This is a genomic window from Rhodococcus sp. FG69, from assembly GCF_057808915.1.
Map to the genome: position 1 here is coordinate 1 of NZ_JBMDIX010000010.1, position 57,671 is coordinate 57,671.

A 57,671-nucleotide genomic window follows, 5' to 3' on the forward strand; every position below is an offset into this window, starting at 1 on the left:
CATCTGCGTCTCCCGCGCCACCGGCGGCCGGATCGTACTGGACCTCTAGCAACCGAGGACGGATCCGCCGTCCATCTTTGCCACCGGAATGCGAGAAAATGCGTCTGTGAGGCATTCAGAGGGTGTTTCGGGGTGTCATCGTCCCCATGCCGTCGGCAGGTACCCGTAGTATGGACCGGTAACACACATAGCCCTTCGGATCCGCTCTGCCGAAACGGTCGTCCCAGGTGGGTCGATCGCCCCGGCGGAGCGAAATCGTGCGGTGGCACCACCAGGTGCGCACGCGGCAGCACCGACTTCGGTGCGAGGGGGTCGAAGACGCTGAAGGAGAACAACCGAACCGTGGCTGCCGAGAAGTCAGGTAAGACCGAGAACAAAGATTATGGCGCTTCGTCGATCACCGTGCTCGAGGGACTCGAAGCGGTCCGCAAGAGGCCCGGTATGTACATCGGGTCCACCGGTGAGCGAGGCCTGCACCACCTGATCTGGGAGGTTGTGGACAACTCCGTCGATGAGGCCATGGCGGGTTACGCCTCTACCGTCAACGTCACCATTCACGAAGACGGCAGCGTCGAGGTCGAGGACGATGGTCGAGGAATTCCCGTCGACATGCACTCCTCCGGTGTCCCCACCGTCGAGGTAGTCATGACCCAGCTGCACGCGGGCGGCAAGTTCGACTCCGATTCGTACGCTGTCTCCGGTGGTCTTCACGGTGTCGGTATTTCCGTGGTCAACGCGCTCTCGACCAAGGTCGAACTGCAGATCGCTCGCGACGGCCACCGCTACACACAGACATACGACTACGCCAAGCCTGGCCCGCTCGAGACCGTCGGCGACACGAAAGACACGGGTACGAAGACGCGGTTCTGGCCGGACGGCCAGATCTTCGAGACACTCGACTTCAGCTTCGAGACGGTGCACCGTCGCCTGCAGGAGATGGCGTTCCTGAACAAGGGACTCACCATCAACTTCGCCGACGAGCGCGTCGCTGCCACCGATGCCACCGAGGACGAGCTCGGCGAAACCGCGTTGGCGCCGAAGACCGCGGAAGAGGAAGAGGCCGAAGCAGCCAACGCGAAGCCTGCGAAGGCGCGCAAGCGGACCTATCACTACCCGGACGGATTGGTCGACTTCGTCAAGCACATCAACGCGAAGAAGACTCCGATCCACAGCTCGGTCGTCGGCTTCACCGGCAAGGGTGAGGGCCACGAGGTCGAGATCGCGATGCAGTGGAACGCCGGCTACTCCGAATCGGTTCACACCTTCGCCAACACGATCAACACGCACGAGGGTGGCACCCACGAAGAGGGTTTCCGCACTGCGTTGACCTCCACGGTGAACAAGTACGCGCTGGAGAAGAAGCTCGTCAAAGAGAAAGATGTCAAGCTCACCGGCGACGACATCCGTGAAGGACTCGCTGCCGTTGTCTCGGTTCGTGTCGGAGAACCTCAATTCGAGGGTCAGACCAAGACCAAGCTGGGCAACACCGAAGTCCGTTCGTTCGTGCAGAAGGCGTGCAACGAACACCTCGCACATTGGTTCGAGTCCAACCCGGCCGATGCCAAGACGATCATCAACAAGGCCGTGTCCTCGGCGCAGGCCCGGATGGCTGCACGAAAAGCACGAGAGTTGGTGCGCCGCAAGAGTGCAACCGATATCGGCGGGCTACCCGGCAAGCTCGCGGATTGCCGCTCCAACGATCCGGCGAAGTCCGAGATCTACATCGTGGAGGGCGACTCCGCCGGTGGTTCGGCGAAGTCCGGTCGTGACTCGATGTTCCAGGCGATCCTCCCGCTGCGCGGAAAGATCATCAACGTCGAGAAGGCCCGCATCGACCGCGTCCTCAAGAACAACGAGGTCCAGTCGATCATCACTGCGTTCGGTACCGGCATTCACGACGAGTTCGATCTGAGCAAGCTTCGCTATCACAAGATCGTGCTGATGGCCGACGCCGACGTCGACGGCCAGCACATCTCCACCCTTCTGATGACGCTGCTGTTCCGCTTCATGCGTCCGTTGATCGAGAACGGTCACGTCTACCTCGCCATGCCGCCGCTGTACAAACTGAAGTGGAGTCGCGGCGAACCGGACTTCGCGTACTCGGACCGCGAGCGTGACGGTTTGCTCGAAGCGGGTATCGCCAACAAGCGCAAGATCAACGTCGAAGACGGTGTCCAGCGGTACAAAGGCCTCGGCGAGATGAATGCCAAGGAACTGTGGGAAACAACCATGGATCCCGCCGTTCGAGTGCTTCGACTTGTCACCCTCGACGATGCCGCCGCAGCCGACGAGCTGTTCAGCGTTCTCATGGGCGAAGACGTCAGTGCCCGACGCAGTTTCATCGCGCGCAACGCCAAGGATGTTCGATTCCTCGACGTGTGATGCCTGAATCCGCTTTCGCCACGAAGACTTCCGCTTAAAAGGAGAATTGATGTCGGACATAACCGAGCCTCCTGTCGGGCCTCCCGGACAGACCACGAACGCCGAGGGCGGCGACCGGATCGATCCGGTCGACATCCAGCAGGAAATGCAACGCAGCTACATCGACTACGCCATGAGCGTCATCGTCGGTCGTGCACTGCCCGAGGTACGTGACGGTCTCAAGCCCGTGCACCGACGTGTTCTGTACGCGATGTACGACTCGGGCTTCCGCCCCGACCGTAGTTACGTCAAATCCGCACGCCCCGTTGCCGAAACGATGGGTAACTACCATCCACACGGCGACACTTCGATCTACGACGCGTTGGTTCGCCTCGCGCAGCCGTGGTCGATGCGCTACCCGCTCGTCGACGGTCAGGGCAACTTCGGATCCCGCGGTAACGACGGCGCGGCCGCCATGCGTTACACCGAGGCTCGTCTCACGCCGCTCGCCATGGAGATGCTGCGCGACATCGACGAGGAAACCGTCGACTTCATCCCCAACTACGACGGCAAAACTCAAGAGCCGACGGTACTTCCGTCGCGGGTACCGAACCTGTTGATGAACGGTTCCAACGGTATTGCCGTGGGTATGGCCACCAACATCCCGCCGCACAACCTCCGCGAGCTCGGTGACGCGGTCTTCTGGGCGCTCGACAACTTCGAAGCGGACGAGGAAACGACCCTCGCAGCGTGTATGGAACGCGTCAAGGGTCCGGACTTCCCGACGCACGGTCTCATCGTCGGCAGCCAGGGAATCTCCGACGCCTACTCCACCGGTCGCGGCTCGATTCGCATGCGCGGTGTCGTGGAGATCGAAGAGGATTCCAACGGTCGTTCGACCATCGTGATCACCGAGTTGCCGTACCAGGTGAACCCGGACAACATGATCACCTCGATCGCCGAGCAGGTTCGCGACGGCAAGCTGTCCGGTATCTCGAAGATCGACGACGAATCCTCCGACCGCGTCGGTATGCGCATCGTCGTCACCATCAAGCGCGATGCTGTCGCGAAGGTGGTGCTGAACAACCTCTACAAGCATTCGCAGCTGCAGACGAGCTTCGGCGCGAACATGCTCTCGATCGTCGACGGCGTACCCCGGACGTTGCGACTCGACCAGATGATCCGCTACTACGTGGCTCATCAGCTCGACGTCATCATTCGGCGTACCCGCTACCGTCTGCGCAAGGCCGAAGAACGGGCCCACATCCTGCGTGGTCTGGTCAAGGCGCTCGATGCTCTCGACGAGGTCATCGCGCTCATCCGCCGCTCACCCGATGTCGATGCCGCGCGAACCGGCTTGATCGACTTGCTCGACGTCGACACCATCCAGGCCGATGCGATCCTCGCAATGCAGCTACGTCGCCTCGCTGCCCTCGAGCGGCAGAAGATCATAGACGAACTGGCCGAGATCGAACTCGAGATCGCAGAACTGCAGGACATCCTGGCCCGTCCGGAGCGTCAGCGGCAGATCGTGCGTGACGAGTTGGCCGAAATCGTCGAGAAGTTCGGCGACGACCGTCGAACACGCATCATCGCCAGCGACGGAGACGTCAACGACGAGGATCTGATCGCACGCGAGAACGTCGTGGTCACGATCACCGAGACCGGCTATGCCAAGCGCACCAGGACCGACCTCTACCGCTCGCAGAAGCGCGGCGGGAAGGGCGTCCAGGGCGCCGGTCTCAAGCAGGACGACATCGTCAGCAAGTTCTTCGTCTGCTCCACCCACGACTGGATCCTGTTCTTCACCACGAAGGGCCGGGTCTACCGGGCAAAGGCGTACGAGCTGCCCGAGGCCAACCGAACTGCTCGAGGGCAGCATGTGGCGAACCTGCTCGCGTTCCAGCCCGACGAGCGGATCGCCCAGGTCATTCAGATCCAGACCTACGAGGATGCGCCGTACCTGGTGCTTGCCACGAAGGGTGGACTGGTCAAGAAGTCCAAGCTCACCGACTTCGATTCGAACCGCAGCGGCGGCATCGTCGCGGTGAATCTTCGAGGTGAAGACGAGCTGGTCGGTGCGGTACTGGCCTCCTCGGACGATGATCTGCTGTTGGTTTCCGCCCAGGGCCAGTCGATTCGCTTCTCGGCCACCGACGAGGTGTTGCGCCCGATGGGCCGTGCCACGTCCGGTGTCCAAGGCATGCGGTTCAACGGCGAAGACCAATTGTTGTCGCTCAACGTCGTCCGCGAGGACAAGTACCTGCTGGTTGCGACGTCGGGTGGCTACTCGAAGCGCACAGCCATGGAGGATTACCCGCAACAGGGCCGAGGTGGAAAGGGCGTGCTCACAATCCAGTACGACCCGAAGCGTGGCACCCTGGTAGGTGCTCTCATCGTCGACGACGATGACGAGCTGTACGCAATCACTTCTGGTGGAGGCGTGATCCGTACCGCAGCTAAACAGGTTCGGAAGGCTGGCCGACAGACGAAGGGTGTTCGGTTGATGAATCTCGGAGAAGGCGACACACTGCTCGCTATCGCCCGTAACGCCGACGAACACGAACCGGAGCCGGGCGCAGTCTCTCCCGAAGACGAAGCACCTAAGGAGTCGTAGTGAGCACTCCCAACAGGCCTGGTAGCAGGCCCGTTCCGCCGAGCGAGCCTGCTGAGCAGCAGCGGACATCGGCGCGTCCGCAGCCAGCGGTGCGCCCGGGAACGCAGCCACCGCAGAACGGCGGAAATCGCCCGCCGGTGCGACCGCCGAACGGGCCGAGTCCGGTCCCCGGACGTCCGGCTCAGCAGACCCCACAGCAGGGCGCACCTCAGCGCCCGGGGACTGCAGACGGGCCCGCTGCGGGCCGAGTGCCGCCTGCCGAGCGCTCCGGCGCTCCGGCACCGCAGCAGGCGAGTGCGCCGCCGCGACCGGCCGGCCCGGGTGCCAAGCCCGCCGCCGACCCGAAATCCGCCGACCGGCCTGGTGCACCCCCGGCGTCACGTCCGGCCGCCTCGCAGGCACGGGATCAGCCGAGGAGCGGTCAGCCGGCCAACGGTCAGCCCCAGCCGCCGATGCCACCTCGTTCGTCCGCACCAGCTCGTCCGAGCGCGGCGCAGCAGCCTCCTACCGAGGCCGCTCCTCGCGTCGAGACCGAGCGTCCGGCACCGCCTCGGCCGGATGCACCTCGTGCCGATGAGCGCCCGTTCGATCCACTTCACGCCGGTGACGTGGCTCAGCCTGCAACTGCTGCGTTCGAGAACCCGCAGGCCGGACCGGTTCGAAGCGCACCCGTGCAGGGCAATGGCACTCCGCAAGGAGCCCCTCCTTGGCAGCGCGGCTCCAGTCAGGGCGCGCCTCAGCAGGGTGCCCCGCAGGGATCACCGCGGTCGCCCCAGAATCAACCGCAGACGAACCTGTCGGCGCGGGGAGGCACCCTTCCACAGGGAGATCCGGCCCAGGGTGCACCGGCCGGGTACAACGGTCCGGAGAATCCAGTCGACAAGACGCAACGTCGTGAGGCGGCCAAGAGCAAGGCTGCAGGGATCGACGGGCCGACGCGGCACATCGAGCGCAAGGATCTGGCGAAGGACATGCCGGACTTGTCGGAGGTCCGGCACTCCGAGCCGGGGCCCGACGCCCAGAAAGTCGCGCAGCCGGTTGCCATAGCCGCGCGTGAGGACGGGCAGCCGCTGCGCGCGACCATCCAGCTTCGAAAGATCGACCCGTGGTCGACGCTCAAGATTTCGCTGGTCATCGCGGTATCGCTGTTCTTCGTGTGGATGGTTGCAGTTGGCCTGCTGTACGCGGTGCTCGACGGCATGGGGGTGTGGGATCGCCTCAACAGTGCGTTCACCGAGATCGTCAACGAATCCGGCGACGGCGGGTTGGTCAGTGCGGGACAGGTCTTCGGCTACGCAGCCGTGATCGGCATCATCAACATGGTGTTGTTCACCGCGTTGACGACCATCGGATCGTTCATCTACAACCTGTCCTCGGATCTGGTCGGCGGCGTCGAAGTGACGTTGGCGGACCGCGACTGAGAGCTCGAACGAGGAGGCCGTATCGAGCCGTTTTGGAGTACAGCGGTTCGGTACGGTAACCTCACTCCTCGGTTCGAGAAGAGAAATATTCTTCTTCAGCCGAGGTACGAGGGCCTATAGCTCAGGCGGTTAGAGCGCTTCCCTGATAAGGAAGAGGTCGGAGGTTCAAGTCCTCCTAGGCCCACACCGGACACGACGGCGAGGTGAAAGAGAAGTGAGAATTCTCGTTCTCGTCGGCGTGGTGGTAACGGTGGTGGTGGCAGTGTCGAAGGTGCGTTCGGTTCGCAGCGGAGACGGTGTCTGGCACGAGGTTTCCACCGCCTGAAAGGGTTCGCAAGCGTGTAAGGTATTGTTCGCTTGCGCAGTTCGAGAATTACAGTTACACCCGGGGCCTTAGCTCAGTTGGTAGAGCGCTGCCTTTGCAAGGCAGATGTCAGGAGTTCGAATCTCCTAGGCTCCACAGAAAGAAGAAAGGACGCCCAACTTCGGTTGGGCGTCCTTTTTCGTATCCGGGCCGTCATTCCAGCCGACTTGCTGGTTGTGATCCCAGCCAATGGATGCAGCTGCGCTGTGCTGACATCTCCAGACATGACGAGCATCGGTGACGCTCACCACACAGGTCACCTAGCGTTCAGCTGATAAACGAACGCGTCACGTCGGCTCTTCCTGCCAGTCGACCGCGTCTGAAACTTTGTGAACCGTGTGAAGGAAACAAGATGCGCAACCTCGATCACACCGAATTGCTGACCGAGCTCGAAGAGACGCTGGAACAGAACCTGAACCGCCATCTCTCCATCGCCAAGGAATGGCACCCACACGACTACATTCCGTGGGACGAAGGTCGTAACTTCGCCGCTATGGGAGGCGACGACTGGGACGAATCGCAATCGAGACTGTCGGACCTTGCTCGCACCGCGATGATCACCAACCTGCTCACCGAAGACAATTTGCCGTCGTACCACCGGGGTCTGGCAGACAACTTCTCGCTCGACGGCGCGTGGGGCACCTGGGTCGGTCGCTGGACCGCCGAAGAGAACCGCCACGGAATAGTGATGCGTGACTATCTCGTCGTTACACGCGCCGTCGATCCCGTCGAACTGGAACGCGCGCGCATGCAGCACATGACCACCGGGGTCGATGCCCCGATGGACGGCGCGAACTTCCTGCATTCGGTGGCCTACGTGACCCTGCAGGAACTGGCCACGAGAGTGTCGCACCGCAACACCGGCCTAGCGTGCGGGGACGAGGTTGCCGATCGAATGCTCGCCCGAGTAGCCGCCGACGAAAATCTGCACATGATCTTCTACCGCAACCTCGGTGCCGCCGCGCTCGACCTCACTCCGGATCAGATGGTCCGGGCAATCGCCGACGTAGCAACCGACTTCGCGATGCCGGGGCTGAACATGCCCAACTTCCGCAAGAACGCGATGGCCTTGGCCAAGTACGGCATCTACGATCTCCGTCAGCACCTGGACGAGGTCCTGATGCCGGTTCTGCGCAAATGGCAGATTTTCGAACGCAACGACTTCTCCGGCGAGGGCGAGAAGGACAGAGATCGTCTCGCGGTCTTCGTCGACGAGCTTGCCGCCAAAGCCACCAAATTCGAAGAATCCCGGGACCGACTCCTGGCCCGAGAGGCGGCCCGCGCGGAACTCGTCTCCTGACCCTCCCGCGCCTCCCTTGGGGTCGCTCCGCTGGCTGCGGTGATAGGGGCTCCACCCCCCAGGCACGGTTAAATGTGCTGGGGTGCACTCAATCGTGCCACTGCGGCGGAGCCGTAGCCACCGAGCGCTCCCGTCCCGACCTCCAAGACCGGTGGAAAGTGTTAAAGTCCCGCACGAGCGACGTCGCCGTCGACACTGAGCGCGATGTCCTGGGGAGGGGTGGGTAGTGATGCGACCTCGTAGGGAAGCTGCTCCCACATATGCCCCGTACCGGTTCGAGGTGCCGTCCGCATGATCGACCGAATGATGTCCATGACATCGAAACTCGACGAGTCGGGGCTCACCCTTCTGGTGTACATCGTCGCCACCACACTTCTCTTCGGTGCAAGCGGAAGTGCGTCGTGGGGCAGTTCCGATTCGCTGGAACGTGGCGCGCTCTTCCTCTCGGTCGCGCTGGGCATCATCGCAACCGTGATGCTGCTGCGCACCATGGGACCGAGCCCGAGACGCACCATCGGTGCGGTGACATTCATGGGCATTCTTGCCGTAGCTCTGTCGTTTGCAGCGAGCCACACCCTTGCGGCATTCCTCGTTTGCGTCCAGGCCACCATGTTTCTCGGCATGCACATCGGCGCATTCTGGTCCGAACGCAACGCCGGGATCTGGGTTGCCGTACTCGCTGTCTCTGCGGTTGCCGGCGCTGCGATCGGGCCCTACGAATCCTCGATTATCGCCTACGTTCTGATCGCTCTCGGCGTGGTCGGAGCCACCGAGGTGTTCGGCGCATTCGCTCGTCGTATGCGCTACACCGCCACCCACGACGCCCTCACCGGACTCTTGAACAGATTCGGATTCGAATCCAAGGTGGAGAAGATGCTGCCGGCATGTGCCGCGCGTGGACTCTCGGTCAGCATGGCTGTACTCGATCTGGACAACTTCAAGCAGATCAACGACGAATACGGTCACATCGCCGGTGACGTTCTGCTGGCACGTGTTTCGAAGGCCTGGAAAGCGGAGTTGAGCCGCCGCGACGTGCTGGGCCGGCTCGGCGGTGACGAGTTCGTGCTCTTCATGCCCGGCGTCCTCGAAGCGGAAGCGTGGCAGATCATCGATCGTCTGCGACGGGCGCATCGTGCGGAGTGGAGTGTCGGCCTCGTGTGCATGCCCTCCGGCCGGCGTTGGGCCGAGATCTATCGGGCCGCCGACGCAGACCTGTACCGGGCGAAGCGCAGTCGACCGTCCACAGTGAAGCCTGTGCAAGAGTCCGGTCCGGACGAAACGGAGTGGAGAATAGCGCGTTGACCCACTCTCCACACAATCGATACACAGCCTGGGGATAGATTTCCTGGACCCTCCGGTTCCCGAGGTTGACTACCCCTACGTCGACACATCGATGAGGGGTGGGACATGCTGTCGTGGAGCGAGATTCAACAGTGGAATCCGTCGGAGATCTCGCACCTGGGGCATCGAGTGAGCGACACCGCAGACAGGCTCCGGCTCGGCGGAGATGCAGTGCAATCGCTCACGCGTGAGCTTCTATGGCGTGGTGAGGCGGCCGACGCGGCCCGGTCTGCGATGGCTCGTGCGTGGGAGCACTACCACGACTCGGCGCGCACACTCGAGCGCATCGGACGGTGTCTCGCCGATCTCGCCGACGACATGTATCCGGTGCGGTCAGTAGTGCGCGAGTGCGAATCGAGTAGCGACGAGCACGACCTCGAAATCGACTCCGACGGTGTGGTCAGTGACGGAATCATCCTGTACAGCACCAGTTCCGAGGACGCGTGGGCCACAGCGCGCAGCAGAGCGCGACTGCGTCGCGATCTCGCCGAGCGGGTGGCCGAGGTAGTCCGGCGCGCCACGGAGATCGATCGGAATGCGGCCGTTGATTTGATCCGGATCGGTGACGACGTTCCCGTCGATCCTGCGAGGCCCACCGTGCAGGACGGCAACGCATCGGCGAACTCGGCGTTCTGGGAGTTGCTTCCGCAGTCCGAGCGAACCTCGCTCCTGGTGAACGACCCCGGATCCATCGGCAACCTCGACGGCATACCGGCTGATGTGCGCGATGCAGCGAACAGGAGGGTTCTCGTCCGCGAGCGCGCCCGGCTGGAGGACGTTGCCGACGAACTGACGCGGCGGCTCGACTCAGCCCTCTTCGGTGGTCTCTTCGACAACGCCGACGCAGGTTTGGCACAGACGAGGAAGCGCCTCGAGGCTCTCGACGCCATCTCGACTGTTCTCGACCAGGGAAATCGCCAGCTCCTGGTGTTGGACAACTCGAGCGCCGAAGACACGTTGGCAGCCATCGCTGTCGGCAACGTCCACACTGCTACACACGTCGCAGTCTTCGTTCCTGGTCTGGACTCCGATGTCAGCGGCGACATCCAACGCTACGATGGCGACATGGACGCACTCGAACAGACTGTGCGCGAACTGATTTCGCCTGGCGAGAGTGTCGCGTGCGTGACATGGATGGACTATCAGGCCCCGCAACTGGGGTGGAGTCTGCTCGATCCGGAGCGCACGGTCCTCTCGTCCGCGGCCGCTGCGATCGGTGCACCGCGGCTGGCGTCGTTTCTCGACGGACTCGATGCCGCGCGCGCCGCGGACCCACATCTGACGCTGCTCGGACATTCGTACGGTTCGCTGACTGCCGCTCTTGCGCTGCGAGGAACCGAGGGCACGGGCGTCGACGAGATGGTTGCGGTGGGTTCCCCTGGGCTGGGATTCGACGACGTTTCCCAGCTGTCCGTTCCACCCGGCCATCTGTTCGTCGGCGAAACACGTGGCGACCTGGTGGCGGACACCGGACTGTTCGGTGGCGATCCGAGCGAACTGGACGGCGTACGCCCGCTGTCCACTCGTTCGGCGGACGGCACGTTGGCGAACAGTCACGGTCATAGCGAGTACCTCACCGATGGCACCGTGACTCAGCGCACTATCGCTCTCGTCGTCTCCGGCAGGACCGACGAGGCTTCTTGACTGCTGCTACTTGCGCGCCTCGTGCGCCGAGGATCCGTTGACCGGCGTCGGAGTCTCGGTGTAGTCGTCCAGGCTCGGCGGCGCATCAGCCGGTTCGACGAACGTGTTCCGGCGCTTGGCGACGAGAATCGCGATCCCCGCTGCTGCGCCGAAGAGCGAGCCGAACACGACGAACTTTCTCGTCTTCGTGCCGAGGATCGACCCGCGCGTGGACTTGGTGGCCCGCGGTGCGGAGGCAACCTCTGCACGATGTGTCTTGCGCCGATCGGCTTCACGCCGTGCCAGCGCGTATCCACGCGTGGCGACCTGTAGCCCGACCCCCGCGGATCCGGTCCCGAAGATCTTCGCCGCCTTGATCAGATTTCCGCCGGTGCCCGCAGCGACGCCCCGGAGGTGCGCAGACTTCGATGTGCTCGTCATGCCTCCACTGTTCCACAACGTGGGTGCGAATGACCGTCACCGTTTCGGCCGGTGCCCGTCAATGGCACGATGGTGGGGTGACTTCACCAAACAAGACATCGACGGCAACGCTGCACACCAACCGCGGCGACATCATCATCGAACTGTTCGGCAACCACGCGCCGAAGACGGTCGAGAACTTCACCGGTCTCGCAGACGGAACGAAGGACTACTCGACCACCAACGCCTCGGGCGGAAAGTCCGGACCGTTCTACGACGGCGCTGTCTTCCACCGCGTCATCGACGGCTTCATGATCCAGGGCGGCGACCCGACCGGAACCGGCAGCGGCGGACCGGGCTACAAGTTCGGCGACGAGTTCCACCCGGAGCTTTCCTTCGACCGCCCGTACCTGCTGGCCATGGCCAACGCCGGACCGGGAACCAACGGTTCGCAGTTCTTCATCACCACCGGCAAGACGCCGCACCTGAACCGCAAGCACACCATCTTCGGCGAGGTGACCGACGACGCATCGAAGAAGGTCGTCGACGCCATCTCCGGCACCCCCGTCGGGCGCGGCGACCGTCCCGTCGACGAAGTTGTCATCAACAGCATCACCCTGGCCTGAATCGACCAGCCTGCTGTAGGCACTTCTGCGTGGAGGACTGACAGACTATGACGAACCCCGGCTGGGGTGGCGCGCACGGCAACGAGCCCACCCCACCTCAGTCGAGGTGTGTCCGACACCCCGAGCGGCCCACCGGTCTCGCATGCTCGAGATGCGGCAGGCCGGCGTGCCCGGAGTGCCTACAGCCCGCTGCAGTCGGCCAACACTGCGTCGATTGCGTTCGCGCAGGTAACGCGTCGGTGCGTCGGGCACGAACTGTGGCCGGTGCACCGACGGGTGCTGCTTACGGCCGCGTCACGTACATCCTGATGGGGCTGAACGTGCTGGCGTTCGCGGTGACGGCGCTGCAGTCCCGCAGTCTGCTGGACAACACCGCGAACTCGTCCCTGTTCGACGCCTGGGCACTGTTTCCACCGGCGGTGGCGACCGGCGATGTCGAGCGAATTCTGGGCAGCGGCTTCCTGCACATCGGACCGATACATCTTCTGGTCAACATGTTCGCCCTCTACATCATCGGCAGAGACGTCGAGGCCATTCTGGGCCGCGCACGGTACGTTGCCGTCTACGCGGTGTCACTTCTGGGCGGCAGTGCGTCGGTGATGGTCCTCGAAGCGCCGATCAGTCTCACCGCAGGTGCGTCCGGCGCGATCTTCGGACTGCTCGGTGCGCAAGCGGTCATTCTCCTCAAGCTCAAGCGAAGTCCGACGCCGGTTCTCGTCGTGATCGGACTGAACATCGTCATCAGCATCTCGATCCCCGGCATCTCATTGTGGGGCCACGTGGGCGGGCTCGTGGCGGGTGCCGCTGCCACCGCCGGCATTCTCTTTCTGCCCGACAACACACGGTCCTCGCAGGGCCGGATGGGCTGGATCGCCGTGGCCGGCGTTGCCGCACTCGCCGTGGTCGTCATCGCCGTTCGAGCCGTGGACCTGCGGTCTCAGATGGGCCTGTAGCTCCCTCGCCAACGATCAACGCGCATCAGGCACGAACCCGCCGCGCTCGAGGGCGTCATAGACGTCCTGTGGATTCGTCCCCAGATCCCACCGCCCGAAGATGACCAATCGGTCGTCGTCTTCCCCGGCGCGGCGGACGTCTATCTCCAGCATCGGTACGCGTCGTCCGAGGCGCGGGTACTTCACCGTCTTGATACGTACGATCTCGTCGCGTCGGTACGTCCGGACGCCGGTGAGTCGCTTCATCGACACTGTGCTGTCGTTGATGCGCAGACGTGGTCGCTGGTAGGCCGCGAAACCGGCAATTATCCACAGGCCGAGGGCCGCCACGGTCACCAGGAATCGGCCAGCGGGATCCGTATCCGTCAATATCGCAGCGATGACCAGCGCAAATCCGCCGACGGCGAGTGCGAACACGGCCGGCATCGGCGTCGCCCACTCCTGTTCATCCACACCCTGGGGATTACCGGATAAGTTATCCACAGGCTTTATCCACATTGGGGATGAATAACACGCGTGTAAGTAGCTCGGTTCGACCCCGCCTGATCAACGACACCGGCTGATCAACGCCACCGCATGGTCATGATGAGTCCGACAACCATGAAGCCGAAACCGATCAAGAAGTTCCACGCTCCGAGGCTGTTCATCCAGGAGATGTCCTCGGCAGCCAAGTAGTACACGAGCAGCCACAGCAGCCCGACCAGCATGAATCCCAACATCACTCCGACATACAACGGACTCGACGGGCCGGCCTTCACCGAACCGGGAGTGCGCGTCCCCGGTGCGATCACATAGTCCTTCTTCTTACGAACCTTCGACTTCGGCATTCTTTTCCCTTCGTTGTCGTTACTGCAGTCCCGATACCTCGCCTGTGGATACAGGTTGTGGACAACTGTCGCAGGCATGTCAGTGACATGGGCTCTGCCGCATTTCCAACCCTTGCATCGCCCGGCAAGCGGAGCAGGTAGCGTCTGATGCTGACACATGCCCACAGTTGCGCACATGCCCTGTACACGCTAGCTCAGCGGAAACGCGGGTGAGAGCACCGGAGGAGTACATGCCCTCGGACAACGCGCACAAGAAGACGGCATCGTGGGTCTGGCAGATTCTCACGGTCGTCGTGTGCCTTGTTGTCGGGATGTTGTTGGCGACGACGAGGCAGTTCTCGCACGGCGACGAGATTCGCCGTAGTGATACGACGAGGCTGTCTACTCTGGTGCGGTCCGCGCAGGTCACTGCCGATGATGCCGAGGAAATACGAGACGACTTGGCCGAGCGGGTCGAGGCACTTCGGAACACGGCCGGCACGGTCGACGCCGATGTCGGTGACGCTCTGGCACAGGCTCAACCGTTGATGGCTCCCGCGGGTCTGACAGCCGAGTCGGGGCCGGGCGTCGTAGTGACGATGACGGATGCCCCGAGAGGTCAAGACGGGCGCTACGCCTCGGACGCGTCGCCCGACGATCTCGTCGTACATCAACAGGACGTGCAAAGCGTGCTCAACGCATTGTGGGCAGGCGGGGCGACTGCGATTGCGATGCAGGACCAGCGAATCGCAAGTCGGGTTGCGCCCCGATGTATCGGAAACACCCTGCTGTTGGGTGGCCGCACGTACAGCCCGCCGTATGTGGTGACGGCGATCGGGGATCCCGCCGAGCTGTCGGCTGCCCTCGATCGGGAGCCCGGCGTCACCGTGTTTCGTCAGTACGCGTTGCGGTACGGCCTCGGATACACCTCGGAGGTATCCGGGCAAGTGGACGTCCCGGCGTACGACGGGTCGATCAGGATGCAGTACGCCCAGCCAGGGTGAACTGTCGGTCGGACAAGCCACTGCCTTACGCTGGCCCTATGCGCATTCTCGTCGTCGACAACTACGACAGCTTCGTCTTCAACCTGGTTCAGTACCTCGGCCAGCTCGGCGTGGACGCGACCGTCTGGCGCAACGACGATCCGCGTCTGGACGACAGGGATGCAGTTGCCCGCGAGTTCGACGGCATTCTGCTCAGCCCCGGCCCCGGCACACCACAGCGAGCAGGCGCGACGATGGACCTGGTGACCGCAGCGGCGACAGCAAGGACGCCGCTGCTCGGAGTGTGCCTCGGACACCAGGCAATCGGAGCAGCCTTCGGAGCGACGGTCGATCGGGCTCCGGAGCTCCTGCACGGAAAGACCAGTTCGGTCGACCACATCGGTGTGGGCGTTCTCGAGGGCATGCCGCAGCCGTTCACAGCCACCCGCTATCACTCGTTGACTGTCCTCGAGGAGACCATCCCCGAAGAACTGGAAGTCACCGCACGAACGGCGTCGGGGCTGGTGATGGCGATGCGTCATCGAGAGCTGCCGATTCACGGAGTGCAATTTCACCCGGAGTCGATCCTTACCCAAGGCGGTCACCGGATGCTGGCGAACTGGCTGTCGATCTGCGGTGCCGAATCGGACGACGCCCTGATCGGTCAACTGGAGGCGCAGGTCGCGCTCGCGTTCCGCTAGGGCGGATACACGCGCCCGCGCGTGCGTAGTGACTGCGAACCTCACTACGCACGCACCGGCGCTGAGCGTTACCGGCTGGGGATCCCCAGTACACCGAGGCTGATGTTCACAGTCTGTGACTTGGTGATCTCCGACCCCGCGGGTTCGGCCTGATTCACCACGCGGTTGACCATGGTCGGATCGAGAGTGCTCTCCTGCGAGGTCACGATGCTCGTCGCCGAACCAGTCCACCCTGCTGCCTCGAGGGCGGTCTGCGCCTGTGCCGCGGTCAGCCCCAGTAGATCCGGCATGGGGATCTTGTCGCCATTGGACACGCGCAACGTGACGGTGTCACCGGCGACTGCATTGGACCCACCGGCAGGGCTGGTCGAGACGACCTCGCCGACCGGCTGGCTCGAGTCGATGTTCTCGATCTTCACCTGGAAGCCCGCACCCTCGACGTTGGGCTGCGCTACGTCGACCTGCTGCCCGACGACGTTGGGCACTCGCACCTGAGCTGGTCCGCTGCCCAGGGTGATCTTCACCAAGGATCCGACGGTGATACCGACTCCCGAAGATGGGTTCTGTTCGACGACCTTGTCGAGGTTCTCCGGTGTCGACGTTGCACGAGCGACGGTGCCGTCGAGTTCCAGTCCGAGTGATGAAAGTGCTTGCGCGGCCTGCTGTTGGGTCTTGCCGGCGAGCTGCGGAACCTGAACCTGTTCCGGTCCGGTGGACACGTCCAGGTTGACGGTGCTCTTCGTGTCGACCTCGGCACCCGCCCCGGGCCTCGTAGCAATCACGGCACCGGTGGGAACCGTCGCGTCGGACTTCTCAACGATGTCGAAGCGGAGGTCTGCTTCCGCGAGCCGTGCCTGGGCGTCGGATGTCGACAGACCGGTCACATCGGGAATGGCGACACGAGCCGGAGACGAGCCGGGGCCGAGAGACCACAGGAACGCCCCGACGATTGCGACGACCACGATGGCAGCAAGAGACAGCAGAGCGATTCGCATGCCGCGGCGTCGCGGACCCTCGTCCTCGACACCCGCGTGTCGGCCGCCGCCCGTGCTCGGAGGCTCCGACGCGGCGGACGAGCGTGGAAGTGGAGCCCGCGCATCCATCGAGCCGAGAATCGTGGTGCGATCCTCGTCGTTCATGACCGTCGGCGCGCTCGGACGTTGGCCGCCGAGCACGCGGACCAGGTCGGTGCGCATCTCGGCAGCGGACTGATACCGGTTCGCTGGGTTCTTGGCCATTGCCTTGAGGATGATCGAATCCAGTTCACGAGGCACGTCCGCATTGACGCGCGACGGCAACTCGGGATCCTCGCGCACGTGCTGGTACGCCACGGCGACGGGAGAGTCGCCCTTGAACGGCGGTTCCCCGGTCAGGACTTCGAACAGGACGCAGCCGAGCGAATACACGTCGGACCGGGCGTCGACCTGCTCGCCCCGCGCCTGCTCCGGCGAAAGGTACTGTGCGGTGCCGATGACGGCTGCGGTCTGCGTCATCGGACTCGAGCTGTCCGCAATGGCCCTGGCGATGCCGAAGTCCATCACCTTGACCGCACCCGCGTTGTTGATCATCACGTTCGCAGGTTTGACGTCACGGTGGACGATCCCGTTGCGGTGCGAGAAGTCGAGTGCAGCACACACGTCGGCGATGACCTCCATCGCATGACGCGGCGCCATCGGGCCTTCGCCTCGAACGATGTCACGCAGCGTGCTGCCCTCGACATATTCCATGACGATGAACGGCAGTGGACCCGCCTCGGTCTCCGCCTCGCCGGTGTCGTACACAGCGACGATGGCGGGGTGGTTGAGTGCTGCCGCGTTCTGCGCTTCACGGCGGAAACGCAGGTAGAACGTCGGGTCGCGCGCAAGGTCTGCACGAAGCACCTTTATCGCCACATCGCGATCGAGCCGGTTGTCGCGCGCCAGATGGACTTCGGACATGCCGCCGAATCCGAGAATCTCGCCCAACTCGTAGCGGGACGAGAGGTTGCGGGGGGTCGTCATCGCTGTCCTTGTCGATCAGTGCCAGAAGAACTTTCGTCCGCGAAGGGGGTTCCGGCGGCCTGCGGTTCCTCGTCGTCGCCGCCCCCTGTCCCGGGGAGGCCCGGAATGGTGAACGAGGGGATGGTGATCCCGCCGTTGGTGGTCGTCGTCGGCTGCGTAGTGGTCGTCGGAGCCGTCGTCGTCGGTTCGGTCGTGGTCGTCGTCGGTTCGGTCGTGGTCGTCGTCGGTTCCGTTGTCGTGGTTGTCGTGGTGGTCGTCGGTTCCGTGGTGGTCGTCGTGGTCCGCTGCGTCGTCGTGGCCGGAGTGAAGGGAGCCGGAGTCTCGTCTTCGCGGTTCAACAGCACGAAACCACCGATGAGGATGGCAAGCAGCAACAGACCGGCGCCGCCCCACGCGAGAGCCTTCTGCGCAGACGACATTCCGGTAGGTTCCGGCTCCGCAGGGGCGACGGCGCCTGTGCGAGGCCCGGTGTACTGATTGTGCGACGTCGGCATCATCTGAGTGCTGCTCGGTGCCGGTGCCGCAACCACGCCGGGCATCATGACCCTGCCGGTCCCGGTTCCTCTGCTGGTGCCCGGCGCCGGCGGTCGGCGGCCGGCACGGACTGCGGCGACTGCATCTGCGAACTCGCCACCGTTCGCGTAGCGCGCAGCGGGATCTTTCGCCATCGTGATCTCGATCAGTTCCCGAACACCGGGAGGCAGGTCCGACGGCAGAGGTGCCGGTGTGTCGCGGACGTGCTTCATCGCGACGGTAAGAGCGCCGTCACCGACGAACGGACGAGTCCCGGACAGCACCTCGTACCCGACGACACCGAGGGAATACACATCACTCGCAGAGGTCGCTTCTTGTCCCAGCGCCTGTTCGGGAGCAATGTACTGGGCAGTGCCCATCACCATGCCGGTTCTCGTCACCGGTGAAGCGTCGACTGCCTTCGCGATACCGAAGTCGGTGATCTTCACCAGACCGGCGGGAGTGATCAGGATGTTGCCGGGCTTGACGTCCCGGTGCACGACGCCGGCCGAGTGCGCAATCTGAAGCGAGCGGCCGGTCTGCTCGAGCATGTCGAGAGCGTGGCCGAGCGGCAGTCGTCCGATCCGTCCCAGCACAGCGTTGAGCGGCTCGCCGTTGACGAGTTCCATCACCAGGTACGCGAGCGACTCACCCGCTTCGTCGCGCGTCTCGCCGTAGTCGTACACCCCTGCGATGCCGGGGTGATTGAGCTGCGCGGTAGTACGAGCCTCGAAGCGGAACCGCTGCAAGAACTCCGGGTCCTCGGAGAACTCTGCTTTGAGCACCTTGACTGCGACCTTGCGATCGAGGCGATTGTCCATCGCCTCCCACACCTGTCCCATTCCGCCCGTCGCGATCAAACGCAACAGACGGTAGCGCTGTGCAATGACTGCACCGTTTTTCAGTGGCACGAGATGCTCACCTCCCCTGCAATCCGGCAGCGATGACAGCGCGTCCGACCGGAGCTGCAACCGACCCACCGGTCGCAGCGAGGGCACGGTCGCCGCCGTCCTCCACGATGACGGCAATGGCAATTTTCGGGTCCTCGGCAGGCGCGAAGCCGATGTACCAGGCGTGCGGCGGTGTGTTCCGCGGGTCGGTACCGTGCTCGGCCGTGCCGGTCTTCGACGCGATCTGAACGCCGGCGATCTTGCCCTCGCCGCCGGTGTTGTTCTCGGAACCGATCATCAGCGACGTCAGTGTCGCGGCGGTCTCGGCGCTGATCGCCTGGCCCCTCGAGTCGGGAGCCGTCGTCGACAAGTTGGACAGGTCGGGTGACTGCAACTGGCTGACCATGTGCGGGGCCATCCGGACGCCACCGTTGGCGACGGTCGCCGCGATCACCGCGTCCTGGAGAGGGGTCAGCGCGACGTCGCGTTGACCGATGCTGCTCTGACCGAGGGCCGCGTCGTCCGGAATCGATCCGATGGTGCTGTCGGCAACGGGAAGCGGCAGCGACGTGGTCTCCTCACCGATTCCGAAGGCGCTCGCCGTGTCACGGAGGGCGTCGGCGCCGGTGTTGATTCCGAGTTCTACGAACGCGGTGTTGCACGAGCGGGCGAAGGCTTCCCGAAGCGACGCGGTCGCGCCGCCGCCACAGGTGCTCCCGTTGTAGTTCTCGAGGGACGTCTCGGTGTCCGGCAGGGTGATCGTGGACGCAGCTGTCAGCTGATCGTCGGGGCTTGCCCCGTTCTCCAGAGCCGCAGCTGTCACAAGAACCTTGAATGTCGAACCGGGCGGATACGTGGCCGAGATCGCCCGGTTGAGCAGAGGCTTGTCCGGGTCGGAGTTGAGTTGGTCCCACGCTTCGCTGGTTTGGGCACCATCGTGGCTCGCCAGCAGGTTCGGGTCGTAGCTGGGCGAGCTGGCCATCGCGAGGACTCTTCCTGTCGACGGCTCGATCGCAACCACGGCGCCGGTGTAACCCCGGGAGAACAGCTGGTCGTAGGCGACCTGCTGCACAACGGGGTCGATCGTCGTGACGACGTTGCCGCCGCGTGGATCACGACCGGAAATCAGATCGAACAGTCGGCGACCGAAAAGGCGGTCGTCGGAGCCGTTGAGCACCTGATCCTCGGTGCGTTCGAGCCCGGTGCTCGAGTACAGCATCGAGTAGAACCCGGTCACCGGAGCGTTGGCCATCGGGCTGTTGGGAGCCAACTGATTCGGCGGATACGTGCGCAGGTACTTGTAGCGATCGTCGGTGGAGATCGATGCGGCCAGCACCTGTCCGCCCGCGGAGATCTGTCCGCGCTGACGGGAGTACTCGTCGAGCAGCACCCGGGAGTTGCGGGGGTCGGAGCGCAGATCGTCGGCCTTGATCACCTGCAGGTACGTGGCGTTCGCCAGCAGCGCGACGACCATCACCATGACGGCGATGGACACGCGGCGGAGAGGAGTGTTCATGAGCGTTTCACCATCTCGGTCGGAGCCTCCGCGATCGGGGCTGCCGGTGCCGGCTTCTTCTTCGGCGTCGCGGGTTCACGTGCGGCGTCGGAGATCTTGATCAGTAGTGCGAGAAGCAGATAGTTGGCGAGAAGCGACGATCCTCCGTAGGACAGATAGGGCGTGGTCAGACCGGTGAGCGGAATGAGCTTGGTGACGCCGCCGACGACAACGAACAACTGGATCGCGACGGTGAACGACAGGCCGGCGGCGAGAAGCTTGCCGAAGCTGTCGCGGACCGCGAGCGCGGTGCGAAGCCCCCGGATGATGAACACCAAGTACAGGATCAGAACGGCAGTGAGCCCGATGAGACCGAGCTCCTCACCGACCGCCGCGATGATGAAGTCCGTCTTCGCGAACGGAACCTGGGACGGTCGTCCACTGCCCAGGCCGGTACCGGCGAGACCACCCGTCGCGAAGCTGAACATCGACTGGACAATCTGGTAGCCGGTGTCGTTGTAGTCGTCGAAGGGATGAAGCCAGGTGTCGGTGCGAATCTTGACGTGACCGAAAACCTGGTAGGCGAAGAAAAACCCGACCAGAAGCAGACCGAAACCGATGATGAGCCAGCCGACGCGTTCGGTGGCGATGTAGATCATCACCAACACCGTGCCGAAGATCAGCAGTGAAGACCCGAGGTCCTTCTCGAACACGAGAACGCCGACGGAGACTACCCATACCAGCAGGATCGGTCCGAGATCACGCCCGCGAGGAAAGTCCATGCCGAGGAAGTGCTTGCCGGCCGTGGTGAACAGCTCACGCTTGGCAACGAGCAGCGACGCGAAGAAGATCAACAGCAGGATCTTGGCGAACTCGCCGGGCTGAATACTGAACCCGGGCAGCCTGATCCAGATCTTGGACCCGTTCACCTCGGAAAAGGCCGACGGGAGAAGCGCCGGGATTGCCAACAGCACCAGACCGCACAGCCCGACGGTGTAGCTGTACCGAGCCAGCGTGCGGTAGTCGCGGAGAAGCACGAGGAGTGCAATGAAACCGGCGATCGCGAGCGTCGTCCACAGCACCTGCTGGGTCGCGTCGGGCGACGGGATCTCCTGGCCCAGATACGCGGCGGATTGCTCGTCGGCCAGGTCGAGTCGATGGATCAGCACCAAACCGAGTCCGTTGAGCAACGCCACGATCGGGAGCAGCAGTGGATCTGCGTACGGCGCGAACCGTCGCACCGCCAGATGCGCAACCGTGACGAGCGCGAGATAGGCGAGGCCGTACTTGGCTAGATCCCACGTGACGGCCTGTTCCTGGCTCGCCTCGACGAGCACCAGCGAGAACGTGGTGATCAGAACCGCGATGCCGAGGAGCAGCAGTTCGACGTTGCGGCGATTGGACTGGATGGGAGCAGGCGCAAATCCGCCCGGTGGGCTCGGAAAGGACGCCCCCACAGATGGATTGGAGCTCATCAAGTACCGGCCCTGCAGTTCTGGCCAGGCAGTTGAGGCACCGTCGGCGCGGGTGTGGTGGTCGGGACCGCTTCCGTCGGCGGAGCTGCCGGATCTGCGGGAGGTGCGGCGGGGGGCGCCGAAGTGGGCGCGGGCGCCGGGGCTTCGGTGGTCGTCGCTTCCGGGACAGCCGCGCACTCGGGAAGAAGATCTCCCGACGCGAGTCGGTTCATCTGACCGTTCGCGTCATCGAGCTTGCCCGACGGCAGTCCCGCGCGAACCTGTTCACGAGCGGCCGGCGCGAGGTCATCGATCTCGAACACGTCGCAATCACTCGGGGCGGTTTCCGGTGCCGTCAGTGTCAGTGCACCGTCGTCGCCGAGGCAACCGATGGAATGCACCGATTGCAGCGAGTAGCCCAGGATCGAACCGGGCACGCCCTGCATCACTGCAACGCGGTTGTTGTCTTCACCGACGTAGTAGTTGTTCTTGATGGCTGCGTTCGCGACGAACGCGCCACCCACCGACAGCGCGACGAGGGCCAACGCCACCAAGGTCCAGCGAAGCTTGTGCGACTTCTTTTCCGGTACCGGGGGAGGGGTAGTGACCCGCTTGGGCGTCGACCGAGGTGGCCGCATCGCGGCAGCGCGGCCGGCAGCGGTGTTCGGCGGCGGAGCATCTTCTTCGTCTTCGGTGCTGGCCGCGCCACCCAGAATCGGCGAGCTCTGCCCGTAGTCGAGATCGATGACATCGGCGACGACGACGGTGACATTGTCGGGTCCGCCGCTTCGCAGAGCGAGTTCGATGAGTCGGTCGGCGGATTCTGCGCAGTCGCCCTCGTTCAACGTGTTCTCGATGGTCTCGTCACTGACGACGTCGGACAGACCGTCCGAGCACAGCAGGTATCTGTCGCCGGCGCGCGCTTCGCGAACCGTCAGTGTCGGCTCGATCTCGTTTCCGGTGAGCGCCCGCATGATCAGCGACCGCTGCGGGTGGGTGTGCGCCTGTTCGGCGGTGATACGCCCTTCGTCGACGAGCGACTGGACGAACGTGTCGTCGCGGGTGATCTGCGTCAGCTTCGTCTCGCGCAGCATGTATGCGCGAGAGTCGCCGATATGAACGAGTCCGATCTTCCTGCCCGCGAACAGGATTGCGGTCAACGTCGTGCCCATGCCGTCGAGCTCGGGTTCTTCCTCGACCTGATCGGCGATGGACGCGTTGCCCTCTCGGGTCGCCGCCTCGAGCTTGCCGAGAAGGTCGTCGCCCGGTTCGTCGTCGTCGAGATGGGCCAGAGCGGCGATCATCAGTTGCGATGCAACTTCGCCCGCAGCGTGGCCACCCATACCGTCGGCAAGGGCGAGAAGACGTGCGCCTGCGTAGACCGAATCCTCGTTGTTCGAGCGAACCAGTCCGCGGTCGCTGCGCGCTGCATAGCGGAGTACCAGGGTCACGGGCGCAGCTCTATCACGGTCTTACCGACACGGACCGGGGTACCGAGCGGGACGCGAACGGCCGTGGTCACCTTGGCGCGGTCGAGGTAGGTGCCGTTGGTGGAACCGAGGTCCTCGACATACCAGTCGCCGCCGCGCGGCGAGATGCGAGCGTGACGTGTCGACGCGTAGTCGTCGGTCAGCACCAGCGTCGAATCGTCGGCGCGGCCGATGAGCACCGGCTGAGTGCCGAGAGAAATTCTTGTTCCGGCAAGGCCGCCCTGTGTCACCACTAGATTCTTGGCAACCTTCTGTTTGTTGAACGACGGAAGAACTTTCGATCCACCGGAGTACCGCGCAGGCATTCGCATGCCGGATGCCGCATAGATATCACTTCGGAGAGTCCGAAGAACGGCCCAGACGAAGAACCACAGCAATAGCAGAAAACCCGCTCGGGTCAACTGCAGTATCAAGCCCTGCACAGCCCTCCACCTCCTTCGCAACCGTTCTTGATCATCGCCGTCGAGCACACGGAAGAATCGACCGTATTTCCCCAATTATGCGCACGCGAGGCGACACGACTTCTCACGCAGCATCCTAGAGTGAAGCTGCGTGTGTCGATCACCATACTGGTGACCTCGGTTAAACGATGCGGACGAGAATTTCGGAGTGTCCGGCCCTGATGACGTCGCCGTCGGCCAGTTGCCAGTCCTGAACCGGTGAGCCGTTGACCGTGGTGCCGTTGGTCGAACCAAGGTCCGACAGCATGGCTACACGTCCGTCCCAGCGGACCTCGACGTGGCGACGCGACACACCTGTGTCGGGGAGACGGAACTGGGCGTCCTGACCGCGACCGATGATGTTCTGACCGTCGCGAAGCTGGAAGTAGCGGCCACTGCCGTCTTCGAGCTGCAGTGTCGCGGTCAGACCCTGGCTGTCGGCGTACGCGGGCTCTTCGTAGTCGTAGGCGGGTTGCTGGTATCCAGCGGTGGCGTACTGGCCCTGCTGGTAACCGCTCTGCTGCGGCGGGTAGTCGTATGCCGGTTGCTGCTGGTAGCCGGCGGGTTCGGCGTATGCCTGCTGGTCGTACTCCGGCTCGGCGTACGCCTGTTGGCCGTATGCCTGCTGGTCGTAGCCCTGCTGTCCGTAAGCGGGGTCGGAGTAAGCCTGACCGCTCTGCCCACCCTGGTCGTAGCCGGGTTCTGCGTATGGCTGTTGGCCGTATGCCTGCGGGTCGTACGCCTGCTGGTCGTAGCCCTGATCGTTGTACGGCTGCGCCTGGTAGCCCTGACCGTAGGCCTGCTGGTCGTACTGACCTTCCGCGGCCGGTGCCGGTGCCCCGTAGGGTTCGCCCCCGTGTGATGCTCCGTTGCGGTAGCCCTGGTCCTGGCCATATGCGCGCGGGTCACGGTTCTGCGGAGCGTAGCGGGGGTCCTGGCCCTGAGCTGGGTAGCCGTTTCGGGCACGCGGATCAGGGCGAGAGCCTTCGGCTGGATCGCGGTGCGGGTCGTAGCCTGGGTTCTGCGTCATGGGGCCGGCTCCTGATGTCGACATAGGTGGTGCTGACGGGCGCGCGGGTCGCGGACCGGGTGCTGCAGCCTCCGCGGGTGTGGAAGCTCGTGGTGCCGCAGTGTGATTCTTCGGTGGGTTGCTGCCGCCGGCCGCAGTCGGTGATCGTCCCACATCGGGATCCACTGAACCACTGGCCCGGAATTGGCCCGTGTGCAAAGTAGGTGAGGGCTCGAACCGAACCACGATGTCACCGTAGGTCTGCCACCCCTGGTCACGGATGTAGTCCCCGAGGTGGCGGGAGAAGGCTTTGACGGTCAGATCCCGATCGGCGGCCAGTTCTTCGTGATCGGAACTGTTGATGGTGATCACATAACTGTTGGGTGCGAGCAAATGGCCACCGTCGAGTGGCCTGACTCGGTCGGCAGCTTCCTGCTGAAGCGCAGCTTCCACTTCCTGCGGAACCACGCCGCCGCCGAACACACGGGCGAACACGTCACCGACCGCGCCCTGCAGCTTTCGCTCGAAACGCTGGACAATGCCCATGGTGACCACTCCTCCCGAACTCTTCTGCCACGAGCGCGTGTCGCCTCGAGGTCGTCGTCCAAGCATGATATACGTTGCCGGTTGCGGTCAGTCCCCGCTGGAGGGGAAGCACGAGCGCGATTTCATCGCCGCCGGATGTGCGTGTTAATGTTCACCGGTCACTCGGGCGGGTGGCGGAATGGCAGACGCGCTGGCTTCAGGTGCCAGTGTCCTTCGGGACGTGGGGGTTCAAGTCCCCCTCCGCCCACAGTAGTTATGGTCACAGCAGAGTTTTGGTCACAGCAGAGTTTTCAGCCGCAAACGATGTACTTCCGTGGCACACGGAATCGTCGTCGTTTGCGGCTTTTTTCATCGGCATGATCCGCCGTTCCGGCCCGTGGCACGGTCCGAGTTCGGACGCTCGGTCCCGAGCGGTCAGTTCCCCACCGCAGCAATCACATTCGAACGACGAACCTGCTCGCCGAACTGGTCTGACAAAATTCGCCTCTCGACCCCCACGCGATCTTCGAGAAACGCCAGGTGAAAGCTAGATTTAGGTATACCTTAGTTGCGGGGTGGGCTAGGTGCTGACTTATCGTTTGTGGTTGGACCGGCGTACCCGATGCCGAATCCACCCGCTAGACGCTTGCGCGCTGCGAACGAGCTCACCTGCTCGACGTTAGCCGAAGATCGTTTTCGGGGGTGCTGCTTCAACGGCGAACGGCACCCAATATAGCCGTCCGCGACGGCCGGCGATCCGTGCCGCGCCGCTGCGACGTACTTGAAGGCTTGACTTATCCGAAGGCTAGGTATGAAGCACACTCCGGGCCCCCAAGGCCTCTACGACCCCCGAAACGAACACGACTCCTGTGGTGTCGCGTTCGTCGTGGACATGCATGGTCGTCGTAGTCGAGACATCGTCGAGAAGGCCATCACTGCGCTGGTCAATCTCGAACATCGGGGCGCCGCCGGCTCCGAGCCAAACACCGGTGACGGCGCCGGAATCCTGATCCAGGTACCGGACGCGTTCTTCCGCGCCGTCGTGGATTTCGAGCTGCCCGCAGCAGGCGCATATGCCACCGGAGTCGCTTTCCTTCCGCAAGGAAAGAACGACGCGGCCCGTGCGTGCGAAGGCGTGCGACAGATCGTCGAAGACGAGGGCATGAAGGTCCTCGGGTGGCGTGATGTTCCCACCGACGACTCCTCTCTCGGGGCGCTCGCGCGCGACGCGATGCCGACGTTCCGTCAGCTGTTCTTCGCCTCTCCCGATCTCTCCGTTACCGACATCGAACTCGAGCGACGTGCGTTCGTCATTCGTAAGCGCGTCGAGCACGAGTTGGGTGAAGAAGGCGCAGGCAAGGACGGTCCCGGCCGCGAGACGGTGTACTTCCCGTCGCTCTCACCCTCCACCTTTGTCTACAAGGGCATGCTGACGACGCCGCAGCTCAAGGGCTTCTACCTGGATCTGCAGGACGAACGCGTCGAAAGCGCTCTGGGACTTGTGCATTCGCGCTTCTCGACCAACACGTTCCCGTCGTGGCCGCTCGCGCATCCGTTCCGTCGCGTCGCGCACAACGGCGAGATCAACACCGCAACCGGTAACGAGAACTGGATGCGTGCCCGCGAGGCCCTCATCGAGTCCGACGTGTTCGGTGGCCCCGAGTCGCTGGCCAAGATCTTCCCCGTCGTCACGCACGGCGCAAGTGACACAGCACGTTTCGACGAGGTACTCGAGCTGCTCCACCTCGGTGGACGTAGCCTGCCGCACGCCGTCCTCATGATGATTCCCGAAGCATGGGAGCGTCACGAGTCCATGGATCCCGCCCGTCGGGCGTTCTACAAGTACCACTCCTCGCTCATGGAGCCCTGGGACGGACCGGCCTCGGTGTGCTTCACCGACGGCACCGTCATCGGTGCAGTTCTCGACCGCAACGGTCTTCGCCCGAGCCGTCTCTGGGTCACCGACGACGGTCTCGTCGTCATGGCGTCCGAGGTCGGCGTCCTCGACATCGATCCGTCGAAGGTCGTCCGCAAGGTTCGCTTGCAGCCGGGCCGCATGTTCCTCGTCGACACCGCGCAGGGTCGCATCGTCTCCGACGACGAGATCAAGGACGAACTCGCCGCCGAGCACCCGTACCAGCAGTGGCTCGACGAGGGTCTGACCTCGATCGACGACCTGCCGGATCGCCCGCACGTCCACATGCCGCACGACCGTGTGCTGATCCGTCAGCAGATCTTCGGGTACACCAACGAGGAACTGAACGTACTCGTCTCGCCGATGGCGAAGACCGGGGCCGAGGCCATCGGCTCGATGGGTACCGACACGCCGATCGCGGTGCTTTCGACGCGTCCGCGGATGCTGTTCGACTACTTCTCGCAGCTTTTCGCACAGGTCACCAACCCGCCGCTCGACGCAATCCGCGAGGAGATCGTCACGAGCCTCGGCGGCACCATCGGACCCGAGGGCGACCTCCTCAATCCAGGTCCCGATGCGTGCAAGCAAATCGTGCTCCCACAGCCGATCCTGCACAACGACGACCTGTCCAAGCTCGTCCACATCAACGACGACGGCACCCAGGAAGAGCTGCGTTCGGTCGTCGTCCGCGGTCTGTATCCGGTTGCCGAAGGCGGCGAGGGCCTGCGCGCGTCGTTGGAGGCCATCCGTACACAGGTTTCCGCGGCGATCTCGGGCGGCGCACGCATCATCGTGCTGTCCGATCGTGAGTCGAGCGAGAAGCTCGCACCGATTCCGTCGTTGCTGCTGACCTCCGCGGTGCACCACCACCTCGTGCGCGAGAAGACCCGTACCAAGGTCGGTTTGATCATCGAAGCCGGTGACGCCCGCGAGGTGCACCACATGGCACTGCTCATCGGATTCGGTGCCGCAGCGGTCAACCCGTACATGGCATTCGAGTCCATCGAGGACATGATCGAACGCGGCGCCCTCACCGACATCGAGTTCGACAAGGCCGTCGCCAACTACATCAAGGCCGCAGGCAAGGGTGTGCTCAAGGTGATGTCCAAGATGGGCATCTCGACGCTGGCGTCCTATACCGGCGCGCAACTGTTCCAGGTCATCGGCCTGTCCCAGGATCTCGTCGACGAGTACTTCACCGGCCTCAACAGCCACCTCGGTGGCATCGACCTCGAGCAGGTCGCACAGGACGTGGCCGCTCGCCACGCCGTCGCCTACCTGACCAACCGTCAGGAGCGCGCACACCGCGAGCTCGAGACGGGCGGCGAGTACCAGTGGCGTCGGGAAGGGGAGTACCACCTCTTCAACCCCGACACCGTGTTCAAGCTTCAGCACTCCACTCGCACGGGTCAGTACGACGTCTTCAAGGAATACACGAAGATGGTCGACGACCAGTCCGAGCGCCTCGCGTCGCTGCGTGGACTGTTCCGCTTCAAGACCGAGGATCGTCAGCCGATCTCGATCGACGAGGTCGAACCGGCGTCGGAGATCGTCAAGCGCTTCTCGACGGGTGCAATGAGCTACGGCTCGATCTCCGCCGAGGCACACGAGACACTGGCGATCGCGATGAACCGACTCGGCGGCCGTTCCAACTCCGGTGAGGGCGGCGAGGACGTCTCACGGTTCGAGCCGGACGAGAACGGTGACTGGCGACGCTCGGCCATCAAACAGGTCGCGTCGGGACGCTTCGGTGTCACCTCGCACTACTTGACCAACTGCACCGACATCCAGATCAAGATGGCGCAGGGCGCGAAGCCCGGTGAAGGCGGCCAGCTTCCGGCGCACAAGGTGTACCCGTGGGTTGCCGAGGTTCGGCACTCGACGCCTGGCGTCGGCCTGATCTCGCCGCCGCCGCACCACGACATCTACTCGATCGAGGATCTCGCTCAGCTGATCCACGATCTGAAGAACGCCAACCCGCAGGCTCGCATCCACGTCAAGCTCGTCTCCGAGGTCGGCGTCGGAACGGTGGCCGCGGGTGTCTCCAAGGCGCACGCCGACGTGGTGCTCATCTCGGGTCACGACGGTGGCACCGGTGCCACACCGTTGACGTCGGTCAAGCATGCAGGTGGACCGTGGGAGCTCGGGCTCGCCGAGACCCAGCAGACGTTGCTGCTCAACGGACTTCGCGATCGCATCGTCGTTCAGGTCGACGGCCAACTCAAGACCGGCCGCGACGTCATGGTCGCCGCGCTGCTCGGTGGTGAGGAGTTCGGTTTCGCCACCGCACCTCTCGTCGTATCGGGCTGCATCATGATGCGTGTCTGTCACCTCGACACCTGTCCGGTCGGCGTCGCGACGCAGAACCCGGTGCTGCGCAAGCGTTTCGCGGGCAAGCCCGAGTTCGTCGAGAACTTCTTCATGTTCATCGCCGAAGAGGTTCGTGAGCTCATGGCCCAACTCGGCTTCCGCACGCTCGACGAAGCCGTCGGCCAGGTCGGGTTGCTCGACACCACAGCGGCCAAGGAAGCGTGGAAGGCGTCGAAGCTGGACTTGTCGCCGATCCTCGACGAGGTCGAGTCGGCGTTCATGAACCAGGACCTCTACAACACGGGCGTTCAGGATCACGGACTCGACAAGGCTCTCGATCAGCAGCTCATCGCGCAGAGTCGCAACGCTCTCGACAAGGGCGAGAAGGTGACCTTCGAATCGAAGATCACCAACGTCAACCGCACGGTCGGCACCATGCTCGGGCACGAGCTGACCAAGGCGTACGGCGGAGTCGGATTGCCCGACAACACGATCGACATCACGTTCACCGGTTCGGCAGGCAATAGCTTCGGTGCGTTCGTGCCCTCGGGTATGACGCTGAGGCTGCACGGCGACGCCAACGACTTCGTCGGCAAGGGTCTGTCGGGCGGACGCATCGTTCTGCGCCCGTCGCTCGACGCCCCGGCGGGATTCGTCGCCGAGGACAACATCATCGGCGGAAACGTCTTCCTGTTCGGTGCGACGCAGGGTGAGGCACTCATCCGCGGTGTCGTCGGGGAACGTTTCGCCGTACGTAACTCGGGAGCGGTGGCCGTCGTGGAAGGCGTCGGCGACCACGGCTGCGAGTACATGACGGGCGGCAAGATCGTCATCATCGGTGAGACCGGACGTAACTTCGGTGCCGGCATGTCCGGCGGCGTCGCGTTCGTCTTCGATCCGAACAAGACGTTCGAGGCGAACCTGAACACCGAGCTCGTCGACATCGAGGGCATCGAGGGTGACGAGTTCACCTGGCTCAAAGAAATTGTCACACGTCATCAGGACGAGACGGGATCCGAGGTCGCAGAGCGAATCCTCGCGGATTGGTCACAGCAGGTGAACCACTTCGTGAAGGTCATGCCGCGCGATTACAAGAAGGTACTGCTCGCCATTTCCGAAGCCGAGAAGAACGGCGCGGACGTGGACGAGGCAATCATGGAGGCAGCTCGTGGGTGACCCACAAGGATTCTTGAAGCACACCGTTCGTGAACTGCCGAAGCGGCGTCCCGTCGACCTGCGGCTGATGGACTGGAAAGAGGTCTACGAGGACTTCTCCAAGGACACACTGCGGACCCAGGCGAGTCGATGCATGGACTGCGGTGTCCCGTTCTGCCACAACGGTTGCCCGCTCGGAAATCTCATTCCCGAGTGGAACGACCTGGTGTTCAAGGACCGGTGGCGCGAGAGCATCGACCGGCTGCACGCCACCAACAACTTTCCGGAGTTCACCGGTCGGTTGTGTCCGGCGCCGTGTGAAGCGTCGTGTGTTCTTGGCATCAACCAGGATCCGGTGACGATCAAGCAGGTCGAGGTCGAGATCATCGACAAGGCTTTCGAGGAAGGCTGGGTCACCCCGGTCTACCCGACGCACTTGACCGGTAAGACCGTCGCCGTCGTCGGCTCCGGACCTGCGGGACTCGCTGCAGCGCAGCAACTCACGCGCTCTGGCCACACCGTCACGGTGTTCGAGCGTGCCGACCGCATCGGTGGCCTGCTTCGCTACGGCATTCCCGAGTTCAAGATGGAGAAGCGCCACATCGACCGTCGTCTGGCACAGATGGAGGCCGAGGGCACGGTGTTCCGTACCGGCGTCGACGTCGGCAAGGACATCTCGGCCGACGAGCTTCGCGCGCAGTTCGATGCAGTCGTGCTGTCCGGTGGAGCCACCGCGTGGCGTGACCTTCCGATCGAGGGTCGCGAGAACGAGGGCATCTACCAGGCAATGGAATTCCTGCCGCACGCCAATCGTGTGCAGCAGGGCGACTTCGCCGAGCCCCCCGTCAGCGCCAAGGGCAAGAAGGTCGTCATCATCGGCGGCGGCGATACCGGCGCGGACTGCCTCGGCACCTCGCACCGCCAGGGCGCGGAGAGCGTCCACCAGTTCGAGATCATGGCTCGCCCGCCGGAAGAGCGCGCGACCTCGACGCCGTGGCCGCTGTACCCGCTGATGTATCGCGTGGCGTCGGCGCACGAAGAGGGCGGCGAGCGCGTGTTCTCGGTCAACACCGAGCGTTTCCTCGGCAAGGACGGCAAGGTCACCGCGCTCGAAGCTCACGAGGTCGAGTTCAAGGCCGGCAAGTTCGAGAAGATCGAGGGCAGCGAGTTCACCCTCGAAGCCGATCTCGTGCTGTTGGCCATGGGCTTCGTCGGACCCGAGAAGCCCGGTCTGCTGACCGATCTCGGTGTCGATCTCAATGAGCGCGGCAACGTCAAGCGCACCAACGAGTGGGTCACCAACGTTCCCGGTGTCTTCGTCGCGGGTGACATGGGCCGCGGCCAGTCACTCATCGTCTGGGCAATCGCCGAAGGCCGGTCCTGCGCGGCCGCCGTCGACACGTTCCTGCAGGGAGTCACCGCGCTGCCCTCGCCGATCGTCCCCACTCAGGCGCCGCAGCGGTAGTTCTCTCGTACGCCGACCACCGCTTGAATGGTCTTCCGTAGCCATCTGATCGTATGGATGGACCATTCGAGCGGTGGGTCGTCCGCATTCTGGCCGCTTGAATGGGACTTTCCAGCCATCTGATCGTATGAATGGACCATTCAAGCGATCGGCGGAGCACCGTGCCATGTGCACGTTTTGCCGTGCCATAACCTCGTTTTCGTCTCGGTGTATGCATGCTCATAGTTTTGGGTAACCTCTGTTTACCGATTGGGCATCGTTTCGACATCGAAGCGTGGAAACCTCGCCTGCGAAGTCGATAGTCCGCTAAGCAGTGAGGCCGCATCATGCGCGTGAAGAAGTTCGTCGCCACCATCGGATCGGTCGTGGCCGTTGTTGCAGGTGTCTCCATCCTGCCCACCGTCACAGCATCGGCGGATCCAGCGTCCTGCCCAGGCCTGTACGTCGTTGCGATCCCTGGCACATGGGAGACCAGTTCGGGGGCGGCACCGAAGCCAGGCATGTTGACTGCGGTCACCGATCGAATCGCCGGTTCCGATATCCGAACCGACTACGTGTCCTACCCCGCTACGGCGTTCCCGTGGGAGGGCGGAATCTACGGCGAATCCCGTGCAGTGGCGACTGCCAACGCGGGCGGCATGATCAAGGCGATGGCCGATCAGTGCGGCGCAACCAAATTCGGCATCATCGGCTACAGCCAAGGTGCCGACGCAGCAGGAGACCTGGCGGCGTCCATCGGTACCGGTCTCGGCGTAGTGCCTGCGGATCGCGTTGTTGCGGTGGGATTGATCTCCGATCCCAAGCGCTCCGACGCGGACGCACTCGTCGGGCCTCAGGTAGTCGGTACCGGAGTCGGTGGCCCCCGCGTCGGAGGATTCGGCTTCGTCAGCCCGGTCGTGCGTACGTTCTGCGCGGTCGGTGACCTGTACTGCTCGACGCCCAAGGACGACTACGTCGCCCGGCTCGCCGGGTTCCTGGCGGTGTCCTCCGACCCGAATCCGGCTGTCGCCGCGCAGGCGCAGCAGGACGCGGAAGTCCTACTGGGCGACATCGCGTCGGCAGGTGGCCTGCCGGTACTGCAGGGCCAACTGTCCGATCAGGCGAACGCGCAACGCAGACGTGAGATCGAGGCGTTCTACCGATCCGGTGTCCACCAGGAATATGGTTCGTACGCCGTCGATTCCAACGGAACCAGTGCAACGTCGTGGCTCGCGAACTACCTGCGGGACAGCATCTAGTCAGCCATGTGCGGCTGTAACCGCTTGCCGCGCAACAGCAGGTAGACGACGAACGCGGATATCCCCATACCTGCTGCACACCAGGCCGCTGCGAGGTTCAAGCCGTCGATGAAGCTCGATGCGGCGAGTTCGCGGAGGGCGTCGTTCAACGGCGGGGGCAGGTACTCGGCGACGGCCATGCCGCCTCCGACAGTTTCCGACGCGGGACCAGCGATCTCGGGGGGAGTCTCCGGGGGGAGTGAATCCTGGAGGCCGTTGCGGTAGACCGTAGTGCCGATCGTGCCGAGGATGGCAATGCCGACGGCACCACCCAACTCGGCGCCTGTCTCGGACAATGCCGATGCCGTGCCGGCCTTTTCGGGAGCTGCGGCGGTGAGGACGATGTCGGAATTCAAGGTCGATGCAGCGCCGACACCGAGCGTGATGAGTGACATTCCGGTGATCAGCAACGGTATGCCGGAGTTGGTTCCTACGAAGCTCAGTGTCAGCGAACCGACCGCGATGAGCACAAGCCCACCGGCGATGATGGTGCCCGTCGGGACGATTTTGCTCAGCGTCGGGGAAAGGACTGCACCCAGCCCGGCAGTGCCCGCAGGAATCAACAACCACAGTCCGGCGGCCAACGGCCCGAGGCCCACCAGAAGTTGCAGGTATTGCGAGGCGAACAGGCTGAACCCGGTGAGGGCGAAGATCACCAGGAACTGTACGAGAACTGCTGCACTGAACGCTCTTTCCGCGAACAGTGTGATGTCGATGAGGGGATCGGTGGCACGCCGCTGTCTGTCGACGAAGAAGTAGCCGAGTACCAGACCTCCGAGTGCTGTGGAAATCGTTGCAGCGTCGAATCCCTCCTGGGCGCCATGTTTGATCGCGTAGACAATGCCGAGCATCGCCGCTATCGATAGCACGACACTGATCGGATCGAATTTGCCTGGATTCGGATCTTTGAACTCCGGGACGAGTAGTGGTGCGCTGACCAGCAGTAGAGCCATGACCGGAATGTTGACGAGGAACACCGATCCCCACCAGAAGTGTTCGAGCAGGAATCCGCCGATCACCGGACCGATGGCACCACCACCGGCGAAGCCCGCCGTCCACAATCCGATTGCTTCTTTGCGTTGGGCGGGATCATGAAACATGTTGCGAATCAAGGACAGCGTGCTCGGTGCGATCGTGGCCCCGCCGACGCCGAGGAGTGCGCGCGCAACCAGCAGCATTTCGGGGGACGTCGAGAACGCGGCCAACACCGACGCGGCGCCGAATACGACCGCGCCGATCATCAACAACCTGCGTCTACCGATGCGGTCGCCGACAGAGCCCATCGTGATGAGCAACCCGGCGAGGAAGAATCCGTAAAGATCGAGGATCCACAGGGTTTGATTGCTGGTGGGTTCGAGATCGGCGGCGACGGCGGGAAGCGCCAGGTAGAGCACCGAGATGTCCATCGATACGAGCAGGATGGGAATGACGAGGACACTCAGTCCGAGCCAGTCCTTGCGCGTAGCCTTCTCGTTCACGACTCCCCTTCTTCTCGACCATGACGATGTGGCGATACGAATACGTACCTGACGGTACCGTCGGGGCTTCAGGGTGCTCGAGACGAGGGCTACGCGTAGTCGGGTGCGACCGTCTCGCGGGAGGCGTCCGTAGCTCGGTAGACGAACGCCGAGACCACCAGCAGTACGACCGTCAAGGCGATGGCAAGCCAGCCGGTCGACGTCATGGCCGAGTAGCCGACCTCGCGGGCGCCGGCGGCGGTGTATGCCATCGGCATGAAGGCCGACAGGTGTCCCCAGATCGCTGCGCTGCTCGCGTAGGCGGCGCCGCAGACGACCACTTGGATGACAAGTAGCGCGACGTTGACGGCTTGTCCGACGGTGGCGCCGAGTAGACGTTGGATCGCACCTGCAGCCGTGAGGTAGGCAGCGGCGGATACGACGAGGAAGATGCCTGCGGCCAGCAGTGCCCCGATTCCGGCTTCCGGAGCCGTGAATGCGAATGCCAGTGCCGCGCAGACTCCCACGGCGAGGATTGCGACGGCGGCGGCGATCCAGCGGAAGCGGGAGTCGCGGCTCAACACTCGTACCAGGCTGACGGCGCCGATCGCTCCGACGGCGACGAGAGCGGCGATGAGGTAGGGCGCGACGGGCGTGCTGGACGTGGCGGCGGGAGCGACGGCAACGGCAGAGTCCGTCGCAGACAGTTCCTTCGCCGTCGGAAGCCCGGTGGTCGCGTCCTGGACATTGGTGGAAATGCCGTCGACGATGCCCGTGACGGGTTCCACCGCGGTGATGAGCTGGTCGGTTCCGGCGCGGAGTTGGCCGCCACCGTCGTCGAGCTGCCCGAGTCCGTCACGAAGCTGCACGGTCGCGTCGCCGAGCTGGCCGGTCGCCGTCAGGAATTGGCTGGAGGGGTCGTTGAGCTCGCCGGACAGCTGTTGCGCACCGCTCTTGAGGGTCTGCAGGTCCGCGAGAGTCGACGGCCCGAACCCCTGCGTGTTCAGGGTGTCGACGACACCGCGGATCTGACCGGAGATGGCGTCGGATCCGGGGTGGGGAAAGGCGTCGACCTGGGCGGCTGCGGCGTCCAGCGCGGCCGTGAACTCGGCCTGCTGCGCGCCGAACGCAGACAAGCGGTCGACGAGCTGGTCGACGCCTCCACTGATCTGGGACGCGCCGTCGCCGAGCTGGCCGATGCCGTCGCGGTACTGGCCGAAACCATCGGCGAGTTGAATTGTGCCGTCGTGAGCCTGGGTGATGCCGTCGGCGAGCTGCACGACGCCGTCGTTGAGCTGATTGCCGCCGTCGGTCAGCTGCGTGATGCCCCCGGCCAGAAAGCTGAGGGGTAGACCGGCTTCCTGCAGGCTGCTCCTCGATTCCGCCAGCGGGTCACCTGTCGCGGTGGGCTGGGCGGTTGCCTCGGGCGCCGTTTGCGTTTCGGTGGCAGGGCTCAGGTCGTATCCCGCGCCGAGCGCGAACGCACCGGCAGCCACCAGCGGAAAAGCGATGGCGACGAGAGCAGCGGACGGCCTGCGGAGAACGCGGAATTTACCCATAGTGGTTCTGAGGCTAACCGGCGCTCGGCGGCCCTTCGACCAGCTCACCGCGCATATCCGGCCGAATTGGCGGTGTGAGCTGGCACTTTAAGAGGTCTATGAGGATCTGGCGGTCGGCGGGGAAATCTACCCCCCGATTGTGCGCCGAGGACGCCTTCCTGCGCACATCCGGGGAGTATTTCTAGCGGTTGCGCGGCAGCAGATCCCACACGTGTTGGGTCTCGTTGATCGACGCGACCGAGCGTTTACCGTTGCGTGAGTACAGGATTCGCGTGATCGAGCAGTAGTCGATCGGAAACCCGAGCACCTTCGGCGTCGTCAGGATGTCCTGCAGCACGATGTTGATGACACCTCCGTGTGCGAACACGGCGACCGTATCGGTGTGTTCGACGCCGTCGACCGCCGCCGCAATCCCCTCGAGGACACGAGTGCGGAAAGCCACCTCGTCGACCTGCTCTGGGAGGTGGCCGTCCTTGATGCGCGCGAATGCGTCGGCGAACTCGGTGCGTGCGTCCTCGATGGGGATGTAGCCGCCGAAGTCGCGGTCGTACTCGGTGAGGCGTTCGTCGGAATCGAGCCGTAGACCGCGGTCGGCGGCGAGCGAGGTCCCGGTCTGCAGTGCGCGCAACTGGGTGCTGGCGACGGTACGCGCGACGCCGAACCGCGCCAGGGCGTCGGGAATCCGTGCTGCCTGCTGATGCCCGAGTTCGGCGAGCGGCGGGTCGGCCGACTCTTCGGAACGGAGTGGAAGCGCGTGGCGTACCAGAATCAGCTGCACGGGCTCACTCAACCACAGCCAGGTTTCGACGTTGCGGCGCTCCGCGCCAGTGGCACGAATAAGTGCACCTGGATGCACTCAACCGTGCGACTAGTGGCGGAGCCACCTAGGGACACTGGCGGAGCCGGCGGAACCACATCACCTGACCACAAGTCCGCGGCCGCTGCGGATGACCATCGACCGAAACGCCTCGACCTGGCTCGCGTGCTGGCGGGCCGACCACACCATCCCGATGCGCCGTCGTGCTGCTGGATCCGCGATCCGCACCTCGACCGCTTCCCCGCTTTGCCCGCGCATACGCGGAAGGATGCTGATCCCGAGTCCGGCGCCAACGAGCCCGCGCAACGTGTGGATGTCCTGGCCTTCGAAGGCAATATCGGGAGCGATCCCCGCGTCGGACCAGAGCTCGTCGCAGATCGATCGCATGCCGAAGCCGTGACCCATCGCGACGTAGTTCTCTTCGGCCGTGTCGGCGAGGTCCACCGAGCGCGCGCCTGCCAACCTGTGGTCGGCAGGTACGACGAGAACCAGACGTTCGTCGTAGAGCTGGAACGAGTTCGCCGCCGTGTGCTCCGTGCTGAGAGACACGAACGCGAGGTCGGCTGCGGCGTCGTCGAGACGGTCGAGGCACCGTGCACGCGCCCCCTGGTCGAGCTGGAAGGTCACCGCGGGGTGGTCTCCGCGAAACTGTTTGATCAGCGCCGGCACGATGTCTTCGCCGAGGGTGTTCTGGAAGCTGATCGAGATGCGCCCGCGGGCTCTGGCGTCGTGCTCGCTCATGGCGTTCAACCCTGCTTCGAGGTCGACGGCGACGCGCTGCAGGTACGGCACCAGGATTCGGCCCGCGGTAGTCAGTGCGATGCCACGGCCGCGTCGTTCGACGATTTCCACACCGAGGATGTTCGATGCCCTGGCGATCTGGCGGCTGACGGTGGGCTGCGGGATGCCGAGAAGGTCTGCGGCCTCGGTGATGTGTTCGGTATCGGCGACTGCGAGGAGCGTCGGAATGAGGGGTAGCAGATCCCTGGCCTCGTCGCGCATCGGTGAATCATATCGCTGACGTATCGAAACAGCCCAGTCTATGCATTGGACGTCGGTAGTTTGGAGTCCTAACGTCGCAGCAATGAGTTCGACGACCGAATCTGCACTCGAGTGGGAGGGCCACCCCCGCGGCTCTCGCGAGTACAAACGACTCGTCGCAGCTCTGCTGTTCGCGGGAATCGCGACGTTCGCTCAGCTCTATTCGGTCCAGGGCATCTTGCCGCTCATCGCATCGAGTCTGGCCATCACGCCGTCGCAATCGTCCCTCGCCGTCGGACTGGCAACCGTCGGAGTCGCGGTGTCGGTGCTGCCGTGGTCGGTGGTCGCGGACCGGATCGGCCGGGTACGAGCGATGAGCATCTCGGTCGTCACGGCGACAGTGCTGGGACTGATCGTGCCGCTGTCGTCGTCGCTTCCGGTGCTTCTGTCGATCCGCTTCTTCGAGGGCGCAGCACTCGGCGGGCTACCTGCCATCGCGATCGCTTACCTCAGCGAAGAAGTGCACCGCAAGCACACCGCCCTCGCAGCAGCGACCTACGTGTCGGGCACGACGCTCGGTGGTCTGCTCGGACGGATCGTGGCGGGGCCGGTCGCGGAATTCACGAACTGGCGTATCGGCACACTGACGGTGTCCGTGATTGCTGCCGTCGCCGCCGCACTGTTTCTGCTCCTCGCCCCGAAGCCTCGACGCCTTCTCGGCAGGGTGTCCGACGGTCCGCCGCTGAGCGCGAGATTGTGGGCCAACCTTCGTGAACCGGGAATGCTCGCGCTGTACGCGCAGGGCTTTCTGCTGAGGGGCGGCTTCGTCGCGATCTACAACTTCCTCGGGTTCAGGCTCGAGGGTGTGCCGTTCGGGTTGCCTCAGTCGCTCATCAGTCTCATATTCTTCGCGTATCTGAGCGGAACGGTGTCCTCACGGGTCGCCGGTCTGCTCGCGGTCAAGCGTGGCCGTGGACCAGTCCTTGCCGGCTCCACGGTCGTCATGATCGCGGGCGTTGCGTTGACGATCAGCAGCAATCTCGTCGTGATTCTCGTCGGCCTCGTCGTGCTCACCATCGGGTTCTTCGCAGCGCACGCCATTGCGTCGGGGTGGACCGGTCAGCGGGCGATCGTCGGCCGAGCGCAGGCCACGTCGCTGTACAACCTCTTCTACTACGGCGGATCGAGCGTCGTCGGGTGGTTCGGCGGCGTGATCTACCAGCAGTTCGGATGGACCGCGATGGCGTCGTTCGTGATGGGCCTGGCGGTGCTCGCCGCGGTGATCATGCGTGTGGCGGGATCAGACCGCAGCAACGAGCGCGACCGTCAACGGCACGACGGAAATGCAGCAGATCGCGACCACCAGCAGCGCGATGACGCGTCGGCGATCCCATCTCTGTTGGGCGCCCGCAGCAGCGGACACGAACAGAACGAACCCCACGCACACCGACGCGATGGTGACCGCAACCGGCAGAGAGATCATTAGCCGACTTTGCCCCAACCGACATACGCGTCGATTTCGAGGTAGCCGGTGACACGAGCCTGGTCGCGCACCGGATACGGGTCTCCGGTGTAGAAGGTGGAGATGCGGTCGATGTCCACCAGATCAGGATCGTCCTGCAGCGTGATGGTGCCGTGCACGGTCACGTGGGTGTACCAGCTGGCCTCGTCGAGCACCGAGATCGAGACCTTCGGATTGCCGCGGATGTGCTCGAGGCGTTTGCGGTCGGCCTGGAAGTTCAGCACGATCTTGCCGTCCTCCCACAGGTACCAGGTAGGCGCGGTGATCGGTGTTCCGTCAGCGCGAACGACGGCCATGACGGCAGGATTCGGCTTCTTCAGGATTTCGATTGCATCTTCGGGCAACGGTGGCTTCGGCATACCGTCGAGCCTACCGATGAGTCGAGATCGAAGTTGTGCACGGGTTTCGGGTGAAACTCGAGCACAACTTCGATCTCGACGGATGTTCTACAGCGTGGGGAGCTTGACGACCTGGCCCGCGTACGACAACCCGGCGCCGAACGCGAGGAGCAGCGCGGTGTCGCCGGCCTTCGCCTTTCCGGTACGCAGGAGCTCTTCCATCGCCAGTGGGATCGACGCGGCCGAGGTGTTGCCCGTTTCGGCGATGTCGTTGGCGACGGTAGTTTCCTCGTCGAGGTTCAGGCTTCTGGCCAGCAGCTCGGTGATTCGGCTGTTGGCCTGATGTGGGATGAACGCGTGCAGCTCATCGGTCTTGATGCCCGCGGCGTCGAGGACCCGCTGCGCCGCTTTGCCCATTTCGAAGGCCGCCCAGCGGAAGACGGAGATTCCGTTCATCCTGATCCAGGGACGCTCGAGACCTTCTGTGGTGATGTACTCGTACCAGTCGGTTGTCTGGACGATGGCATCGGCCTGTGAACCGTCGGAGCCCCATACCGCAGGCCCGATCTCGGTCTCGTCGCTCTGTCCGACGACGACAGCACCCGCGCCGTCGGCGAAGATGAATCGCGTGGTGCGGTCGTACGGGTCGGTGGTCACGGAGAGCTGCTCCGCACCGATGACGAGGACATACTGCGAGGTGCCCGCCTTGACCAGGTCGGACGCGACGGCCAACGCATAGCAGAAGCCGGCACATCCGGCGCAGATGTCGAATGCGGCGGGACCTTTGGTGCCGAGTCCGTGCGCGACCTTCGCGGCGGCCTGGGGAGTCAGCTCGAGATGCGTCGAGGTGGCGACGATGACGGTGTCGACTTGCTCGGCCGAGATGCCGCTCGCCTCGAGTGCCTTGCGACCAGCCGAGATGGACATCTGCACGACGTTCTCTTCAGGATCGGCGAACCGCCGGTTCTTGATGCCCGACCGCGTCTGAATCCACTCGTCACTCGAATCGATGAACTCACAGATCTCGTCGTTGGTGACCACCCGCTCCGGGCGGTGGACACCCAGACCCAGCATTTTCGACTGCCGGCCCTGCGTAGTGCTGATCGCACCCATCCAACATTCCTCTCCATCGCTACCGTGCCATCGCCGAGCTTCGGCTCGGGTCTTGGGCACGGGCTAGGTGAACACGTTACGGGTCGAGCTGTTTCGGATGTCACACCAGTTCGGCGATCAGCCCTGCGACCTCGGCGGGCTGATCGATCATCGCGTGGTGATGCGCGTGCTCGACCACGGTGAACTTCGCGTCGAGGTAGCGCGCAAGACGTCGCTGCTTGTTCAGCCACGCGCGTCCCCACGGGGTCGGGCAGCCGGTGTGAGCGGCGGCAACGGTCACGGGCACTGGCTTCTGGTCACTCCGCAGGCTCCGCTCCTGCTTCTGGGGCATCGACGTCCGTCGCCGGATCGTGTTCAGCTCGGCGGCCATGTCCGGATAGACGAAGTCCTCGACGAGGGCTGCTTCCAGGTACGACGGTGTCCGGTAGATCTGTTCGATCCAGTCGTACGTCTCGATCGGGATTCCGTCGGGTGGGATCGACTGGTTCAGAATCTTCCTGACGGTTGTCGCCAAGAGACGTTGAATACCGCTCGCCGTGGATACCCTGGCGAGACCGTAGGCCGCAGCGACGCGGATACGTTTGGGGATCACTGCCCACGGATCGCGCTCGGCACTTGAATCGAGCAGTAGCACCCCGGCCGTCCGCTCTGGCTCGAGCCGAGCGAACGCCTCCACGTAGAAACCAGCAAGAGAATGCCCGACGACGACAGCAGGCGTCGTCAGCTCCAGCACGTCGAGGACCCCGAGGATCCGGTGTGCTTCACCGGCGACGGTCGGTGTCGTCCCGCGCGGGAACGGTTCACTGAGTCCGAATCCGGGCCGGTCGAACACGACGACCGTGTGAAACGCCGACAGAATGCGGGCGCAGTCGTCCCAGTCGAACCAGTTGCCTCCTAGACCGCCACACAGCACCACCGTCGGGCCGGCGCCGGTGACCACGACATGAGTCTCGAGTCCGTCGACCGTCACGAAGCGCCCCGGCGGCTGCAGGGCCGAGTGAAGCCGTTGTTTCATGTGAAACATCTACTGTCGCGGTTTGGCGAGCGGGAACGCAAGGGTCTCCCGAATGCTGCCTCCGGTGATGAGCATGACGACGCGGTCGACGCCCATGCCGAGGCCGCCGGTCGGCGGCATGCCGTATTCGAGTGCCTGCAGGAAGTCCTCGTCGAGCGACATCGCTTCCTCGTCGCCGCCTGCCGCGAGCATCGACTGCTCGGTCAGACGCTGGCGCTGATCGACCGGGTCGGTCAGCTCGCTGTAGGCGGTGCCGAGTTCGACCCCCCAGGCGACGAGGTCCCACTTCTCGGCGACGCCGGGGATGGACCGGTGCGGTCTGGTCAACGGCGACATCGACGTCGGGAAGTCCTTGTAGAACGTCGGGAACTCGGTGTAGTCCTCTACCACGTGCTCGTACATTCCCTGTGCGACTGCCCCTGCATCCCAGTCCTTTTCGTACGGAATGTCGTTCTCGTCGCAGATGCGCTGCAAGTCCTCGAGGGGGGTGTGCGGCGCGACGTCGATGCCGAGTTTTTCCGCGACGGCTCCGTGCAGTGTCTTGACCGGCCACTCACCCGAGATGTCGATCTCGATCATCTCGCCGTTGGGGCCGTCGGGCCGCAATACGATCTCCCGTCCGTGTGCGGCCACGGCCGCCTTCTGAATCAGCTCGCGGCACAGCACCATTGCACGTTCGTAGTCACTGTGCGCCTCGTACGCCTCGAGGATGGTGAACTCCGGGTTGTGCTTGAAGTCGGCGCCTTCGTTACGGAACACTCGGCCGATCTCGAAGACCTTGTCCATGCCACCGACACACAGCCGCTTCAGGTACAGCTCCGGGGCAATGCGTAGGTACAGGTCGAGGTTGTAGGCATTGATGTGCGTGATGAACGGCGCGGCGTTGGCACCGCCGTGCACCTGCTGCAGGATCGGGGTCTCGACTTCCATGTAGCCGCGGTCGGACAGCGAATCACGCAGGGATTTCACGACATTGCTGCGCGCGATCATCAGCTCCCGCGCGCTGCGGTTGATCGCGAGATCGACGTACCGCTGACGAACACGCGACTCTGGATCGGTCAGTCCCTTCCACTTGTCCGGCAGGGGGTGCAGGCATTTGGCGTTCATGCGCCAATCCGACGCGAGCAGCGAGAACTCGCCCTTCTTGCTGCGCCCGATCACTCCGCTGACCTCGATGAGATCACCGAGGTCGAAGTCGGAGTCGAAGCTGTCCATCCTCTCGCCGACCTGTGCTCGGTCGAAGAGCACTTGGATGTCGTCGGTCCAGTCTCGAACCAGGGCGAACGCGACGCCGCCGTAGTCACGAATCCGCAGTATCCGTCCCGCAATTCGGACTGTCGTGCCTTGGGGTGCGGCAAGAGCCTCGGCGACGGAATGCGTCGGGGCTTGGGCGACGGGATAGCCTTCGATGCCCTCACTGGTCAGACGATCCAGCTTGGAGATGCGCACACGCACCTGATCGGGACGCTTGGGACCGGTCCGTGGCTTCTCGTCGTCGAGCAGATCGAGGCCACCGCCTCGTGGCCCGCTGCCGTCCGCGTGGATGTCCTCGCTTCCGACGAGGTTCGCGGGCACGGCGACATGGCTGCCGGTGTGCTTGCTGGCGCGCCGGAAGCTGGGGAGGGTCAGGAATCCCTCGGCGATGGCGGATGCGATGCCGACCTTGGGAAGTTCGCGATTGTCGGCGAAGCAGAGGTACCTCGGCTCCCAGTCGGGCTGGTACTTGAGGTTGGAGCGATACAGCGCCTCCAACTGCCACCAGCGGGAGAAGAACACGAGCACCGAACGCCAAATGCGAAGCACTGGACCAGCACCGATGCGGCTTCCTTCTTCGAAGACAGCACGGAACACGGCGAAGTTCAGGGAGATCTTGGAAATGCCGAACTGGTCACCTCCGGTCGCCAGGTCCGTCACCAGCAGCTCGATGACCCCGTTGGGGGACTGCGGGTCGCGTCGCATCAGATCGAGTGACACGCCGGTGCGTCCCCACGGCGCGAGCGAAAGAACGGCCACCGTCTTCTCGTCCTGCCGCGCCTGAACGAGCAGGCAGTCGCCGTCGAGTGGATCTCCGAGACGGCCGAGCGCCATCGAGAATCCACGCTCGGTCTCGGTGTCACGCCAATTATCCGCGCACTCGATGATCTCGGCCATCTCCTGCGCCGGGATATCGCGGTGACGCCTGATGGTTGTCGTGACGCCGGCGTTGCGGGCGCGGTTGACGGCCTGGCGAACCGGGCGCATCTCCCGTCCGCTCACGTTGAACTGTTTGGTGTAAAGGATGGCCTCGTCGCCGAGTTGGAGGACGCTGAGTCCCGCGCGCTTGAACGCCGTCGCACCGTTTTCGCTGGCGCCCATGACCGCTGGACTCCATCCGTACTTCTCGGTGAGTTCCAGCCAGGCCTCGATGGCATGCGGCCAGGCCTCGGGATTCCCGATGGGATCACCGCTGGCGAGACAGACACCGACCTCGACGCGATACGTCACCGCGGCCTTTCCACTCGGCGCGAAGACGACGCCCTTGTCGCGACGGGTGGCGAAGTATCCGAGAGAGTCGTCTGCTCCCCATTTGTCGAGGAGGCCGCGAAGGGCGGACTCGTCGCTGCCGGTCAGTGCATTCGACGAGCGTTGCGAGCGGAACAGCGTCACGACCGCGGCCAGCAGCGCGAGTGCGCCGAACAAACCCAGGAGGGTGTTGACGAATCCGTGTGGGCGACCGTCGAACTGCTCGTTGTCGACCGTCGCGAGTGCGGTGACCCGGTTGAACGCCCACAGGAACGTCTGGCTCTCCGGGAGTGTGCCGGGGAACAGTGCGACGAGACCCCACCCGACGAGTGTGCCGACCACCGCGCCGAGCACCAGAACCCCGAGTGCTTTCCACGCGGCGCCGCGTCGAACCCGCGTGTAGAACTCCTTGCGTGCCGCAATGAGGATGCCGAGGATGACGATGTGGACGCCCAGTGCAACCCACGCGTTGATGTCCCTGCCGTTGAGTCCTTCACTCAGGTTGTTCAACGAGACGAGTACGAGATACACCGTCAGGAACCACCACGCGATGCGCTTGCGGCTCGCGAGGGCTGCCGCGGTGAGGCCCACGACGAGCGCCCAGGCAAGCGAGGTATCCGGCGCGTCGAAGTAGTAGTTGTCGACGAACTCGCGGGGAACCCGAATCACCACACGTAGAGCGGGCGAGAGGCTCCAGAGGAACACGAGCACCGCGAAGATTCCGAGGACGAGCCCGGCGATGTGCGGAACCTGTCGAAGTGGGCCGTGTTCGGGCGGCACGAACGCTCGTGGGGCCTTCTTCTCGACGTGCTTGTCGACGTGCTCCGATTCCTCCATCGAGACCGAAGTTCTGGTCAATGCCCACTCCTGCCGTCAGCGCTACCTCATATCCAAGGGCAACATATCCAAGGGCAACGGTAGCGCCGACGGCGAGGGTAGTGCTGTCCATTCGGAGTGTGGACTGCGGTTATCACCCTTTCCGGGTACCAGTCTCAGTGCTGACGTACTGCGGTGTGCTTGCCGGCGATGGCGAGTGCTGTCCGCAGACCACGACGTTTGCCGGTCTCCGGATCGACGCCGAACACTTCCTTCACGCCACCGCGGATACGGAACTTCAGTTCCGAGGATGTTTCGGGTGCGTCGTCGGCGGTGGCGGACAGGAATCGGTTGGGGAGCGAGAGCTTGAGGATGGTCCTGAGCGTCTGGCCGTACTGGTGCGGCAACGATCCCGTCGTGTACGGCAGGTCGTATTTGTCGCACAGAGCGCGAATCTTGACCGCAATCTCGGCATAACGGTTGCTCGGCAGGTCCGGAAATAGGTGGTGCTCGATCTGGTAGCAGAGGTTGCCGCTCATGAACGCGAGCATGGGGCCGGCCCGGAAGTTGGCGCTGCCCAGCATCTGACGCAGATACCACTCCGGCTGAGTCTCGGTCTCGTACTCCTCGAGCGTGAACTTCTCCGCACCGTCCGGGAAGTGCCCGCAGAATATGACGCCGTACGTCCAGTAGTTGCGGATGAAGTTCGCCGTCGCGTTGGCAGTCAATGTCGACTTCCACGCCGGACCGGTCAGCAACGGGAAGAGGATGTAGTCTTTGCCGATCTGCCTGCCGATCTTGCGCAGAACATCGATCGCCATCTCTTTCTTGTCTTCCCACTTCACCTCACCGGTACGAAGCTTGTCGGTCTCGAGGTGATGCAGTGCGACGCCCCACTCGAAGAACGTAGCGAGAAGCGCGTTGACCAGGGGCTGCGCGAGGTACTTGGGGTGCCACTCCTGGTCGCGGGTGATACGCAGGACGCCGTAGCCGACATCGTTGTCCAGGCCGACGATGTTGGTGTACTTGTGGTGCGTGAAGTTGTGCGAATGCTTCCAACCGGACGACGGGCAGGTGTTGTCCCACTCCCAGTTGCTCGAATGGATCTCGGGATCATTCATCCAATCCCATTGGCCGTGAATCACGTTGTGGCCCAGCTCCATGTTCTCGATGATCTTGCCGACCCCGAGCATCGCCGAACCCAGCAACCACGCCGGGCGCTTCCTGCTCGCGAACAGAACCAGACGGCCCGCTACGACCAGCGAACGCTGGAACGTGATGGTCCGCTGAATGTATCGGGCGTCGCGCTCTCCCCGTGAATCCTCCACATCGCGCCGAATAGCGTCCAATTCCGCACCCAAGGCCTCGATATCCGCCTCGGTAAGATGGGCGTACTCCTGAATGTCCGATATAGCCATGCTTTCCCTCCCCAGGTTCCATTGCGTCAGGGGCCCCCATGTGGCCCCCGACACACCCTCAACGGTACGGGCCATCGGCCGGGGCGTCGAGCGGGTGGGTGGGTGTGGGGGCTGGGGGTGGGGTTGGGACCGAATGTCTGTTTGGGTCACCCTTGGAGTGACCGAATGTCTGTTTCGGTCACTTGGGGTGAGCGAAAGTCTGTCTGGGTCACTCTGAGTGTGCGACTGTCTCATTCGGTCACCGGCGTAGTAGCGAATGTCTCATTCGGTCACTTGTAGGCGAATCGAATGTCTCATTCGGTCACTCCATGGACCCGAGAATTCATCCACACCCTAGGAAGTTATCCACAGGGGCGCGGTCGACCAGCCATATTTGTCGCACCCCTGGGTTTCTATGTGTGCCATGAAACGTGGGGGATGGGCAGACGACAATTACGCGCTGCAACAGAAATCGAAGAACGGGGTCATCAGGACGTCCGTACTCAGGGCGATGGGGGTGGGAGCAAAGACGATCGTGGACAGAACATCGGGCGGACCGTGGCAGCGAATCTTGCCGGGACTGATTCTGCTGCACAACGGTCAACCGTCCCGACACCAGCGCGACACTGCCGCCAGCATGTACGGCGGCGACGGTTCGATGCTGAGTGGCCGGGCTGGTCTCGCGCTCCACGGGTTCGGTGCGTCCAAGTCGTCGGCAGGTATTTTGATACTGATACCGCCTGGGCGACACCGCAAAGATGTGTCGTTCATCGTCACCGAGCGAACAGAACGAATGCCGGCCGCAACGATCAAAATGGGTCTACCGGTAGCACCGATAGATCGATGCTTGCTCGACGCGGCCCGGCGAATTCGCGATCGCCGGACGTGTATCGCCCTGATCGCCGAGGTCGTTCAACGCGGAGTCGTCGACGTCGGCTCACTTCTCACAGAACTGGACGACGGTTGCGGCCGAGGAAGCGCTGTTCCGCGGCGTGCGCTGCATGAACTTCTCGGTGGTGCGCATTCCGTGGCCGAGGTGGACGCCGAGAAGTTGTACGAGCGCAGCGGCCTCCCACCGAGCCAAACCAACGTCGATCTGTACACGGAGGACGGTGTGTTCATCATGAACACAGACAGGTGGTTCGACGAGGTGGCGCTTGCCAACGAAATCGATTCGTACCTACACCATGCGAGTCCTGCGGATTACGAAAAGACCGTCAAGCGACGGGCCGGTGCGGAAGGCCATGGTGTCATCGTGACGGCTTTCACGCCGAAAATGATTGCAGAAGAACCACAGAGAGTTATCGAAGAACTTCGTCGCGCGTATCGGAGGGCGCAGGAACGACCACGTCCCAACATCGTCGCCGTACCGCGCGGCACCCGCTACCGTGCGGCCTCGTAGATCCAGATCATCTGCCTGCCGGTCTGGTGCGATGTGGTGACCGGGTGGTCGACGATGCGATCCAAGCGGTACCCCAAACGTTCGGGTACCGCTTGGCTTCGCGCATTCGCTGCATCACAATGAATTTCGACGCGAGAGACTCCGTCCATGCCGACAGCGATCATGGTTAGCGCCGAGCTGGCTCTCGTCGCAATTCCTCGACCCTCGGCAGCTCCGGTCAACCAGTATCCGATCTCGAGTACGTCTTCGGCAGTTCGATGGAGACCGATCTTTCCTAGAACCTCGTTTTTCGACGGGTCGACGACGATGTAGTCGTAGACGCTGCCCGAGTTCCACTGCACGGCGGCGTCGGCAATTCTGCTGCACTGCGCATCGACGCTCACGGCACTGTCGACGGCCCACTCCATCCACGGGGCCAACCGCGAAATGTTCGACGCGATGGCGTCGGCCACCCTCTGAGCGTCGTCGTCCGTTTCGCGTCGGATGACGAGTTGGTCGAGTTCGATGCGCTCGGGCGGTGTCGTCGTCATGACAGCAGTGTGCGGCGGATTCGTTCGCAAAGCGACTGGTTTTCTGAGAACCTCAGGTGACCGAAAGAGACATTCGCTAGTGCCGCAGGTGACCGAATGAGACATTCGCTACTACGCCGGTGACCGAATGAGTCAGTCGCACACTCAGAGTGACCCAGACAGACTTTCGTTCACCCCAAGTGACCGAAACAGACATTCGGTCACTCCAAGGGCGACCGAAACAGACATTCGGTCACCGGAGAGGGGGAACACACCCCCTAAGACGCCCGCCAAGAACGCCAGGTCAGCTTCGCGACCTCGATGACGGGTCCCTCGGGCCTCGCAGACTTGTACTGGTCGTACTTGGCCACGAGAGCGTCGATGGCCGCTGTGCCCGCGTCGGTATCGGCCTCGATGACGCGAGCGGAGCCGCTGGCCCGGACCCACCACAGTTTGTCCCAGTCGTCCTCGTAGTTGTCGACGATCAGGCTTACTGCGGGGTCTGCCCGGATGTTTTCGAGCCTCTGCAGCTTGCGGGTGGATTTGGGTTTCCAGTCGATCGCGGTGACGAGGGTTTCGCCGGTGCGTGCGAAAACGATGGGGACCAGGTGCGGTGTGCCGTCTGGGTTGATCGTGGACAAGAGTGCGCGGCGCGCACCGGAGAAGCGCTCGATTTCGTCGTCGATCTTCACAGCCTCGTTGTCCTCACGTCATATTCAGTGCCCCATTGCATGGGCCGCACGGTCATGCGGATGCGCTGTGCGCGCCGTTCTGGAGAAGGATCGTTTCGAATTGCGCGGCGGTCATGGGAAGCCCCAATAGATGACCTTGCCCGAATGTGACGCCCATGTCGACGCAGGACTCGAGTTGGTCGATGGTCTCGATTCCTTCGGCGACGGTGTCCTTTCCGAGATCGTGGGTCACTTCGACAACTGCTTTGCAGAGCGCGGTCATGGCGCGACGACGCTGGAGATCTTTGCTGTCGAGATGCTGAGTCAGCGATTTGTCGACTTTCAGGATGTCGACGGGCAGTGTGGCGAGGCGTTCGAGTGAGGAGAATCCGGAGCCGAAGTCGTCGATCGCGACGAGTGAACCGTGTCGTCGAACGTCCATGAGTTGGTAGTAGACGGCATCGACGTCGTGCAGCGATTTCGATTCGGCCAATTCGAGGACGAGTCGTCCTGGTTCGATCCCGAGCGAGTCGACGATGCTGTTGACGTCCGTCGCGAGGGTGCCTGCGGCGAAGTGCAGCGGGCTGACGTTGACTCCGACTTGTACGTGGAGGTCCTTGTACTGCCAGGCCGCTAGGGTCCGGCCGACCTGAGTGAGGATCCAGTTGCTCAGTGGAATGATGAGATCCGCGTCCTCGGCCAGGCCGATGAAGCTGTCCGGCATGAGCAGCCCGAGTTCGGGATGGTTCCAGCGGATGAGGGCTTCGGCTCCGACGACAGTCCTCGACGACAGCTCGACGATCGGCTGGTAGACCATTTCGAGCTCGTGCTCGGCCATCGCGACGCCGCGGAGCCGCTCCACCAGCTCCAGTCGCTTTCGGTTGCTGTCGCGCAGCTCTGGTGAGAACACTTGGTGGCTGCTGCGACCGAGTGATTTGGCGGCGTGCATCGCCGTGGTCGCGTCGTGAACGAGCTGCATGGGGTCGACCGTGCTGTGGTTCGAGGTGGCGACGCCGACACTGGCAGTGATGGTGAGGTGTCGGTCGCCGAGTTCGAACGAGGGGTCGAGGACACTGGAGAAACCTGCTGCCATGGCGCGCGCCGCAATTGGTTGGCAGCCTCGGGCGATGACGACGAACTCGTCGCCCGTCAGCCTGCCCAATGTGTCGGTGGGGCGGGTCGAGGCTTTGATGCGAGCGGCGACCAATTGCAGGAGTTCGTCGCCGGACGTCGGGCCGAGTGCGTCGTTGAATTCACGGAATCCGTCGATGTCGACGAGTAGCACGCTGACTTCGTGGTCCGGAGTCCGCACGGCGAGCTCGCGAGCAAGCAAGTATTCGATCTCTTCCCGGTTCGGTAGTCCGGTCAATGGGTCCTGACCAGGGGCTACATCTGCAGTGTCGAGTTCGGCGACGTCCTCGTGAGTCAGATAGAGGCCTGCTCCGTCAGCGAGTCTGATTGCGCGAAGCCGGAAGCGGAATCTGCCTGACTTGTAGTTCATCGAGAACACTCGATGGTCGCCGGTCACGACGCCGTGCAGACCCGCGAGAACTGCGGCAGCGGATTCGTTGCCCTGCGCGGCCGCGCGGCGGCACAGGTCGAAATAGTTGCTGCCGGGACTGAAGGACTTGCCTGCCGGTCCGTCGGCCCAGAACCTGGTCCACACTCGATTGACCAGCATGATCGTTCCGGTGAGATCGAGTACGACCGTGCCGGCCGGCACTGCCTCCAGCATGTTCTGTGCGAGCTCGCCGGTCCATGCGGAGTGGGTGGTCCCGAGCCGCTCCGCGGTGATGTCCGAGGTCCAGATCGCGTATCCGCTGGCTCCGCGCACCGTGCTGTACTGCAGCCATTTATGCAGGCTGTACGAGAAGTCCTCGAAGACGGCAGTGTCGGTGGCGGCGCAGGCGCTCGTGAACTTGGTCCACGCGGTTCCGGTGAACCACGCATCCATGCAGTGACCGACGACTCGGTCGGCAGGCGCCGCGAACAGCGTAATCGCCGCGGGGTTGGCGTAGGTGACAGTGAATACGCTGTCGACCATCAGCAGGGGAGCCGCCATCGAATCCAGATCGCCGTAGGAGCATGCGAACGGGTTCACCGAGGTAGGGCGAGGCGCTGACGGCACTGTGCTCACGCTTCCCCCCTACGGCCGGTCGACCGAACCCAAGAATAGCCCCTAGGTTTGCTTTCGCGCTAGAAACAGGGCAACGACCTTGTTTTGTGCGGTATGAAGACGCCCGGGCCTTACGTGTGACGTTCGGCTGAACGCCGGATCTTCAGCGACCAGGGAGCGTCCGCGATCTCCGGCAGCGTTCCGAGCACCCAACGGGCGGCGTCACGGCCCTGGTCGTACAAGGACTGTGCGACGGTGGTGAGCCCAGCCTCCTGTGCAGCCTCCGAGTCGTCCCAGCCGGTAACCCGGACGTCGGCCCCGACATCCAGGACGCCAAGGGCGAGATCGTCACTGGTGCACAGGATCGCGTCGTACCCGCGTCCGATCAGCTCCTCGGCCGCTCGACGACCTTCGTCGCGTGAATTGGTGGCGACGAACGCGACCGGGATGTCTGCCCAGTCGACACCGGCGTCGACGACGGCTTGTCGGTATCCAGTCAGGCGCGCGGCGGTGACCGGGAACGTGGCGTCGTCTGGGTCGGGGCCGAAGACGATGTCGGTCCGACGATCCCGATCACGCGGAAAGCTGATCACCGCAGGATGTTTCGCTCCCTCGATTCCGACTGCTCCGACCGCGCGTGCGGCGAGGACGTCGTCGATCCCGATCAATTGCGTCCCGGGATAGGACGGCCCGCCCTGAATGCAGATGGGCTTTCCGGTATCGACCACCACGTCGAGCATGGGGTCGTCGACGACGGTCGTCCACAGCACGAAACCGTCGACGTGAGCATCTCGTATCCGGTCCAGATCTGCACCCATCCCCGAGTTGGGGAGCAATACGAGTCCGGAGTTGGTGTCGAGGCAGGCCTCGGCGACACCGGACAGAAATGCTCGCGCCTGCGCGTTCTCGAACGAGTAGGTGAGCTTCTCGGTGAGTACGACGCCCAGGTTGTTGCTCTTTCCGCTGCGCAGAGATTGTGCTGCCCGGTGCGGGCCGGTGTATCCGAGAAGGGCCGCGGCGCCGCGGACCTTGTCCCTCGTCGTCTCGGACACCCGAGCCGGTTGGTTGTAGGTGTACGACACGCTCATGACGGAGACGCCCGCGGCGGCGGCGACGTCTGCCATGGTCGGGCGGGTTCCCATGCCGCAACCCTAGCGTCTTCGCACCCGATGTGTAACGATACACAGCATGATTGACACGAGGATGCCGGGTTCGAACGCCCTTCGCCTGAGCGTGCTCGCGGCCGCCGCGTTCGTCTACGTCACCGCCGAGACGCTTCCGGTGGGGCTTCTACCGGAGATTTCGACGGACATGGGCGTCAGTGAGTCGAGCGTCGGGTTGCTCCTCACCTTCTACGCGTACGGCGTCGCGGTGATGACGATGCCGTTCATGACATTCGTTCGACGTTGGCCGCGTCGGCGCATCGTTGTCGTCACAGTTGCTGCTCTGGCTGTGTCGCAACTGATGTCGGCAATCGCCGTCGGATATCCGATGCTCGTGGTCGCGCGAATGATCTGCGCTTCGACGCACGGCGTGTTCTGGGCTGTCGTCGCACCGGTCGCGGCGTCTCTCGCCGCACCGGGCAAGCAGGGCAAAGCGATTGCGACGGTGTACGCGGGAACGTCGTTGGCACTGGTAGCCGGCAACCCTCTCTCGGCCGCGCTCGGGCAGTGGCTCGGATGGCGGACGGCCTCGGCGTGTATCGGGCTCGTATCCGCGGCCATTGCCATCACTCTGTTCTTCGTGTTGCCGGCGATGAAGGTCGAATCGGTCGGCACGCGGGCTCCGAAGACACGAACCCTCGACCGGTCCTTGCTGATGATCTGTGTCGCCACGTTCCTCGCCGTGCTCGGTCACTTCATCGCATACACCTACTTCTCGTTGCTCGTCGATCGTGGACTCGGTTCGATGGGAACGACATTGACACTGATGCTGCTGTTCTACGGTCTGTGCGGCGTGGTCGGGATCTGGGTGGTCGGAAAGACCTTCGATCGGTGGCCGCGTCGATCGACCATCGGTGCGTTGAGCATCGTCGCGGGGGCGCTGCTCGTGCTGTGGACGACCGTGCAGTCGGTACCGGGATCGCTTGCGGTGCTTGCTGTCCTCGCAATCGGGCTGTGGGGATTCGCATTCACGACAGTCCCGGTGTGCCTACAGTCCTCGGTGCTCAACACCTCCCGCAACGACCCGGATCGCGCGTCGGCGATCTATGTCGTCGCATTCCAGTTGGCCATCGCATCGGGTGCTCTGGTGGGTGGCATCATCGTCGATCGCAGCAGTATCGCGGTCGTCACGATAGTCGCGGCTCTGCTGGTCGCCGCAGCTCTGCTGACGGTTGTGCTCGCTCGCGATGCGTTCCCCGGGCGTCTGCGTGCACCGTCCGAACAGGCACGCCAGCCGGCATGAGCAACCTGTGCACCAGCTCGGACAGGATCTCGATACCATCGGTGGAGAGTATGGACTCGGGGTGGAACTGGATCGACTCGAACCCGCTGCCCCGCAGGGCATTGACCTCGATACCGTCCGCCGAGACCAGGGCGCCGTCGACAGGACCCGCGGTGGCCGCGAAGGTGTTGTAGAAGCCGACGGTGCGAGTCACCCCGAAGACGTCGGCCACCTTCTGCACTCCTTGTTGCGGGCGGTCGAGTGCGACGACGTCCAAACCCAGCAGCCCAGCCAACACTTGGTGGCTCAGGCAAATGGCAAGCAGCGGAGAACCACTCGTAAGCCGTTCGCGCAGAGCAGCTTCCACCGCACTGATCCGGGCATTCGACGAGTCGCGAGGGTCACCCGGTCCGGGCCCGCAGACCAAGAGGTCGGCGTCGCTCGACACATAGTCCTCCCACCGAACGACGGACACAGCCATGCCGAGGTGCCTCAACTGGTGCGCGAGCATCGCTGTCCATTGGTCCTCGAAGTCGACGACAACGGCGGTCTTGCCACTGAGATCTGTGACCACCGTCGGCTGTTCGTCGAGCCAGAACGACGCCAGCTTTTTGTTTCTATGTGCCAGAGCGTCGGATACGCCTGGAAATTCCGACAACCGCACCGCTGCGGAGGCGCGCGGTCTCGGGGCCTCGACGCCGAGAGCAGCCAGAACGCCGCCGAGCTTCGATCTCGTCTCGGCCACTTCGTGTTCGGGAACCGAGTTGCGCACCAGCGTCGCACCGGCCGAGATCTTCAGCTCGCCGTCGGGGGCGATTTCGCAGGTCCGAATGAGAATCGGCGCATCGACGGTGGACACACCGTGAGCACTCTCGAACAGCGCCAGCACTCCTGAGTAGTACCCACGCCCGGAGGTCTCGTAGCGTTCGATGACGCGAGCCGCGTTCTCGATCGGCGAACCGGTGACCGTCGGCGCGAACATCGTCCGGCGCAGGATCTCGCGTGGGTCGAGCGAGCATTCACCGACGAGGACGTACTCGGTGTGGGTCAGATGTCCCATCTGCTTGAGGCGTGGCCCGATGACGCGACCGCCTTCTGCGCAGATCCGGCTCATCATCTTCAGTTCCTCGTCGACCACCATGAACAGTTCGGCGTTCTCCTTTGCATCGCCCAGGAAGTCGAGAACGCCTTCACCGGAGGGTCCTTCGACCGGATGCCGGTAGGTGCCACTGATCGGATTCATGATGGCGGAGGTGCCGTCGAATCCGACATGACGCTCGGGCGTCGCACCGACGAGGGTGATCGACGGTGTGTGGACGAAAAAGGTCCAGTAGGAGCCGGATTCGTCGAGTAGCAGTCGCCGAAAGATTTCGAGTCCGCTTCGCGAAGCGTCAGCGAGCCGCGCACGAAAGTCGCGACGGATGACGAAGTTCGCACCTGCTCCGGTACCGATCTCGTCGGCGAGAACTCGCGCGACGATCGATCCGTACTCGTTGTCTGCGGGTTCGAAGCGGCCATCGGTCACGCTCAACTCGGTCGGAGATATGGCGGCCAGTACTTCGTCCACGCTTACCTGTGCGTGTTCGCGAACCCGAAGGCAGTGCAAGGCGGCGTCGTCGTGGTGGCAGACGAATCCGCGTTCGGAGATCTGGCGGAACGGCACGAGGGCGAGCACATCGGGGCCGTCGGTCCCTGGATCGAGTGGGATGTCGGCCAATGAATCGACGGTGACGACGTCCCCGATCAAAACATCGACGCCGTGCTCACGGCTCAGCAGTGCGTAGTGCTCGGAGCCGGACAGGGCTCTGGTCAGTAGGTCGTTCATCGAAAGCCTCTCGGGTGAGAACGGACTTCGAGAGTGACCAGGACATGAAAAATGGCCACCTCGAAAGGCGGCCACAGGTAGATCTACGCGAGGTGTGGGCGCCTAGGAGCGCCACCACCATGATCCTGCTACGGAGCGGTTCGCGTACATGGTCGCTCACTGTACACACCCTCGGCAGGATAAGGTCAGCCTCGGACCGCTCGCGCGGTCACGTGAGGTGCAAGGGAACCCGGTGAGACTCCGGGACTGACGCGCAACGGTAACTGTCTCGTTCACGAACAGGAGTCCGATCGCTTGCTCACCACGATCTTTCGACCCGAAGGCTCCGCGAGACGAGCCCCTAGTAGAAAGTTTTCGCCCTCCTTATGGCCATGCGTACCTCCCTGTGCTTCCCCGCGCTTGCGGCGGCAATGATCCTGTCGAGCTGCTCCTCGGGCTCGACCACCACCGAAGCGCAGATACCCAACTCCAACTCGAGCTACCCGCTGATCATCACCAACTGTGGGCAGGACGTCGTCGTCGATGCACCTCCGCAACGCGCAGTTTCGCTCAATCAGAGTTCGACGGAGATCCTGCTGAGCCTCGGACTCGCCGATCGGATGGTCGGAACCGCGACGTGGACCGATCCGGTCCGCGACAACCTGGCGTCGGACAACGACAAGGTCCCGCGCCTGGCGGACAACAAGCCCGCCCTCGAGGTCGTCCTCGATGCCGAGCCGGACTTCGTGTCGGCGTCGTTCGGCGGCACGCTCGGCCCGGGAGGCGTCGCCGATCGCGGTCAGTTCGAGCAACTCGGCGTCCCCAACTATCTTTCGCCGACGGACTGCAACGGCAAGACCGACGAGAGCGTCAACTCCGACGGTGCCCGCACCGACCCACTCGAGATAGCCACGGTCTACGAGGAGATCCGCGATCTCGCAGCAATCTTCGACGTACGCGAACGTGGTGAGCGCTTCATCGGTGAACTTCAGGATCGCTTCGAGACGGCATCGGGGGCGGTCACGGCATCGGGCACGTCGCTGGTCTACTGGTTCGCCGACACCGCGACCCCGTACATGGCAGGTTGCTGCGGGTCTTCGGGAATCATCACCAGTTCGGTAGGTGCACAGAACATCTACTCCGACACCACCGACGAATGGCCCCAGGTGAGTTGGGAGTCGGTCGCGGATCGAAACCCCACCGCCTTCGTGCTCGCCGATCTGAGCCGTCGGACACTGGCCGGTGACTCCCTCGATTCGAAGATCGAGTTCCTCGAGTCCGATCCGGTGACGCGAAGACTGCAGGCCGTGGTCGACAAGCGCTATATCGTCGTCAACGGCGCCGATCTGAACCCGTCGATCCGCACCGTCGACGGCGTCGAAAAGGTGGCGGCCGCATTGCAGGGCTGGGGCTTGGCGAATTGACCGCCAAGCGGAGCCTTCTGCTGCCGCTACTGCTGGTCGGCTCTGTAGTTCTGACGCTGTCGATCGCGTTCGCGATCACGATCGGCCCGGCGAGCCTGTCGGTGTCCGATGTGTATCGCATCGTGCTCGAGCACGTGGGTATCGGGAACTCGAACGTGAGCAGAATCAAGGACGGCATCGTCTGGGAACTTCGGCTTCCCCGTACGCTGCTGGCCGCGATCTGCGGTGCTGGGCTGGCGCTGTGCGGGGCGATCATGCAGTCGCTGCTTCGTAATCCGCTGGCGGATCCGTTCGTGCTCGGTATTTCCTCGGGTGCTTCGACGGGGGCCGTGCTGGTGGCGGTTCTCGGCATCGGCAGCGGTGTGTTGTCGTTGTCCACGGGCGCATTC

The 57,671-nt window shown here is 63.7% G+C and carries 43 protein-coding genes, 3 tRNA genes and 1 riboswitch (1 of these 47 running past the window's edge); of the genes, 21 read left to right on the forward strand and 25 right to left on the reverse strand.

What is annotated here, in order from left to right; translation table 11 throughout:
• The first annotated feature begins 342 nt into the window (after positions 1-342).
• The 6 genes from gyrB (at position 343) to ACODSO_RS09795 (ending at position 8,063) form a co-directional block, all read left to right on the forward strand.
• Complete coding sequence (gyrB, locus tag ACODSO_RS09770) at positions 343-2,382, forward strand: DNA topoisomerase (ATP-hydrolyzing) subunit B (RefSeq protein WP_489036730.1); 2,040 nt, start codon at positions 343-345, stop codon at positions 2,380-2,382.
• A 49-nt stretch (positions 2,383-2,431) separates the two neighbouring features.
• The gene (gyrA, locus tag ACODSO_RS09775) at positions 2,432-4,978 is read left to right on the forward strand and encodes a DNA gyrase subunit A (protein ID WP_338887729.1); all 2,547 of its coding nucleotides are present in this window, start codon (positions 2,432-2,434) and stop codon (positions 4,976-4,978) included.
• Complete coding sequence (locus ACODSO_RS09780) at positions 4,978-6,399, forward strand: DUF3566 domain-containing protein (protein ID WP_489036731.1); 1,422 nt, start codon at positions 4,978-4,980, stop codon at positions 6,397-6,399. The genes gyrA and ACODSO_RS09780 overlap by 1 nt, the downstream gene beginning before the upstream one ends.
• A 110-nt stretch (positions 6,400-6,509) precedes the next feature.
• Positions 6,510-6,583 (forward strand) — tRNA-Ile (locus ACODSO_RS09785).
• A gap of 203 nt (positions 6,584-6,786) precedes the next feature.
• A tRNA-Ala gene (locus ACODSO_RS09790) sits at positions 6,787-6,859 on the forward strand.
• Positions 6,860-7,115: 256 nt separating this feature from the next.
• The gene (locus ACODSO_RS09795) at positions 7,116-8,063 is read left to right on the forward strand and encodes an acyl-ACP desaturase (RefSeq protein ID WP_489036732.1); all 948 of its coding nucleotides are present in this window, start codon (positions 7,116-7,118) and stop codon (positions 8,061-8,063) included.
• Between the two features lie 161 nt (positions 8,064-8,224).
• Here ACODSO_RS09795 and ACODSO_RS09800 read toward each other — a convergent pair whose 3' ends face one another.
• A complete protein-coding gene (locus ACODSO_RS09800; protein WP_489036733.1) occupies positions 8,225-8,377 on the reverse strand; it encodes a hypothetical protein in 153 nt (50 codons plus the stop codon).
• Between ACODSO_RS09800 and ACODSO_RS09805 the strand changes: the two genes are divergently transcribed.
• Positions 8,376-9,365 carry a GGDEF domain-containing protein gene (locus ACODSO_RS09805; protein ID WP_489036735.1) on the forward strand — a complete coding sequence of 330 codons (990 nt, stop codon included), beginning with the start codon at positions 8,376-8,378 and terminating at the stop codon, positions 9,363-9,365. The genes ACODSO_RS09800 and ACODSO_RS09805 overlap by 2 nt on opposite strands.
• A 105-nt stretch (positions 9,366-9,470) precedes the next feature.
• Positions 9,471-11,048 (forward strand): alpha/beta hydrolase, encoded by a 1,578-nt coding sequence (locus ACODSO_RS09810; RefSeq protein WP_489036736.1) that lies wholly within the window; start codon positions 9,471-9,473, stop codon positions 11,046-11,048.
• A gap of 6 nt (positions 11,049-11,054) precedes the next feature.
• Here the strand turns inward: ACODSO_RS09810 and ACODSO_RS09815 are convergent, their stop codons facing one another.
• On the reverse strand, positions 11,055-11,468 hold the full coding sequence (locus ACODSO_RS09815; RefSeq protein ID WP_489036738.1) for a hypothetical protein: 414 nt from the start codon (positions 11,466-11,468) through the stop codon (positions 11,055-11,057).
• Positions 11,469-11,545: 77 nt separating this feature from the next.
• On the opposite strand from ACODSO_RS09815, the gene ACODSO_RS09820 reads away from it, so the two are divergent.
• Positions 11,546-12,073, forward strand: a complete 528-nt coding sequence (locus ACODSO_RS09820; protein ID WP_068378136.1) for a peptidylprolyl isomerase — start codon at positions 11,546-11,548, stop codon at positions 12,071-12,073.
• 47 nt (positions 12,074-12,120) lie between these two features.
• Positions 12,121-13,026 (forward strand): rhomboid family intramembrane serine protease, encoded by a 906-nt coding sequence (locus ACODSO_RS09825; RefSeq protein WP_489036740.1) that lies wholly within the window; start codon positions 12,121-12,123, stop codon positions 13,024-13,026.
• Positions 13,027-13,041: 15 nt separating this feature from the next.
• Here ACODSO_RS09825 and ACODSO_RS09830 read toward each other — a convergent pair whose 3' ends face one another.
• Positions 13,042-13,524 carry a PH domain-containing protein gene (locus ACODSO_RS09830; protein ID WP_489036742.1) on the reverse strand — a complete coding sequence of 161 codons (483 nt, stop codon included), beginning with the start codon at positions 13,522-13,524 and terminating at the stop codon, positions 13,042-13,044.
• Between the two features lie 65 nt (positions 13,525-13,589).
• Entirely contained in the window at positions 13,590-13,853 is a 264-nt protein-coding gene (crgA, locus tag ACODSO_RS09835) for a cell division protein CrgA (protein WP_068378120.1), read from the reverse strand.
• A 230-nt stretch (positions 13,854-14,083) separates the two neighbouring features.
• Between crgA and ACODSO_RS09840 the strand changes: the two genes are divergently transcribed.
• Entirely contained in the window at positions 14,084-14,836 is a 753-nt protein-coding gene (locus ACODSO_RS09840; protein WP_489036916.1) for a DUF881 domain-containing protein, read from the forward strand.
• A 38-nt stretch (positions 14,837-14,874) separates the two neighbouring features.
• Entirely contained in the window at positions 14,875-15,516 is a 642-nt protein-coding gene (locus tag ACODSO_RS09845; RefSeq protein WP_489036744.1) for an aminodeoxychorismate/anthranilate synthase component II, read from the forward strand.
• Between the two features lie 68 nt (positions 15,517-15,584).
• Here ACODSO_RS09845 and pknB read toward each other — a convergent pair whose 3' ends face one another.
• The 7 genes from pknB to ACODSO_RS09880 all read right to left on the reverse strand — a co-directional run bounded on the left by pknB (position 15,585) and on the right by ACODSO_RS09880 (position 25,353).
• Positions 15,585-17,516: a Stk1 family PASTA domain-containing Ser/Thr kinase gene (gene pknB, locus ACODSO_RS09850; RefSeq protein ID WP_489036745.1), complete on the reverse strand. Its 1,932-nt coding sequence runs from the start codon at positions 17,514-17,516 to the stop codon at positions 15,585-15,587.
• The gene (locus tag ACODSO_RS09855; protein WP_489036747.1) at positions 17,513-18,940 is read right to left on the reverse strand and encodes a serine/threonine-protein kinase; all 1,428 of its coding nucleotides are present in this window, start codon (positions 18,938-18,940) and stop codon (positions 17,513-17,515) included. Before ACODSO_RS09855 ends, pknB begins: the two co-directional genes overlap by 4 nt.
• A gap of 7 nt (positions 18,941-18,947) precedes the next feature.
• Positions 18,948-20,435, reverse strand: coding sequence for a peptidoglycan D,D-transpeptidase FtsI family protein (locus tag ACODSO_RS09860; protein WP_068378128.1), 1,488 nt, complete (start codon positions 20,433-20,435; stop codon positions 18,948-18,950).
• A complete protein-coding gene (locus tag ACODSO_RS09865) occupies positions 20,432-21,889 on the reverse strand; it encodes an FtsW/RodA/SpoVE family cell cycle protein (RefSeq protein WP_489036749.1) in 1,458 nt (485 codons plus the stop codon). Before ACODSO_RS09865 ends, ACODSO_RS09860 begins: the two co-directional genes overlap by 4 nt.
• Complete coding sequence (locus ACODSO_RS09870) at positions 21,889-23,319, reverse strand: PP2C family protein-serine/threonine phosphatase (protein WP_489036751.1); 1,431 nt, start codon at positions 23,317-23,319, stop codon at positions 21,889-21,891. The genes ACODSO_RS09865 and ACODSO_RS09870 overlap by 1 nt, the downstream gene beginning before the upstream one ends.
• Positions 23,316-23,780, reverse strand: coding sequence for an FHA domain-containing protein FhaB/FipA (locus ACODSO_RS09875; RefSeq protein WP_020112263.1), 465 nt, complete (start codon positions 23,778-23,780; stop codon positions 23,316-23,318). The genes ACODSO_RS09870 and ACODSO_RS09875 overlap by 4 nt, the downstream gene beginning before the upstream one ends.
• A gap of 160 nt (positions 23,781-23,940) precedes the next feature.
• The gene (locus tag ACODSO_RS09880; protein WP_489036754.1) at positions 23,941-25,353 is read right to left on the reverse strand and encodes an FHA domain-containing protein; all 1,413 of its coding nucleotides are present in this window, start codon (positions 25,351-25,353) and stop codon (positions 23,941-23,943) included.
• Between the two features lie 164 nt (positions 25,354-25,517).
• Between ACODSO_RS09880 and ACODSO_RS09885 the strand changes: the two genes are divergently transcribed.
• The 4 genes from ACODSO_RS09885 (at position 25,518) to ACODSO_RS09900 (ending at position 33,415) form a co-directional block, all read left to right on the forward strand.
• Positions 25,518-25,600: transfer RNA gene (locus ACODSO_RS09885), tRNA-Leu, on the forward strand.
• A gap of 543 nt (positions 25,601-26,143) precedes the next feature.
• Entirely contained in the window at positions 26,144-30,733 is a 4,590-nt protein-coding gene (gene gltB / locus ACODSO_RS09890; protein WP_489036756.1) for a glutamate synthase large subunit, read from the forward strand.
• Positions 30,726-32,177 (forward strand): glutamate synthase subunit beta, encoded by a 1,452-nt coding sequence (locus ACODSO_RS09895; protein ID WP_489036758.1) that lies wholly within the window; start codon positions 30,726-30,728, stop codon positions 32,175-32,177. The genes gltB and ACODSO_RS09895 overlap by 8 nt, the downstream gene beginning before the upstream one ends.
• Before the next feature lie 326 nt (positions 32,178-32,503).
• Complete coding sequence (locus tag ACODSO_RS09900) at positions 32,504-33,415, forward strand: cutinase family protein (protein WP_489036759.1); 912 nt, start codon at positions 32,504-32,506, stop codon at positions 33,413-33,415.
• On the opposite strand, the gene ACODSO_RS09905 is transcribed toward ACODSO_RS09900, so the two are convergent.
• The 4 genes from ACODSO_RS09905 to ACODSO_RS09920 form a co-directional block, all read right to left on the reverse strand.
• A complete protein-coding gene (locus ACODSO_RS09905) occupies positions 33,412-34,932 on the reverse strand; it encodes an MFS transporter (RefSeq protein ID WP_068379008.1) in 1,521 nt (506 codons plus the stop codon). The genes ACODSO_RS09900 and ACODSO_RS09905 overlap by 4 nt on opposite strands.
• Before the next feature lie 89 nt (positions 34,933-35,021).
• Positions 35,022-36,470 carry a phage infection protein gene (locus ACODSO_RS09910; RefSeq protein ID WP_489036760.1) on the reverse strand — a complete coding sequence of 483 codons (1,449 nt, stop codon included), beginning with the start codon at positions 36,468-36,470 and terminating at the stop codon, positions 35,022-35,024.
• 181 nt (positions 36,471-36,651) lie between these two features.
• Entirely contained in the window at positions 36,652-37,248 is a 597-nt protein-coding gene (locus ACODSO_RS09915) for a histidine phosphatase family protein (protein ID WP_489036918.1), read from the reverse strand.
• A 138-nt stretch (positions 37,249-37,386) separates the two neighbouring features.
• Positions 37,387-38,289: a LysR family transcriptional regulator gene (locus ACODSO_RS09920; RefSeq protein ID WP_489036762.1), complete on the reverse strand. Its 903-nt coding sequence runs from the start codon at positions 38,287-38,289 to the stop codon at positions 37,387-37,389.
• A gap of 82 nt (positions 38,290-38,371) precedes the next feature.
• Between ACODSO_RS09920 and ACODSO_RS09925 the strand changes: the two genes are divergently transcribed.
• On the forward strand, positions 38,372-39,754 hold the full coding sequence (locus tag ACODSO_RS09925) for an MFS transporter (protein ID WP_489036764.1): 1,383 nt from the start codon (positions 38,372-38,374) through the stop codon (positions 39,752-39,754).
• Here ACODSO_RS09925 and ACODSO_RS09930 read toward each other — a convergent pair.
• The 5 genes from ACODSO_RS09930 to ACODSO_RS09950 all read right to left on the reverse strand — a co-directional run bounded on the left by ACODSO_RS09930 (position 39,751) and on the right by ACODSO_RS09950 (position 46,992).
• The gene (locus ACODSO_RS09930; protein ID WP_068379039.1) at positions 39,751-40,149 is read right to left on the reverse strand and encodes a TIGR03618 family F420-dependent PPOX class oxidoreductase; all 399 of its coding nucleotides are present in this window, start codon (positions 40,147-40,149) and stop codon (positions 39,751-39,753) included. The two genes, ACODSO_RS09925 and ACODSO_RS09930, sit on opposite strands and share 4 nt — an antisense overlap.
• Before the next feature lie 87 nt (positions 40,150-40,236).
• Positions 40,237-41,241 carry a beta-ketoacyl-ACP synthase III gene (locus ACODSO_RS09935; RefSeq protein WP_489036766.1) on the reverse strand — a complete coding sequence of 335 codons (1,005 nt, stop codon included), beginning with the start codon at positions 41,239-41,241 and terminating at the stop codon, positions 40,237-40,239.
• Between the two features lie 100 nt (positions 41,242-41,341).
• Positions 41,342-42,265: an alpha/beta fold hydrolase gene (locus tag ACODSO_RS09940; protein ID WP_489036767.1), complete on the reverse strand. Its 924-nt coding sequence runs from the start codon at positions 42,263-42,265 to the stop codon at positions 41,342-41,344.
• Positions 42,266-45,616 (reverse strand): bifunctional lysylphosphatidylglycerol synthetase/lysine--tRNA ligase LysX, encoded by a 3,351-nt coding sequence (lysX, locus tag ACODSO_RS09945; protein ID WP_489036768.1) that lies wholly within the window; start codon positions 45,614-45,616, stop codon positions 42,266-42,268. It lies immediately after the preceding gene.
• A 134-nt stretch (positions 45,617-45,750) separates the two neighbouring features.
• On the reverse strand, positions 45,751-46,992 hold the full coding sequence (locus ACODSO_RS09950; protein WP_489036770.1) for a fatty acid desaturase family protein: 1,242 nt from the start codon (positions 46,990-46,992) through the stop codon (positions 45,751-45,753).
• 403 nt (positions 46,993-47,395) lie between these two features.
• Here ACODSO_RS09950 and ACODSO_RS09955 point away from each other — a divergent pair, with 403 nt between their 5' ends.
• Positions 47,396-48,373, forward strand: a complete 978-nt coding sequence (locus ACODSO_RS09955; protein ID WP_489036771.1) for a hypothetical protein — start codon at positions 47,396-47,398, stop codon at positions 48,371-48,373.
• On the opposite strand, the gene ACODSO_RS09960 is transcribed toward ACODSO_RS09955, so the two are convergent.
• The 4 genes from ACODSO_RS09960 to ACODSO_RS09975 all read right to left on the reverse strand — a co-directional run bounded on the left by ACODSO_RS09960 (position 48,355) and on the right by ACODSO_RS09975 (position 52,811).
• Positions 48,355-48,903, reverse strand: a complete 549-nt coding sequence (locus ACODSO_RS09960) for a GNAT family N-acetyltransferase (RefSeq protein WP_489036773.1) — start codon at positions 48,901-48,903, stop codon at positions 48,355-48,357. The genes ACODSO_RS09955 and ACODSO_RS09960 overlap by 19 nt on opposite strands.
• Positions 48,904-49,160: 257 nt before the next feature.
• Positions 49,161-49,574 (reverse strand): TIGR03668 family PPOX class F420-dependent oxidoreductase, encoded by a 414-nt coding sequence (locus tag ACODSO_RS09965; protein WP_489036775.1) that lies wholly within the window; start codon positions 49,572-49,574, stop codon positions 49,161-49,163.
• Between the two features lie 52 nt (positions 49,575-49,626).
• Complete coding sequence (locus ACODSO_RS09970) at positions 49,627-51,690, reverse strand: putative bifunctional diguanylate cyclase/phosphodiesterase (RefSeq protein WP_489036776.1); 2,064 nt, start codon at positions 51,688-51,690, stop codon at positions 49,627-49,629.
• Positions 51,691-51,800: 110 nt separating this feature from the next.
• The gene (locus ACODSO_RS09975) at positions 51,801-52,811 is read right to left on the reverse strand and encodes a LacI family DNA-binding transcriptional regulator (protein WP_489036778.1); all 1,011 of its coding nucleotides are present in this window, start codon (positions 52,809-52,811) and stop codon (positions 51,801-51,803) included.
• Positions 52,812-52,857: 46 nt separating this feature from the next.
• Here ACODSO_RS09975 and ACODSO_RS09980 point away from each other — a divergent pair, with 46 nt between their 5' ends.
• Positions 52,858-54,075: an MFS transporter gene (locus ACODSO_RS09980; protein ID WP_489036780.1), complete on the forward strand. Its 1,218-nt coding sequence runs from the start codon at positions 52,858-52,860 to the stop codon at positions 54,073-54,075.
• On the opposite strand, the gene ACODSO_RS09985 is transcribed toward ACODSO_RS09980, so the two are convergent.
• Positions 53,960-55,879: an anthranilate synthase family protein gene (locus ACODSO_RS09985; RefSeq protein ID WP_489036781.1), complete on the reverse strand. Its 1,920-nt coding sequence runs from the start codon at positions 55,877-55,879 to the stop codon at positions 53,960-53,962. The two genes, ACODSO_RS09980 and ACODSO_RS09985, sit on opposite strands and share 116 nt — an antisense overlap.
• Before the next feature lie 176 nt (positions 55,880-56,055).
• Positions 56,056-56,188: riboswitch (cobalamin riboswitch) on the forward strand.
• A gap of 62 nt (positions 56,189-56,250) precedes the next feature.
• Here ACODSO_RS09985 and ACODSO_RS09990 point away from each other — a divergent pair.
• Together ACODSO_RS09990 and ACODSO_RS09995 are read left to right on the forward strand one after the other, a co-directional pair.
• Entirely contained in the window at positions 56,251-57,282 is a 1,032-nt protein-coding gene (locus ACODSO_RS09990; protein ID WP_489036783.1) for an ABC transporter substrate-binding protein, read from the forward strand.
• A protein-coding gene (locus tag ACODSO_RS09995; protein ID WP_489036784.1) for a FecCD family ABC transporter permease crosses the window boundary here: on the forward strand, positions 57,279-57,671 show its start. 630 nt of this gene lie beyond the right edge of the window; only the first 393 of its 1,023 coding nucleotides appear in the window; the start codon lies at positions 57,279-57,281; its stop codon lies beyond the right edge, outside the window. Before ACODSO_RS09990 ends, ACODSO_RS09995 begins: the two co-directional genes overlap by 4 nt.

What these genes read in the sequence shown, in the direction of transcription:
- gyrA (WP_338887729.1), top strand. Translation starts at nt 2,432, where the DNA reads ATGTCGGACATAACCGAGCCTCCTGTCGGGCCTCCCGGACAGACCACG.
- ACODSO_RS09795 (WP_489036732.1), top strand. Translation starts at nt 7,116, where the DNA reads ATGCGCAACCTCGATCACACCGAATTGCTGACCGAGCTCGAAGAGACG.
- ACODSO_RS09805 (WP_489036735.1), top strand. Translation starts at nt 8,376, where the DNA reads ATGACATCGAAACTCGACGAGTCGGGGCTCACCCTTCTGGTGTACATC.
- ACODSO_RS09800 (WP_489036733.1), bottom strand. Translation starts at nt 8,377, where the DNA reads ATGGACATCATTCGGTCGATCATGCGGACGGCACCTCGAACCGGTACG.
- ACODSO_RS09810 (WP_489036736.1), top strand. Translation starts at nt 9,471, where the DNA reads ATGCTGTCGTGGAGCGAGATTCAACAGTGGAATCCGTCGGAGATCTCG.
- ACODSO_RS09815 (WP_489036738.1), bottom strand. Translation starts at nt 11,468, where the DNA reads ATGACGAGCACATCGAAGTCTGCGCACCTCCGGGGCGTCGCTGCGGGC.
- ACODSO_RS09825 (WP_489036740.1), top strand. Translation starts at nt 12,121, where the DNA reads ATGACGAACCCCGGCTGGGGTGGCGCGCACGGCAACGAGCCCACCCCA.
- ACODSO_RS09830 (WP_489036742.1), bottom strand. Translation starts at nt 13,524, where the DNA reads ATGTGGATAAAGCCTGTGGATAACTTATCCGGTAATCCCCAGGGTGTG.
- crgA (WP_068378120.1), bottom strand. Translation starts at nt 13,853, where the DNA reads ATGCCGAAGTCGAAGGTTCGTAAGAAGAAGGACTATGTGATCGCACCG.
- ACODSO_RS09840 (WP_489036916.1), top strand. Translation starts at nt 14,084, where the DNA reads ATGCCCTCGGACAACGCGCACAAGAAGACGGCATCGTGGGTCTGGCAG.
- ACODSO_RS09845 (WP_489036744.1), top strand. Translation starts at nt 14,875, where the DNA reads ATGCGCATTCTCGTCGTCGACAACTACGACAGCTTCGTCTTCAACCTG.
- pknB (WP_489036745.1), bottom strand. Translation starts at nt 17,516, where the DNA reads ATGACGACCCCCCGCAACCTCTCGTCCCGCTACGAGTTGGGCGAGATT.
- ACODSO_RS09860 (WP_068378128.1), bottom strand. Translation starts at nt 20,435, where the DNA reads ATGAACACTCCTCTCCGCCGCGTGTCCATCGCCGTCATGGTGATGGTC.
- ACODSO_RS09865 (WP_489036749.1), bottom strand. Translation starts at nt 21,889, where the DNA reads ATGAGCTCCAATCCATCTGTGGGGGCGTCCTTTCCGAGCCCACCGGGC.
- ACODSO_RS09880 (WP_489036754.1), bottom strand. Translation starts at nt 25,353, where the DNA reads ATGGGCATTGTCCAGCGTTTCGAGCGAAAGCTGCAGGGCGCGGTCGGT.
- gltB (WP_489036756.1), top strand. Translation starts at nt 26,144, where the DNA reads ATGAAGCACACTCCGGGCCCCCAAGGCCTCTACGACCCCCGAAACGAA.
- ACODSO_RS09900 (WP_489036759.1), top strand. Translation starts at nt 32,504, where the DNA reads ATGCGCGTGAAGAAGTTCGTCGCCACCATCGGATCGGTCGTGGCCGTT.
- ACODSO_RS09910 (WP_489036760.1), bottom strand. Translation starts at nt 36,470, where the DNA reads ATGGGTAAATTCCGCGTTCTCCGCAGGCCGTCCGCTGCTCTCGTCGCC.
- ACODSO_RS09920 (WP_489036762.1), bottom strand. Translation starts at nt 38,289, where the DNA reads ATGCGCGACGAGGCCAGGGATCTGCTACCCCTCATTCCGACGCTCCTC.
- ACODSO_RS09925 (WP_489036764.1), top strand. Translation starts at nt 38,372, where the DNA reads ATGAGTTCGACGACCGAATCTGCACTCGAGTGGGAGGGCCACCCCCGC.
- ACODSO_RS09930 (WP_068379039.1), bottom strand. Translation starts at nt 40,149, where the DNA reads ATGCCGAAGCCACCGTTGCCCGAAGATGCAATCGAAATCCTGAAGAAG.
- ACODSO_RS09935 (WP_489036766.1), bottom strand. Translation starts at nt 41,241, where the DNA reads ATGGGTGCGATCAGCACTACGCAGGGCCGGCAGTCGAAAATGCTGGGT.
- ACODSO_RS09940 (WP_489036767.1), bottom strand. Translation starts at nt 42,265, where the DNA reads ATGTTTCACATGAAACAACGGCTTCACTCGGCCCTGCAGCCGCCGGGG.
- ACODSO_RS09950 (WP_489036770.1), bottom strand. Translation starts at nt 46,992, where the DNA reads ATGGCTATATCGGACATTCAGGAGTACGCCCATCTTACCGAGGCGGAT.
- ACODSO_RS09955 (WP_489036771.1), top strand. Translation starts at nt 47,396, where the DNA reads ATGAAACGTGGGGGATGGGCAGACGACAATTACGCGCTGCAACAGAAA.
- ACODSO_RS09960 (WP_489036773.1), bottom strand. Translation starts at nt 48,903, where the DNA reads ATGACGACGACACCGCCCGAGCGCATCGAACTCGACCAACTCGTCATC.
- ACODSO_RS09975 (WP_489036778.1), bottom strand. Translation starts at nt 52,811, where the DNA reads ATGGGAACCCGCCCGACCATGGCAGACGTCGCCGCCGCCGCGGGCGTC.
- ACODSO_RS09980 (WP_489036780.1), top strand. Translation starts at nt 52,858, where the DNA reads ATGATTGACACGAGGATGCCGGGTTCGAACGCCCTTCGCCTGAGCGTG.
- ACODSO_RS09985 (WP_489036781.1), bottom strand. Translation starts at nt 55,879, where the DNA reads ATGAACGACCTACTGACCAGAGCCCTGTCCGGCTCCGAGCACTACGCA.
- ACODSO_RS09990 (WP_489036783.1), top strand. Translation starts at nt 56,251, where the DNA reads ATGCGTACCTCCCTGTGCTTCCCCGCGCTTGCGGCGGCAATGATCCTG.